This is a genomic window from Vibrio sp. D401a, assembly GCF_030248515.1.
Lineage (GTDB): Bacteria > Pseudomonadota > Gammaproteobacteria > Enterobacterales > Vibrionaceae > Vibrio > Vibrio rotiferianus.
In genome coordinates, this window is the sequence record NZ_JAHGAI010000035.1 from 1 (window position 1) to 57,671 (window position 57,671).

Annotated in this window: 55 protein-coding genes and 1 tRNA gene (1 of these 56 running past the window's edge); 39 read left to right on the top strand and 17 right to left on the bottom strand. The window is 43.9% G+C overall.

Features of this window, described 5'->3' with window-relative positions:
* Nucleotides 1–111: 111 nt before the first annotated feature.
* Both cmoA and KIV41_RS14045 read right to left on the bottom strand, forming a co-directional pair.
* Nucleotides 112–849, bottom strand: a complete 738-nt coding sequence (gene cmoA / locus KIV41_RS14040; RefSeq protein WP_005426299.1) for a carboxy-S-adenosyl-L-methionine synthase CmoA — start codon at nt 847–849, stop codon at nt 112–114.
* A gap of 104 nt (nt 850–953) precedes the next feature.
* Complete coding sequence (locus KIV41_RS14045) at nt 954–1,820, bottom strand: DUF72 domain-containing protein (RefSeq protein ID WP_045388151.1); 867 nt, start codon at nt 1,818–1,820, stop codon at nt 954–956.
* A gap of 272 nt (nt 1,821–2,092) precedes the next feature.
* On the opposite strand from KIV41_RS14045, the gene aspS reads away from it, so the two are divergent.
* The 21 genes from aspS (at nt 2,093) to KIV41_RS14150 (ending at nt 21,466) form a co-directional block, all read left to right on the top strand.
* On the top strand, nt 2,093–3,871 hold the full coding sequence (gene aspS, locus KIV41_RS14050; RefSeq protein WP_285336707.1) for an aspartate--tRNA ligase: 1,779 nt from the start codon (nt 2,093–2,095) through the stop codon (nt 3,869–3,871).
* Nucleotides 3,872–3,971: 100 nt separating this feature from the next.
* Nucleotides 3,972–4,493 (top strand): crossover junction endodeoxyribonuclease RuvC, encoded by a 522-nt coding sequence (gene ruvC, locus KIV41_RS14055; protein WP_010447272.1) that lies wholly within the window; start codon nt 3,972–3,974, stop codon nt 4,491–4,493.
* A gap of 117 nt (nt 4,494–4,610) precedes the next feature.
* On the top strand, nt 4,611–6,062 hold the full coding sequence (locus KIV41_RS14060) for a methyl-accepting chemotaxis protein (protein WP_045388145.1): 1,452 nt from the start codon (nt 4,611–4,613) through the stop codon (nt 6,060–6,062).
* Between the two features lie 78 nt (nt 6,063–6,140).
* Entirely contained in the window at nt 6,141–6,755 is a 615-nt protein-coding gene (gene ruvA, locus KIV41_RS14065) for a Holliday junction branch migration protein RuvA (protein ID WP_043882971.1), read from the top strand.
* Nucleotides 6,756–6,776: 21 nt separating this feature from the next.
* The gene (ruvB, locus tag KIV41_RS14070) at nt 6,777–7,781 is read left to right on the top strand and encodes a Holliday junction branch migration DNA helicase RuvB (RefSeq protein ID WP_045388141.1); all 1,005 of its coding nucleotides are present in this window, start codon (nt 6,777–6,779) and stop codon (nt 7,779–7,781) included.
* A gap of 461 nt (nt 7,782–8,242) precedes the next feature.
* Nucleotides 8,243–9,829, top strand: coding sequence for a cytochrome ubiquinol oxidase subunit I (gene cydA / locus KIV41_RS14075; RefSeq protein WP_010447279.1), 1,587 nt, complete (start codon nt 8,243–8,245; stop codon nt 9,827–9,829).
* Between the two features lie 17 nt (nt 9,830–9,846).
* Nucleotides 9,847–10,983 (top strand): cytochrome d ubiquinol oxidase subunit II, encoded by a 1,137-nt coding sequence (gene cydB, locus KIV41_RS14080; protein WP_010447280.1) that lies wholly within the window; start codon nt 9,847–9,849, stop codon nt 10,981–10,983.
* 12 nt (nt 10,984–10,995) lie between these two features.
* Complete coding sequence (cydX, locus tag KIV41_RS14085) at nt 10,996–11,103, top strand: cytochrome bd-I oxidase subunit CydX (RefSeq protein WP_000270285.1); 108 nt, start codon at nt 10,996–10,998, stop codon at nt 11,101–11,103.
* A complete protein-coding gene (ybgE, locus tag KIV41_RS14090) occupies nt 11,096–11,398 on the top strand; it encodes a cyd operon protein YbgE (protein WP_285336815.1) in 303 nt (100 codons plus the stop codon). The genes cydX and ybgE overlap by 8 nt, the downstream gene beginning before the upstream one ends.
* Before the next feature lie 172 nt (nt 11,399–11,570).
* A complete protein-coding gene (ybgC, locus tag KIV41_RS14095; protein ID WP_010447291.1) occupies nt 11,571–11,990 on the top strand; it encodes a tol-pal system-associated acyl-CoA thioesterase in 420 nt (139 codons plus the stop codon).
* Nucleotides 11,980–12,678 (top strand): protein TolQ, encoded by a 699-nt coding sequence (gene tolQ / locus KIV41_RS14100; protein WP_010447293.1) that lies wholly within the window; start codon nt 11,980–11,982, stop codon nt 12,676–12,678. The genes ybgC and tolQ overlap by 11 nt, the downstream gene beginning before the upstream one ends.
* Nucleotides 12,679–12,681: 3 nt before the next feature.
* Nucleotides 12,682–13,125, top strand: coding sequence for a protein TolR (gene tolR / locus KIV41_RS14105; protein ID WP_038885846.1), 444 nt, complete (start codon nt 12,682–12,684; stop codon nt 13,123–13,125).
* Between the two features lie 13 nt (nt 13,126–13,138).
* Nucleotides 13,139–14,206 carry a cell envelope integrity protein TolA gene (gene tolA / locus KIV41_RS14110; protein ID WP_285336818.1) on the top strand — a complete coding sequence of 356 codons (1,068 nt, stop codon included), beginning with the start codon at nt 13,139–13,141 and terminating at the stop codon, nt 14,204–14,206.
* Between the two features lie 12 nt (nt 14,207–14,218).
* Nucleotides 14,219–15,571 (top strand): Tol-Pal system beta propeller repeat protein TolB, encoded by a 1,353-nt coding sequence (gene tolB / locus KIV41_RS14115; protein WP_081641217.1) that lies wholly within the window; start codon nt 14,219–14,221, stop codon nt 15,569–15,571.
* A 30-nt stretch (nt 15,572–15,601) separates the two neighbouring features.
* Entirely contained in the window at nt 15,602–16,120 is a 519-nt protein-coding gene (pal, locus tag KIV41_RS14120) for a peptidoglycan-associated lipoprotein Pal (RefSeq protein ID WP_010447301.1), read from the top strand.
* 15 nt (nt 16,121–16,135) lie between these two features.
* The gene (gene ybgF, locus KIV41_RS14125; RefSeq protein ID WP_285336820.1) at nt 16,136–16,900 is read left to right on the top strand and encodes a tol-pal system protein YbgF; all 765 of its coding nucleotides are present in this window, start codon (nt 16,136–16,138) and stop codon (nt 16,898–16,900) included.
* A 164-nt stretch (nt 16,901–17,064) separates the two neighbouring features.
* Nucleotides 17,065–18,126, top strand: coding sequence for a quinolinate synthase NadA (gene nadA / locus KIV41_RS14130; protein ID WP_010447305.1), 1,062 nt, complete (start codon nt 17,065–17,067; stop codon nt 18,124–18,126).
* A 133-nt stretch (nt 18,127–18,259) separates the two neighbouring features.
* A complete protein-coding gene (locus KIV41_RS14135) occupies nt 18,260–19,303 on the top strand; it encodes a potassium channel protein (protein WP_038887177.1) in 1,044 nt (347 codons plus the stop codon).
* A complete protein-coding gene (locus KIV41_RS14140; RefSeq protein WP_071235693.1) occupies nt 19,303–19,719 on the top strand; it encodes a DUF350 domain-containing protein in 417 nt (138 codons plus the stop codon). The genes KIV41_RS14135 and KIV41_RS14140 overlap by 1 nt, the downstream gene beginning before the upstream one ends.
* Before the next feature lie 8 nt (nt 19,720–19,727).
* Nucleotides 19,728–20,297: a DUF1190 domain-containing protein gene (locus tag KIV41_RS14145; protein WP_010447311.1), complete on the top strand. Its 570-nt coding sequence runs from the start codon at nt 19,728–19,730 to the stop codon at nt 20,295–20,297.
* 5 nt (nt 20,298–20,302) lie between these two features.
* Nucleotides 20,303–21,466: a glutathionylspermidine synthase family protein gene (locus KIV41_RS14150; RefSeq protein ID WP_285336822.1), complete on the top strand. Its 1,164-nt coding sequence runs from the start codon at nt 20,303–20,305 to the stop codon at nt 21,464–21,466.
* A 96-nt stretch (nt 21,467–21,562) separates the two neighbouring features.
* Here the strand turns inward: KIV41_RS14150 and KIV41_RS14155 are convergent, their stop codons facing one another.
* The 6 genes from KIV41_RS14155 to KIV41_RS14180 all read right to left on the bottom strand — a co-directional run bounded on the left by KIV41_RS14155 (nt 21,563) and on the right by KIV41_RS14180 (nt 26,681).
* A complete protein-coding gene (locus KIV41_RS14155; protein ID WP_252041825.1) occupies nt 21,563–22,024 on the bottom strand; it encodes a copper chaperone PCu(A)C in 462 nt (153 codons plus the stop codon).
* Nucleotides 22,025–22,050: 26 nt separating this feature from the next.
* Complete coding sequence (locus tag KIV41_RS14160; protein ID WP_252041826.1) at nt 22,051–23,196, bottom strand: OprO/OprP family phosphate-selective porin; 1,146 nt, start codon at nt 23,194–23,196, stop codon at nt 22,051–22,053.
* Entirely contained in the window at nt 23,193–24,356 is a 1,164-nt protein-coding gene (locus KIV41_RS14165; protein ID WP_285336824.1) for a methanobactin export MATE transporter MbnM, read from the bottom strand. The genes KIV41_RS14160 and KIV41_RS14165 overlap by 4 nt, the downstream gene beginning before the upstream one ends.
* Before the next feature lie 5 nt (nt 24,357–24,361).
* Nucleotides 24,362–25,258: an MbnP family copper-binding protein gene (locus tag KIV41_RS14170; RefSeq protein ID WP_252041828.1), complete on the bottom strand. Its 897-nt coding sequence runs from the start codon at nt 25,256–25,258 to the stop codon at nt 24,362–24,364.
* 168 nt (nt 25,259–25,426) lie between these two features.
* Nucleotides 25,427–25,879, bottom strand: coding sequence for a hypothetical protein (locus KIV41_RS14175; RefSeq protein WP_373417611.1), 453 nt, complete (start codon nt 25,877–25,879; stop codon nt 25,427–25,429).
* A 190-nt stretch (nt 25,880–26,069) separates the two neighbouring features.
* A complete protein-coding gene (locus tag KIV41_RS14180) occupies nt 26,070–26,681 on the bottom strand; it encodes a YecA family protein (RefSeq protein WP_088881063.1) in 612 nt (203 codons plus the stop codon).
* A 53-nt stretch (nt 26,682–26,734) separates the two neighbouring features.
* Here KIV41_RS14180 and KIV41_RS14185 point away from each other — a divergent pair, with 53 nt between their 5' ends.
* The 4 genes from KIV41_RS14185 to KIV41_RS14200 all read left to right on the top strand — a co-directional run bounded on the left by KIV41_RS14185 (nt 26,735) and on the right by KIV41_RS14200 (nt 31,779).
* Complete coding sequence (locus tag KIV41_RS14185; protein ID WP_285336965.1) at nt 26,735–29,155, top strand: hybrid sensor histidine kinase/response regulator; 2,421 nt, start codon at nt 26,735–26,737, stop codon at nt 29,153–29,155.
* Between the two features lie 378 nt (nt 29,156–29,533).
* Entirely contained in the window at nt 29,534–29,983 is a 450-nt protein-coding gene (locus tag KIV41_RS14190; RefSeq protein ID WP_285336825.1) for an L-alanine exporter AlaE, read from the top strand.
* 144 nt (nt 29,984–30,127) lie between these two features.
* Nucleotides 30,128–30,215: transfer RNA gene (locus KIV41_RS14195), tRNA-Ser, on the top strand.
* A gap of 325 nt (nt 30,216–30,540) precedes the next feature.
* Nucleotides 30,541–31,779 carry a tyrosine-type recombinase/integrase gene (locus KIV41_RS14200; protein WP_047513263.1) on the top strand — a complete coding sequence of 413 codons (1,239 nt, stop codon included), beginning with the start codon at nt 30,541–30,543 and terminating at the stop codon, nt 31,777–31,779.
* 70 nt (nt 31,780–31,849) lie between these two features.
* Here the strand turns inward: KIV41_RS14200 and KIV41_RS14205 are convergent, their stop codons facing one another.
* Together KIV41_RS14205 and KIV41_RS14210 are read right to left on the bottom strand one after the other, a co-directional pair.
* On the bottom strand, nt 31,850–32,572 hold the full coding sequence (locus KIV41_RS14205) for an NYN domain-containing protein (RefSeq protein WP_285336827.1): 723 nt from the start codon (nt 32,570–32,572) through the stop codon (nt 31,850–31,852).
* 69 nt (nt 32,573–32,641) lie between these two features.
* Nucleotides 32,642–34,513, bottom strand: coding sequence for a hypothetical protein (locus KIV41_RS14210; RefSeq protein ID WP_285336828.1), 1,872 nt, complete (start codon nt 34,511–34,513; stop codon nt 32,642–32,644).
* Between the two features lie 378 nt (nt 34,514–34,891).
* Here KIV41_RS14210 and KIV41_RS14215 point away from each other — a divergent pair, with 378 nt between their 5' ends.
* The 5 genes from KIV41_RS14215 (at nt 34,892) to KIV41_RS14235 (ending at nt 38,993) form a co-directional block, all read left to right on the top strand.
* Nucleotides 34,892–35,965 carry a hypothetical protein gene (locus KIV41_RS14215; protein ID WP_285336830.1) on the top strand — a complete coding sequence of 358 codons (1,074 nt, stop codon included), beginning with the start codon at nt 34,892–34,894 and terminating at the stop codon, nt 35,963–35,965.
* Nucleotides 35,966–36,109: 144 nt separating this feature from the next.
* Nucleotides 36,110–36,346 (top strand): AlpA family transcriptional regulator, encoded by a 237-nt coding sequence (locus tag KIV41_RS14220; RefSeq protein ID WP_071235683.1) that lies wholly within the window; start codon nt 36,110–36,112, stop codon nt 36,344–36,346.
* Between the two features lie 37 nt (nt 36,347–36,383).
* Nucleotides 36,384–37,862, top strand: a complete 1,479-nt coding sequence (locus KIV41_RS14225; RefSeq protein WP_285336831.1) for a YfjI family protein — start codon at nt 36,384–36,386, stop codon at nt 37,860–37,862.
* A gap of 31 nt (nt 37,863–37,893) precedes the next feature.
* A complete protein-coding gene (locus tag KIV41_RS14230; protein ID WP_285336832.1) occupies nt 37,894–38,133 on the top strand; it encodes an AlpA family transcriptional regulator in 240 nt (79 codons plus the stop codon).
* 203 nt (nt 38,134–38,336) lie between these two features.
* The gene (locus tag KIV41_RS14235; RefSeq protein WP_285336833.1) at nt 38,337–38,993 is read left to right on the top strand and encodes an inovirus-type Gp2 protein; all 657 of its coding nucleotides are present in this window, start codon (nt 38,337–38,339) and stop codon (nt 38,991–38,993) included.
* A gap of 72 nt (nt 38,994–39,065) precedes the next feature.
* Here the strand turns inward: KIV41_RS14235 and KIV41_RS14240 are convergent, their stop codons facing one another.
* Together KIV41_RS14240 and KIV41_RS14245 are read right to left on the bottom strand one after the other, a co-directional pair.
* Nucleotides 39,066–39,230, bottom strand: coding sequence for a hypothetical protein (locus KIV41_RS14240; RefSeq protein ID WP_285336834.1), 165 nt, complete (start codon nt 39,228–39,230; stop codon nt 39,066–39,068).
* A 245-nt stretch (nt 39,231–39,475) separates the two neighbouring features.
* Nucleotides 39,476–39,760 carry a hypothetical protein gene (locus tag KIV41_RS14245; RefSeq protein WP_285336835.1) on the bottom strand — a complete coding sequence of 95 codons (285 nt, stop codon included), beginning with the start codon at nt 39,758–39,760 and terminating at the stop codon, nt 39,476–39,478.
* A gap of 104 nt (nt 39,761–39,864) precedes the next feature.
* Here KIV41_RS14245 and KIV41_RS14250 point away from each other — a divergent pair, with 104 nt between their 5' ends.
* Complete coding sequence (locus KIV41_RS14250) at nt 39,865–40,101, top strand: hypothetical protein (RefSeq protein WP_285336837.1); 237 nt, start codon at nt 39,865–39,867, stop codon at nt 40,099–40,101.
* A 31-nt stretch (nt 40,102–40,132) separates the two neighbouring features.
* Here KIV41_RS14250 and KIV41_RS14255 read toward each other — a convergent pair whose 3' ends face one another.
* The 4 genes from KIV41_RS14255 to radC form a co-directional block, all read right to left on the bottom strand.
* Nucleotides 40,133–40,903, bottom strand: coding sequence for a hypothetical protein (locus KIV41_RS14255; protein WP_285336839.1), 771 nt, complete (start codon nt 40,901–40,903; stop codon nt 40,133–40,135).
* A 485-nt stretch (nt 40,904–41,388) separates the two neighbouring features.
* Nucleotides 41,389–41,826 (bottom strand): DUF2787 family protein, encoded by a 438-nt coding sequence (locus KIV41_RS14260; RefSeq protein WP_285336841.1) that lies wholly within the window; start codon nt 41,824–41,826, stop codon nt 41,389–41,391.
* A gap of 72 nt (nt 41,827–41,898) precedes the next feature.
* Nucleotides 41,899–42,339 (bottom strand): DUF2787 family protein, encoded by a 441-nt coding sequence (locus tag KIV41_RS14265; protein ID WP_285336842.1) that lies wholly within the window; start codon nt 42,337–42,339, stop codon nt 41,899–41,901.
* Nucleotides 42,336–42,812 carry a DNA repair protein RadC gene (radC, locus tag KIV41_RS14270; protein ID WP_213868346.1) on the bottom strand — a complete coding sequence of 159 codons (477 nt, stop codon included), beginning with the start codon at nt 42,810–42,812 and terminating at the stop codon, nt 42,336–42,338. Before radC ends, KIV41_RS14265 begins: the two co-directional genes overlap by 4 nt.
* 268 nt (nt 42,813–43,080) lie before the next feature.
* Between radC and KIV41_RS14275 the strand changes: the two genes are divergently transcribed.
* Both KIV41_RS14275 and KIV41_RS14280 read left to right on the top strand, forming a co-directional pair.
* A complete protein-coding gene (locus KIV41_RS14275; protein ID WP_285336845.1) occupies nt 43,081–43,284 on the top strand; it encodes an AlpA family transcriptional regulator in 204 nt (67 codons plus the stop codon).
* A 63-nt stretch (nt 43,285–43,347) separates the two neighbouring features.
* Nucleotides 43,348–44,196 carry an HNH endonuclease gene (locus KIV41_RS14280; protein ID WP_285336846.1) on the top strand — a complete coding sequence of 283 codons (849 nt, stop codon included), beginning with the start codon at nt 43,348–43,350 and terminating at the stop codon, nt 44,194–44,196.
* Between the two features lie 12 nt (nt 44,197–44,208).
* Here KIV41_RS14280 and KIV41_RS14285 read toward each other — a convergent pair whose 3' ends face one another.
* Nucleotides 44,209–44,865, bottom strand: coding sequence for a HEPN domain-containing protein (locus KIV41_RS14285; RefSeq protein ID WP_285336847.1), 657 nt, complete (start codon nt 44,863–44,865; stop codon nt 44,209–44,211).
* 210 nt (nt 44,866–45,075) lie between these two features.
* On the opposite strand from KIV41_RS14285, the gene KIV41_RS14290 reads away from it, so the two are divergent.
* The 6 genes from KIV41_RS14290 to pglZ form a co-directional block, all read left to right on the top strand.
* Nucleotides 45,076–45,981 (top strand): WYL domain-containing protein, encoded by a 906-nt coding sequence (locus tag KIV41_RS14290; RefSeq protein WP_285336848.1) that lies wholly within the window; start codon nt 45,076–45,078, stop codon nt 45,979–45,981.
* Complete coding sequence (gene brxF, locus KIV41_RS14295; RefSeq protein WP_285336849.1) at nt 45,978–46,487, top strand: BREX-3 system P-loop-containing protein BrxF; 510 nt, start codon at nt 45,978–45,980, stop codon at nt 46,485–46,487. The genes KIV41_RS14290 and brxF overlap by 4 nt, the downstream gene beginning before the upstream one ends.
* Entirely contained in the window at nt 46,484–50,212 is a 3,729-nt protein-coding gene (locus KIV41_RS14300; RefSeq protein WP_285336850.1) for a DUF6079 family protein, read from the top strand. Before brxF ends, KIV41_RS14300 begins: the two co-directional genes overlap by 4 nt.
* A gap of 62 nt (nt 50,213–50,274) precedes the next feature.
* Entirely contained in the window at nt 50,275–53,052 is a 2,778-nt protein-coding gene (locus tag KIV41_RS14305) for a DNA methyltransferase (protein WP_285336851.1), read from the top strand.
* On the top strand, nt 53,052–55,847 hold the full coding sequence (locus tag KIV41_RS14310) for a DEAD/DEAH box helicase (RefSeq protein ID WP_285336852.1): 2,796 nt from the start codon (nt 53,052–53,054) through the stop codon (nt 55,845–55,847). The genes KIV41_RS14305 and KIV41_RS14310 overlap by 1 nt, the downstream gene beginning before the upstream one ends.
* Before the next feature lie 2 nt (nt 55,848–55,849).
* On the top strand, nt 55,850–57,671 hold the 5' portion of the coding sequence (pglZ, locus tag KIV41_RS14315; RefSeq protein ID WP_285336853.1) for a BREX-3 system phosphatase PglZ. The gene runs 158 nt beyond the window's last position; the window shows 1,822 of its 1,980 coding nt (coding positions 1–1,822); the start codon lies at nt 55,850–55,852; its stop codon lies beyond the right edge, outside the window.

Genomic DNA, 57,671 nt, shown 5'->3' on the forward strand with positions numbered 1-57,671 from the left:
TAAATGCGAAACGTTAAGACTTTCTCGCTTCTCGCTTCTCGCTTCTCGCTTCTCGCTTCTCGCTTCTCGCTTCTCGCTTCTCGCTTCTCGCTTCTCGCTTCTCGCTTCTCGCTATTTAATCGCAAACATTGAACCGAAGTTAAAGCACTGGAACCAAACGTCGTAGCTTGAGAACCCAATTTCTGCGAAACGCTCTTTATGATCTTTCTTAGAATCAGGGCGCATCACGTTTTCAATTGCGCTGCGCTTTTGGCTGATCTCAAGCTCGCTGTAGCCATTCGCACGTTTAAAGTCGTGGTGAAGATCAATCAACAACTCGTTAGATACTTCATCTTCAAACACGAACTTTTCAGACAGAATCAAAATACCGCCTGGGCGCAGGCCCGCGTAGATTTTTTCTAGTAGCGCATAGCGATCTTCTGGAGAAAGGAACTGCAGCGTGAAGTTCAGCACCACAACGGACGCATTTTCGATTTCGATATTACGAATGTCTGCCTCTACCACGTCAACTGGCGTATCACTGCGGTACGCGTTGACGTGAAGCTTACAGCGCTCAACCATCGCAGGAGAGTTGTCCACTGCAATGATTTGGCAACCTTCTTGTTTGATATGGCGACGCATCGAAAGCGTAGCAGCACCCAAAGAACAACCTAGGTCATAGATGTTTGAGTGAGGCTTAACAAAACGCTCTGCCAACATACCAATTGCAGAAATGATGTTGCTGTAACCCGGCACCGATCGTTGAATCATGTCAGGGAAAACTTCCGCTACGCGTTCATCGAACGTGAAATCCCCAATTTTATCGATTGGAGCCGAAAAAATAGTATCTGGATTGCTCTTAGGGTTCATAACCAAATCTCTGCATACAAGCCGCCTGAAACGTCAGGCATCAAAAAAGGCGCGTATTTTATGGGAAATTCGCGCCTCTGTCATTTTCTTAATTATACGGAGACCTAAAACATCTGTATTTGCGAGTTGCCATCGTTGGCAGGAAACGAAGACAAATCTGGCAGGGAGAGCTTAAGTTGTAGCTGTTTATAGAGCTTTTCAGCCAGTTCTGGCGCTAAGACGTTATCCGGAGTGTGGATCATCAAGTAAGGTTGAATCCCTTGTTCAATCCACATCGGCAATTTCTTCAACCATGGTTCGAAAAAGCGCAAGTTGTCGTCCATGTCGGGATGACCGATAAAACGAATCATTGGGTGCTTGGCCGTTGCTATTGCATGTACCGGGACGCGCGGCTTCTTCTGATGGGCGTCAATCACCGCTTCGGTCGTCGGCTGCGCGGCAAACACTGGGCGACTATCCATAATAATGCGGTCAATGCCACTTTCTAATAGCCACTGATTTAGCGCACGCTCTTCTTCACCTTTGGAGAAAAACGCCATATGGCGAACTTCCACCCCAAGTGGGAAATTCGGTGGAAAGCAGGCACAGAACTTCTTTAGGCGATCAAGGTGCTCGGGACCAAAAGCGGCGGGGAGCTGAATCGTCCATTGCCCAACACGCTCATGAAGCGGTTCCATGACTTTCATAAAGTCACGCAACTGTTCGTCACAACCTCTGAGCATTTGTTCGTGAGTAATGGCTTTTGGCAACTTAAAGGTGAATTTGAAATCGTCGTGAGTCGCGGCTTTCCAGTTTTGCACCGTGTTGAGCGTCGGTGTGGCGTAAAAGGTGGTGTTGCCTTCTACGGTGTGGAATACCTGCGCGTACTTTTCGAGTCGCTCTGCAGGCTTGGTTCCACTGCCATAAAAGCTGTGTTGCCATTGGTTGTGCGACCACATGGTTAATCCAAGTCGAAGGGGTAAATTATCCATATCTTTGCTTTACGTTTTTTCCTGAGCCCACTTTACGAGAGTTTTGCTGAAATAGGTAATTTCACGCTATAATCCCCATCAATTTTTTCGCTTTGGTGCGCTTTTGAACATTTGTTGTACTAAAAACCACCAATGAATGATAAAACACACTTAATTGTATGTTGAGTAGTCGATTTTCATAGGCTTTCAGCGTATAAATGGATCTTTACTCTGCTCGGCAATGAGGCTGACAGAGCGTAGTTAATAATATTTGAGAGATTGGGAATTTCATTATGCGTACCCATTACTGTGGTCACCTGAACAAGTCCCTTGCAGGACAAACTGTAGAACTTTGCGGCTGGGTTAACCGTCGTCGTGATTTAGGCGGTCTTATTTTTATCGATATGCGAGATCGTGAAGGTATCGTTCAGGTAGTTGTTGATCCAGATATGGCAGATGCGTATGAAGTGGCGAACACACTTCGTAATGAATTCTGTATCAAGCTAACTGGTGAAGTTCGCGTTCGTCCAGAAAGCCAAGTAAACAAAGACATGGCAACAGGTGAAGTTGAGATCCTTGCGAAAGGTCTTGAAATCATCAACCGTTCTGACGTTCTGCCTCTAGACTTCAACCAAAAGAACTCTGAAGAGCAACGTCTAAAATACCGTTACCTAGACCTACGTCGTCCAGAAATGAGCGACCGCATCAAGCTACGTGCTAAAGCGTCTAGCTTTGTTCGTCGTTTCCTAGATGACAACGGCTTCCTAGACATCGAAACTCCTGTACTAACAAAAGCGACACCAGAAGGTGCTCGTGACTACCTAGTACCTAGCCGTGTTCACAAAGGCAGCTTCTACGCGCTTCCTCAGTCTCCACAGCTATTTAAACAGCTTCTAATGATGTCTGGTTTTGACCGTTACTACCAAATCGTTAAGTGTTTCCGTGATGAAGACTTGCGTGCTGATCGTCAACCAGAATTCACTCAGATCGATATCGAAACGTCATTCATGACGGCTGACCAAGTTCGTGCAACGACTGAGAAAATGGTTCGTGAAATGTGGCAAGAGCTACTGAACGTTGACCTAGGTGAATTCCCAGTAATGCCATTCAGCGAAGCGATTCGTCGTTTCGGTTCTGACAAGCCTGATCTACGTAACCCACTAGAGCTAGTAGACGTTGCTGACCTAGTGAAAGACGTTGAGTTCAAAGTATTCTCTGGCCCAGCAAACGACGAGAAAGGTCGCGTTGCAGTTATCCGTATTCCAGGTGGTGCTGAGCTTACTCGTAAGCAAATCGATGGCTACGCAGAATTCGTAGGTATCTACGGTGCGAAAGGTCTTGCATGGATGAAGGTTAACGACCGTGCAGCAGGCATGGAAGGTATCCAATCTCCAGTAGCTAAATTCCTAAGCGAAGACGTGATCAACGGTATTCTAGATCGCACTCAAGCAGAATCGGGCGACATCATCCTATTCGGCGCAGATAAAGCAAACATCGTTGCTGAAGCACTAGGCGCACTTCGTCTTAAACTTGGTAAAGACCTAGAGCTAACGAAAGAAGGCACTTGGGCTCCTCTATGGGTTGTTGACTTCCCAATGTTCGAAGAAGACGACGAAGGCAACCTGCACGCTATGCACCACCCATTCACATCGCCTCTAGGTGTGACAGCGGAAGAGCTAAAAGCGAACCCAGCAGCTGCGAACTCAAACGCATACGACATGGTTCTAAACGGCTACGAAGTAGGCGGTGGTTCTGTACGTATTCACAACGCAGAAATGCAAGCTGCGGTATTCGATATCCTAGGTATCAATGCAGAAGAGCAACAACTGAAATTCGGCTTCCTACTGGACGCTCTAAAATTCGGTACGCCTCCACACGCTGGTCTTGCATTCGGTCTAGACCGTCTAGTGATGCTGCTATGTGGTACAGAGAACATCCGTGATGTTATCGCGTTCCCTAAAACAACTGCGGCGGCGTGTCTACTAACAGACGCACCAAGCCTTGCAAACCCAACGGCTCTAGAAGAGCTAGCGATTGCAGTAACAGTTGCGAAAGAAAAAGACGCAGAATAAGCGCACAACAATTAAAGAAAAAACTCCCGCACCTGCGGGAGTTTTTGTTTTAATGACATATATTCTAATACTTACAGTGAGTTATTGATTAGGACTCTTCATGTCAATTATTTTGGGCATTGACCCAGGCTCTCGCATTACTGGTTATGGCGTGATTCGCCAACAAGGTCGTCATCTGCAATATCTAGGCAGCGGCTGTATTCGTACTTCTGAAAAAGAGCTGCCAGGTCGACTCAAGCAAATCTACGCAGGTGTAACGGAAATCATCACCCAGTTTCAACCAGATGTGTTTGCGATTGAGCAAGTCTTTATGTCAAAGAACGCCGATTCTGCACTAAAGCTTGGTCAGGCTCGTGGCAGTGCGATTGTAGCGGCGGTAAATGCCGATCTTCCGGTGTACGAGTATGCTGCGCGTCTGATCAAGCAGGCGGTAGTAGGTACGGGTGGTGCGGACAAAGTGCAGGTACAGCATATGGTTCAACATATGCTTAAGTTGCCAGCCAAGCCTCAAGCCGATGCTGCCGATGCGTTAGGCGTCGCCATTTGTCATGCCAATACCAATAAGACGCTGGTGGCGCTCGCTGGTAAAGCGACCAGTGCAAGAAAAGGTCGTTACCGTTAATTGTATTATTAAAAATGAGACATCTCAGACAGATTTAAGGATTAAATTTGTTGATAAAATGTTACAAAACTATAGTGGTCAGAGGTCTAATAAGAAATCAATCAAGGAAGATTGAACATGAATCCAGCCACGCTGTGGCGCAGTGCATCTATGCCGCGCCAAACTCAATGGACAAGAACACAACAACGTCAAGCTGACATCCTTTCTCTATTCACTTTCATCGCTTTTCTCGTCGGGATCTACAGCCTGATCAAATGGTCCAAACATGGACATGAAAGCTTAATCTTCACCTCAGTACTCTTAATTGCACTCGAACTGGTATCCGCTTTCAGCCTGAAGTGGTTCAAGCAACCGGCATTGTCGCTCAATCTTGGCTTTGTCGGCATGTCGGTACACGCGCTCAATATCATTTACCAAAGTGGTGGTGTGGTTGATTCTACGCAAACCTATTGGGTTCCTCTGTTAGTTGTCGCTTTCTTCTTATCTGGCACTCGCATCATAGCAATCTCTTGGAGCGCGTTAGTGATAGCGGTTTCTGCGTTTATGACATTCCAGCATGTGTCTGGTGTTAGTTTCCCTCAACTCGTGTTGTCTGAATCTGCGCAGCGTGTAGAGATATGGTCGGGTACTGTGCTACCACTGGTGGTGATTTGTATTGCACAAGCCTTTACTGCCAAGCAGCGAGATATTGCGATTGAAAGTGCTGAGAAAGCCAAAGCAGAGAGTGAGTTGGTGGCGCAAAAGGCAACAGAAGGGGAGTTGCGTTTGGCTGAGGTACTAGAGCAAGCAAATCAGAATTCGACTGAGCTCAAGCAAGTTTCCCAAGTACTCGATAAACAATCTTCTCAGTTAGATGTTCAAGTGAATGCACTTAATGTAAACAGTGAATCCCAAGCCAGCGCGGCAGAGCAGATGAGCCAGCAAGTGCATCATATGGCGACGGGGATTGAAGAGTCGGGCAAGTTCGTTGAAGAGCTGCGTGAGAAAAGTGAAGAGGTTCACCAACAAGCAGAGAAAAGCTCTGAGTTGCTTGAAGACTCCACCCAAGCTATCAGCCAAATAATCAGCAGCCATGAAGACATCATGAAAGTGGCAGACTTAATTACGTCGGTCGCGGAACAAACCAATCTATTGGCACTCAATGCGGCGATTGAAGCGGCGAGAGCCGGTGAGCAAGGTAGGGGCTTTGCGGTCGTTGCCGACCAAGTACGCGATCTTTCTGCTAAGAGCAGTGAGTCCGCGGTTGAGATTCGCAACTTACTTGATCGCAGTGAGCAAGAAGTAAAGCATGGTCAAAGTGTTGTGACGTCAAGTACCGAGCGTATGAACACCATTATTCAGCAAGTGACCACTATTTCTCATGATGTACAGAGCCTGTCCAGTCTCATGGCAACACAAATGACGGCACTCAAAGAGTTAGATGAAGCGAGCAGTGAGGTCGCCAATGGTGTAGTTAACACCAAAACCATCGCTGAGACGGTAGCGCAATACGGCGCTGAACTGAACGGCCAAGTAGTCGCAGTGCGTAACCTTACTCAACAGCTTGATCAAGTTGTCTCAAAAATCTAAACCCACTGCATAAAGGACTGGATGTCTATCCAGTTCTTTATTATCCTGTCGCAAATTCATTTCCAAAGAGTATTTATAGTGATTGGACGTCTTCGCGGCACTCTGCTTGAAAAGCAACCACCTGAAGTTTTAATTGAAGTTAATGGCATTGGTTATGAAGTTCAGATGCCAATGAGCTGCTTCTACGAACTGCCAAATGTCGGCGAAGAAGCCATTATTTATACTCACTTTGTTGTGCGTGAAGACGCGCAATTGCTTTACGGTTTCAACACAGTAAAAGAGCGTGCACTTTTCCGTGAAGTGATTAAAGCGAACGGTGTTGGTCCTAAGCTAGGTCTAGGTATCCTTTCTGGCATGACGGCAAGCCAATTCGTTTCTTGCGTAGAGCGTGAAGACATTTCAACGCTTGTAAAACTTCCGGGTGTTGGTAAGAAGACGGCTGAACGCCTCGTAGTTGAAATGAAAGACCGCCTGAAAGGTTGGGGGGCTGGCGATCTATTTACGCCGTTTACCGATGCTGCACCTGCGGACTCTGGTTCTGCGGCTTCTAACAACGCAGAAGAAGAAGCAATCAGTGCGCTTCTTGCTCTAGGCTACAAGCCGACTCAAGCGTCGAAAGTGGTTTCTCAGATCGCTAAACCGGATATGACCAGTGAGCAATTGATCCGTGAAGCACTAAAATCGATGGTGTAACGGAAAGTCCAAGGGAACAATATGATTGAAGCCGATCGTTTAATCGCGCCAGAAAGTCCTTCGTTTCGTGAAGAAGACGTCATCGACCGCGCGATTCGTCCTAAGAAGCTGGCGGATTACCAAGGTCAGGATCACGTGCGTGATCAGATGGAGATTTTCATCAAAGCCGCTCAACTGCGAAATGAAGCGCTTGACCACCTTTTGATTTTTGGTCCTCCAGGTTTGGGTAAAACCACGCTTGCGAACATCGTTGCCAATGAGATGGAAGTGAACATTCGCACCACATCTGGCCCTGTGCTTGAAAAAGCAGGGGACTTAGCAGCGCTGTTGACCAACTTAGAAGAAAACGACGTGCTGTTCATTGACGAGATCCACCGCTTAAGCCCAATGGTTGAAGAAGTGTTGTATCCAGCAATGGAAGACTACCAGTTAGACATCATGATTGGTGAAGGTCCTGCAGCGCGTTCTATCAAAATAGATTTGCCACCTTTCACTTTGATCGGTGCAACGACGCGTGCTGGTTCTTTGACTTCGCCACTTCGTGATCGCTTCGGTATTACGCAACGCCTTGAGTATTATAAAGTAAAAGACTTGCAAGATATCGTTCAGCGCAGTGCGGATTGCTTAGGGCTGTCGATGGAATCGGAAGGGGCGTTGGAAGTTGCTCGCCGTGCTCGTGGTACACCTCGTATCGCTAACCGCCTGTTACGCCGCGTTCGTGACTATGCCGAAGTTAAAGGCAATGGGCATATTTGTGCAGAAACGGCAGACAAAGCCTTGAACATGCTCGATGTGGATGCTGAAGGTTTCGATTATATGGACCGTAAGCTGCTATTAGCGATCATGGAGAAATTTGGCGGTGGTCCTGTCGGTTTGGACAACATGGCGGCGGCGATCGGTGAAGAGAAAGACACTATCGAAGACGTTCTTGAACCATATCTAATCCAACAAGGCTATTTACAACGCACCCCGCGTGGGAGAATTGCCACCGATCGTGCTTATCTGCATTTTGGAATTGAAAAGTAAGATTCCATATTTGACAAATGCGTGCTTGATATTTCACCAAGAGTGATGAGAGTCTCATTTATCAAATCCCAACTAATACTTTTTAGGTAAGAGCATTTTATAGATTGTTAATACTATGTTCTTACCTAACTCTGACAAAACTCTCCTGATTACCTCCCATTAACATACTCATCGAATATCGGTTGATCTGGATCAATGTGATGGATTTTTGTGCAAATTCACAGATGAAACATTGATATACATCAAAGCGGAATCCCGCCATAAACCTTTTGAAACAATCTGTTTTTAGAAGTAATATTAGCCCTAGCTATATTAGCTGATGCTTAACAATTAACTAACCAATGAAGCACATTTTTGCAACAAGATGCTGTGATAATTCAACATCTTTCAAGTGTAAATAACACTTGTGTATGGAATGCAATATGTAGAGAGTGTCATTCAGCCGACACATAGGAGTTACCATGATTGACGTAGTTGATCTGTCGCGGTTGCAGTTTGCACTGACAGCGATGTATCACTTCCTATTCGTACCATTGACTCTTGGTATGGCCTTCCTTTTGGCCATTATGGAATCAATGTACGTAATGACGAACAAGCAAATCTATAAGGACATGACCAAGTTCTGGGGTAAGCTATTCGGTATTAACTTTGCACTTGGTGTGGCTACCGGCCTAACCATGGAGTTCCAGTTTGGTACGAACTGGTCTTACTACTCGCACTACGTGGGTGACATTTTCGGTGCGCCACTGGCGATCGAAGCACTGGTTGCGTTCTTCCTGGAGTCAACTTTTGTTGGTCTATTCTTCTTCGGGTGGGATCGTCTATCAAAACGTCAACACTTAGCGGTAACCTGGCTGGTTGCGCTTGGTTCTAACTTCTCTGCACTTTGGATTCTTATCGCAAACGGCTGGATGCAAAACCCAGTTGGTGCAGAATTCAACTTCGAAACCATGCGTATGGAAATGGTGAGCTTTGCAGAAGTTGTACTAAACCCTGTAGCGCAAGTTAAGTTTGTACACACAGTAGCATCTGGCTACACGTGTGGTGCAATGTTCGTGTTGGGTATCAGCTCATACTACCTAATCAAAGGTCGTGACATCGCATTTGCTCGTCGTTCATTCGCGATTGCAGCTTCATTCGGTATGGCAGCAATCCTGTCTACTATCGTGCTAGGTGATGAATCTGGTTACGAGCTTGGTGAAGTACAAAAAGTGAAACTTGCAGCAGTTGAAGCAGAATGGCACACAGAGCCAGCGCCTGCGGCATTTACACTGTTTGGTCTTCCAAACCAAGAAACGATGAACACTGATTACGCAATCAAGATCCCTTACGTAATGGGTATTATCGCGACTCGTTCATTTGACGAGCAAGTAACAGGCCTACATGATCTGCGTGAGGAGCACGTTGACCGCATCCGCACGGGTATGTATGCGTACGAATTGCTTGAAAAACTGCGTGCAGGTGACAAATCTGAAGCAAACATGACTGCGTTTGACGAAGTGAAAGGTGATCTAGGTTACGGTCTACTTCTGAAGCGCTACACAGACAACGTCGTTGATGCGACAGAAGACCAAATCCAAGCTGCTGCGGATGACTCTATCCCGACAGTGTGGCCGCTATTCTGGTCGTTCCGTATCATGGTTGCGTGTGGCTTCATCATGCTATTCGTCTTTGGTGCTGCATTCGTTCAGACATGTCGTCAGAAAATTGAGCAGAAACAATGGATTCTTAAAGCTGCGCTATTCAGCATCCCTCTACCTTGGATTGCGATTGAAGCTGGTTGGTTTGTTGCAGAATACGGTCGTCAACCGTGGGCTGTTGGTGAAATCCTACCAGTACACGTAGCAGCGTCAGCATTAACCGCTGGTGAAATCTGGACTTCACTATTTGCAATCCTAGCGCTATACACTGCGTTCTTAATTGCAGAAGTATACCTAATGGTGAAATTCGCTCGTAAAGGTCCAAGCAGCCTGAAAACTGGTCGCTACCACTTCGAGCAGAATGCTGACTCTGTTGAAGACAAAGTTAGCCGCCAAGTAGAAGCGTAAGGCAAGGAGACAACAAGATGTTTGATTACGAAATCTTGCGATTCATCTGGTGGGTACTGATCGGTGTTCTACTAGTTGGTTTTGCAATTACTGATGGTTTCGATATGGGTGTAGGCGCGCTTGTACCTATTATCGGTAAAAACGACACTCAACGTCGTGTAATGATTAACTCAATCGCTCCGCACTGGGATGGTAACCAAGTTTGGCTTATCACCGCTGGTGGTGCATTGTTCGCAGCTTGGCCTTTGGTTTACGCAACATCGTTCTCTGGTTTCTACCTAGCGATGATCGTTACCCTAGCGGCACTTTGGCTACGTCCAATCGGTCTCGATTACCGTTCAAAGATTGAAGATAAAAAGTGGCGCAACACTTGGGATATCTGTATCTCAATCAGTGGCTTCGTTCCACCAATCATCTTCGGTGTTGCGTTTGGTAACCTTCTACAAGGCGTACCATTCCAATTGAACGATTTCCTAATGCCAACGTACCATGGTTCATTCTTTGGTCTACTAAACCCATTTGCTCTGCTATGTGGTCTAGTGAGCTTGTTTATGATCCTAATGCAAGGTGCAACTTGGCTTCAAATGAAGACAACTGGCGAAGTACATACTCGTGCTCGTAACGTAGCTCAGCTAACTGGTCTACTAACAGTGGTTGCATTTGTAGTAGCGGGTTTCTGGATCCAAAGCATCGAAGGTTACGTAATCGTAGGTGGTATCGACACAGCAGCAGCTTCTAACCCTCTAAACAAAGAGGTTATCCGTGAAGCTGGTGCTTGGATGAACAACTTCGAAGCTTACCCACTGCTATGGGCTGCACCTGTACTGGGTGTTGCAATGCCACTTCTAGCGGTATTAGCATCTCGCCTAGAGAAGTGTGGTATTGCATTCCTAACGTCAAGCCTTGGTAATGCTGGTGTTATCTTCACTGCTGGTTTTGCAATGTTCCCATTCGTAATGCCTTCAGACCTAATGCCAAACCAAAGTCTGACAATGTGGGATGCAACTTCATCTGAGCTGACGTTGAACCTAATGACAGGCGTTGCGTTTGTTATGGTTCCAATCATCCTGGCTTACACGTCTTGGACTTACTACAAGATGTTCGGTCGCTTGGATGACAAGTTTATTGAAGAAAACAAAAACTCACTTTACTAAGGAGCGATCACTATGTGGTATTTCGCATGGATTCTAGGTGTACTACTTGCTTGTGCATTCGGTATCATCAATGCTCTTTGGTTAGAGCATACTGAAATGATGGATAAAGACAGTGAGTAATCTCGCTGACAAGGTAGCAAAACTTCACGAACCAATGGACAAGACTCTGTTGAGAGTCTTGGCCTTAATCCTCGGCTTTATGCATGTTGGATTGGTGATGTGGGACCCAAATGCGTATCATCGAGAGATTGGTGGCTTTAACGCATTTATTGCACCAGCGCTGATTTGGGCATTATGCTCCAGCATGGTATATGGGGTAGGTTTCAAACCAAGAAACTGGTACTGGCAAGTGTTTTTCAGTCCTTATTTCTCACTTGCTATCTTAAGTTATCTAACTGCACTGTATTTCATGTAAGCGTTACGTTCTGAAATAAAGTCGGTTATTAAATCATCGAAATAAAAGCCAGACTTATTGTCTGGCTTTTATTTTTTCTACAAAATTCAAAAATATTCCCTTCGCTCAGTACCAATTACTGCCGCTTCAGTTATAGTAATTGCTTTAAAGAATTGAAATTACTGGTACTCCCTTGCAAGGCACATCAAATCCCTTCCGCTGGCCGATCACCGTGTATTATGAAGATACCGATGCGGGTGGCGTTGTATATCACTCTAATTATTTAAAATTCTTTGAACGTGCACGCACTGAGATGTTGCGTGCAAAAGGCATTTCTCAGCATGTGTTATTGGAACAAAACATTGGCTTTGTTGTCCGACACATGGATATCGATTTCAACCAAGGGGCGAGACTGGACGAGCATTTGACCGTTCTTACCCGAGTGTCAGAAATAAAACGTGCATCTCTGCAATTCTGTCAAGAATTAGTCAATGATGAAGGCAAAACATTGTGCAAGACAATTGTTAAGGTAGCATGTATCGATAATAAGAAAATGAAACCAATAGCTATCCCATCTTTTATCAATTCGGAGCTAACAAATAGTGACTGCTGATATTTCCATTTTAGATCTCTTTCTTCAGGCCAGTCTGTTGGTAAAGCTTGTGATGTTGACCCTGTTAGGCATGTCAATTGCGTCATGGGCGATGATCATTAAGCGCAGCAAAGTATTATCTCAAGCATCAAAAGACGCTGAGTCATTTGAAGACAAATTTTGGTCTGGTACCGATCTTTCACAGCTATACCAGAAAGTAAAAGCTCGTAAAGACGAGATTGGCGGTACAGAAGAAATCTTCTACGCAGGTTTTACTGAGTTTGCTCGACTACGTAAGAGCAACGCTAACTCTCCTGCTTACATCATGGAAGGCACTGGCCGAGCGATGCGTGTTTCTGTAGCTCGTGAAGTCGATGAGCTAGAAACAAGCCTGCCTTTCCTTGCGACAGTCGGTTCTATTAGCCCATACATCGGCCTATTTGGTACGGTTTGGGGCATCATGCATGCCTTTATTGCTTTGGGCGAAGTAAAACAAGCGACGCTTTCTATGGTAGCACCTGGTATTGCTGAAGCTTTGATTGCAACCGCAATGGGGCTGTTTGCGGCGATTCCAGCGGTAATGGCGTACAACCGTCTAAGCAATAAAGTGAGTAAGCTTGAGCATACATACGCGACTTTCTCTGAAGAATTCCACAGTATCCTGCATCGTCAAGCAATGGCAGGCAGAGATGGCTCGGATAAGGAATAGTCGATGGCTGGCTATCAACCTAAAAAGCGTAAAATGACAGCAGAGATCAACGTCGTTCCTTATATAGACGTCATGCTCGTGTTGTTGATTATTTTCATGGCAACGGCTCCATTTGTTACTCAAGGGGTTGACGTTGATCTTCCAAAAACGTCGACTGCAGAATCGATGCAAGAGCTGGCGGGTGATACTGATAGCAGTTTCATCATCATCGAAATCGATCGTGACGGTAATTTAGGACTAAGCGTGAATGATGAAGAAGTCCAGCGCGGTCTATCTCTGCAAGATGTCATTGTTCGAGTAAAAGCGGAGCGCGAAATCAAACCGGATTCGCCAGTTGCAGTTGGTGGTGACGCGGCAACGCCTTACGCAGACGTAGTAATTCTGCTTGATGAGTTAAGTCGTGCTGGTATTCCAAAAGTTGGTCTGATGACTGATATCAGGGAATAGACATCGAAGATCTATGAAAGACAACAAGAAAAAAGCCAAAGAATATACCAAACCGATAGCGATATCGGTGGGTTTGCATGCGCTGTTAGTCGTGGCGTTGCTTTGGGGGACGGATTTCACCATGTCTAAACCCGAGCCAACAGGGCAAATGGTTCAGGCGGTGGTGATTGATCCAAAACTTGTTCAGCAGCAGGCGAAAGAGATTCGTCAGCAGCGCGAAAAAGCCGCGAAGAAAGAGCAAGATCGTCTTGATAAGTTGCGACGAGAAGCTGAGCAGCTTGAAAAAAACCGCAAAGCTGAAGAAGAACAGATTCGCAAGCTGAAAGAGCAGCAGGCAAAAGACGCCAAAGCAGCTCGTGAAGCCGAAGCGGCTCGTAAGAAGAAAGAACAAGAACGCAAGGCAGAAGAAGAACGCACTCGCAAAGAGAAAGAGCGAGCTGCAAAAGCGGAGAAAGAGCGTAAAGCCAAAGAAGACGCCGTTCGAAAAGCTGAGCAGGAGCGTATCGCCAAAGAAGCAGCAATCGCTAAGGCAGAGCAAGAGCGTGTAGCGCGTGAGAAGGCAGCGAAAGAAGCTGAGGAAAAGGCTCGACGCGAACGTGAAGCGGCAGCGAAAGCGGAACAAGAGCGCATTGCTAAGGAAAAGGCAGCCAAAGAGGCAGCTGAAAAAGCGCGTAAAGAAAAAGAGCGTCTTGAGCGATTAGAGCGTGAACGTAAAGAGCAAGAAGCTGCGCTTGACGATATCTTCTCGGGGTTAGAAAGTGAAGCGAGTCAGAATACCGCAGCTCGAAACCAGTTCGTTGATGATGAATTGGCGCGTATGTCTTCAATCTATACTCAAAACATTCAGCAAAGGCTGATTAAGGATGATTACCTGTTGGGAAAGGAGTGTAGGGTAAACATCAAACTCATTCCGACAGGGACAGATATGATGGTTTCAGGAGTTACGGTCCTTGGTGGAGATTCAAGGGTGTGCGCCGCTGCAAAAAGTGCGATCGCTCAAGTGGGTACTTTCCCAAAATCTACCGAAGCTTCTGTGAACGAAAGACTTAAAGATATCAACTTAACCGTTGCTTTAGACTAGAAGGAATAAGACGTGATTAAACGCCTTTTACTAGGAATGTTTGTACTGCTTGGCAGTATAACGAACGTGGCTCACGCTGCATTAGAGCTGGTCATTACTGATGGTATTGATTCAGCACGACCAATTGCTGTTGTTCCCTTTAAATGGGAAGGAAGCCAACCACTGCCGACAGATGTTTCTGCTGTTATCGCATCAGACCTTCAGCGTAGTGGTAAATTTAGCCCGATCCCTACCAACAAGATGCCTCAAACGCCTTTTAATGAATCTGAGGTTAACTTTGATGCTTGGACCAGTCTTGGCGTTGATGCTCTGTTAACAGGTAGCATTACTCAAAATGCGCAAGGCAATTTTGTTATCAACTATCAGCTAGTTGACGTAGTTCGTGGTCAGTTGACCGGTGGGCAAAGTCGAGCGCTTGGTGAAGATGGTGAACTTGTTCTGTCTAAGGATCATGTACTGTTCAACAAGGTTGCAACGGTTGAAGCCCCACGAATGCGTGAATACGCTCACCGTATTTCCGATTTGGTATACGAGCAACTGACGGGTGAACGCGGTGCATTTATGACTCGCATTGCGTATGTGGTGGTGAATGATAAAGATCGCTTCCCTTACCAGCTTCGAGTCGCTGATTATGATGGTTTTAACGAGCGATTAGTCCTTCGTTCAAAGCAGCCGTTGATGTCACCAGCTTGGTCGCCTGATGGTCAAAAACTAGCATACGTAAGCTTCCAGAACGGCCAAGCCGAAATCTTCATTATGAATATTTATACGGGTGAGCGTGAGAAGGTTACGTCATACCCTCGTCATAATGGTGCGCCAAGATTCTCACCGGATGGCAGTAAGCTGGCGTTAGTGTTGTCTAAGACGGGATCGTTACAGGTCTACACTTTAGACCTAAAAACTCGCAAGCTGACACAAATTACGCGTGGCAGATCAAATAATACAGAACCATTCTGGCATCCGGATGGAAAATCGTTGATTTTTACATCGGATAGGGGTGGTAAACCACAGATTTATCAAGTAAATTTGGGCGATAGTTCAATTAATCGTCTGACGTGGCAAGGTAGTCAAAACTTGGGTGGTCAAATTACTCCTGATGGCCGATTCCTTATTATGGTGAATCGAAGCAATTCAGGCTTTAATCTTGCTAAGCAAGATTTGGAAACTGGTTCATTGCAAGTACTTACTAAAACCCTACTTGATGAGTCACCGAGCATTGCCCCAAATGGTGGCATGGTGATTTACAGCTCGATTTACAACAAGAAAAATGTACTGTCGATGGTGTCTATTGATGGTCGATTTAAAGCTAGATTACCGGCAACAAATGGGCGTGTCAGAGCTCCCGCATGGTCTCCGTTTTTGTAGCAATAAGTTTGATTAATGAAGGAAAATAAGATGCAACTTAACAAGGTTCTAAAAGGACTACTAATCGCACTTCCTGTAATGGCTGTTACAGCGTGTAGTTCTAGTGACGACGCTGCTTCTAACACTGGCGCAGAAACTAACAACTCTGCGGAGACTACAGTAGTAACTCCAATTGACCCAAATGGTCAGCTAACAGAGCAAGAGCTAAAAGAGCAAGCACTACGTGAAACTCAAACAATCTACTTCGCGTTTGATAACTCAACAATCGCTGGTGATTACGAAGAGATGCTAGCTGCTCATGCTGCTTACCTAAGCAAGAACCCTGCGCTTAAAGTAACGGTTGAAGGCCACGCAGACGAGCGCGGTACTCCTGAGTACAACATCGCTCTAGGCGAGCGTCGTGCTCAAGCAGTTGCTAACTACCTACAAGCACTAGGTGTACAAGCAGATCAAATCTCTATCGTTTCTTACGGTGAAGAAAAACCACTTCTTCTAGGTCAATCTGAAGAAGTTTACGCTAAGAACCGTCGTGCGGTTCTAGTGTACTAATCTGAGGTAAACCTCATGTTCAGTAACACTAAGCGCGCTGTTACGCTTACGTTACTGGCAAGTGCAGCGAACTTCGCGTTCGCTGCACCAGCTCCAGTATCAGACCTCAACAGCACCTCATCGACCGCATCACAGACTCGCTCGGGTCCAGAAACTGATATCGAACGTCTAGAGCGTTTGCTACAAAATCGCAATCGCGTTCAAGTACAAATGCAGGGACAGATTGATCAGATGTCTCAGGAAATCAGTGATCTTCGTGGTGAGTTAGAGCGCAACAGCTATGAAATGCAGCAAATGCTTAAGAGACAGCGAGAGTTGTTTGTAGAGCTTGATCGTATTCGTGGTGAAATGAAAGCGGCTCCAGCTGCGGCAGAGAAAAAGCCAGCTGAAACAGGTGGTAAGTACAGTTCTAATGTAGATGAGCAAACCGCGTATCAAAATGCGGTTGACCTTATCCTTAAAAAACGTGACTACACCGGCGCGATTGCAGCTTTCCAGCAGTTCCAGAAAGATTACCCTGATTCTACCTATTCAGCGAACTCACACTACTGGCTAGGTCAGCTGTACTTTGCTAAGAAGCAGGACAAAGAAGCGGTGAAGAGTTTTGCGGTGGTTGTTTCTTACAAAGAATCTAACAAGCGTGCAGACGCATTGGTTAAGCTAGGTGATATCGCTGAGCGTAACAACAATGCTGCGCAGGCGAAAAAATACTATCAGCAAGTTGTGGATGAGTATCCAGGTAGTGCTTCGGCGAAAGTCGCAAGCTCTAAGCTGAAGTAAACAAAGTCAAAAGGGAGCCTAGCTCCCTTTTTCTTTGCCCGTTCTTTTCAAGGTATAACAAAGATATACGGCTAGACTGCTACAAATTCTGGTTACGGGTTGGTTTTTGAAAATCAACAAGGTTACAATACTCGGATTAAAGGAAGTTGCGTAGAGCAAGAGCAATGAGCCACATATTAGATAAAATCGATACAGTTTACCCATTCCCACCAAAACCAATCCCATTAAGCCAAGAAGAAAAAGCCGATTACATCGCGCGAATCAAAAAGCTGCTTAAGGAGAAGGACGCGGTATTAATCGCGCACTACTACACCGACCCTGAAATTCAAGCTTTAGCTGAAGAAACCGGCGGTTTTGTTGGTGATTCGCTAGAAATGGCAAAATTTGGTAACCGCCACCCTGCAAGCACACTGATCATCGGTGGTGTTCGATTTATGGGTGAATCAGCAAAGATCCTAACGCCTGAAAAACGCATTCTAATGCCAACGCTAGAAGCGGAATGTTCGCTTGACCTTGGTTGCCCGGCGGACAAGTTCAGCGAGTTCTGTGACGCTCACCCTGACCACACGGTAGTGGTATACGCAAACACTTCAGCTGCAGTAAAAGCACGCGCAGATTGGGTTGTGACTTCTAGTATTGCTCTTGAAATCGTTGAGCACCTAGACGCGGAAGACAAACCAATCATCTGGGGCCCTGACCGTCACTTAGGTTCTTACATTGCGAACAAAACTGGCGCCGACATGTTGCTATGGCAAGGTGAGTGTGTGGTTCACGACGAGTTCTCTGCAGATGCACTACGCAAGATGAAGAGCGTATACCCAGATGCGGCAATCCTAGTTCACCCAGAGTCACCAGCAAGTGTGGTTGAGCTAGCCGATGCGGTTGGTTCTACGAGTCAGCTAATCAAGGCAGCGAAAGAGCTACCTCATCAGCAAATGATCGTCGCTACTGACAAAGGTATCTTCTTTAAGATGCAGCAGCTAGTGCCGGAAAAAGAATTGATAGAAGCGCCAACAGCAGGTGCGGGCGCGACGTGTCGCAGCTGTGCACATTGCCCATGGATGGCGATGAACGGTCTTAAAGCGATTGAAAAGGCACTGAGTGAAGGTGGTGCAGAGCACGAAATCTTCGTTGATGAAGCACTGCGTGTGAAATCACTCATCCCGTTGAACCGCATGTTGGACTTCGCAGAGCAACTAAACATGCAAGTAAAAGGCAACGCTTAGTTTTTCAGTCCTGTTTAGGCAAAAGCTTGCTAAGACAAATCGCAAAAACCAGCCGAATGTGGCTGGTTTTTTTATTTCTTACAATCAATAGGTTAGTATTTAGTTATAGCAATCAGAAAGGAATCGGAAACTTATGGCTGTATGGCTAGTACTGAAAAAGTGGCTAAGTACCCATCTTTTTAAGTTGAGCAACCGAAATCTTCTCGTCATTAGTGGCGCCTACATTGCCATCTCGTGGTTGTTGCTGGCTCTTGCAGGAGAGCATGCACTGACCGATAACTTCTCAAACTTCATTTACTACCTCATGGTGACCGCTTCAACGGTTGGCTATGGCGACTTATCACCCTCAAGTGATATGGGTAAGTGGGTAGTGGTGTTATTTATTATCCCTGGCGGTTTGAGCTTATTTGCTGCCATTTTGGGACGAGTTGCAGGCGGGGCGATTGACTATTGGCGAGCAGGCATACTGGGTAAACGGAGAGTAAGAGTGGAAAACCATATCGTATTACTGGGTTGGAATGGCGCACGCACTATGCACCTTATCCGCATGTTACAGCATGAAGAAGAGGGCAAACGCCCAATCGTGTTATGCAGTCGTTCAGATATTGAAAACCCATTACCGGGTGAAATTGGTTTTATTAAGGTGAACAGTTACACCGATGCGCAAGAGATGAAGAATGCCAACATTACCGGAGCTAACTGTATTATTGTTGATAATCTTAGCGATGATATTACTCTCTCGGCCGCCTTGTATTGTGCTTCGGTCAACCCTGATGCACACTTGCTCGCCTACTTTAAAGATGAAGCGTTGGGACGATTGCTCAGTCAGCATTGCCCTAAGGCAGAGTGCATTCCAGCGGTAGGCGCAGAGATGCTTGCCAAAGCTGCAGTGGATCCAGGTTCAAGCGCGTTACACCAAGAATTACTTGCCTCTACACGAGGTATGACGCAGTACTCAGTGATTTACCCACAAGATCAACCGACGACCAGCGTGGAAAAGATCTTCGGATTTATCAAGAAGCATCACCAAGCAACGTTGATCGCATTCGATCTCGGCGACGGGATTGAACTCAACCCAGACTTAAATGCCCAAGTGCCGCCGAGCACTAAGCTGTTTTATATTGCCGACGAGCGAATTGATGACTTCGCTTGGACTGACATGAACAAGGATAAATAATGCATATGATTGCCGACCTGTTGGCGGGTTTCCCTAACTTTCTTCTCTACTTCTCCGTTTCGATCGTTTTTGTACTGGCGTTCAAATTCGTTTATGTAAAACTGACACCGTACGATGAATGGCATCTGATCAAAGAAGAGAAAAATACCGCGGCGGCAGTCGCATTAAGTGGAGCGTTCCTTGGCTACTGCCTCGCTATTGCGGGTGCTGCAACCAACTCAGTCAATATTATAGATTTTATGGTGTGGGGCATCGTTGCGATGCTGGCACAGATAATTGCGTTCGGTATTGTGCGTTTTATTCTGCTGCCGAAAGTATCGGAGCGTATTGAGAATGATGAAGTACCAGCAGGCATTGTTTTAGCTGCCGTCTCTGTGTCTGTCGGTGTGCTTAACGCAGCCTGCATGACCTACTAGGAGGTTCGATGAAACGCAGTTCCAATGTGAAACGCTCCTCAATGGACAAGAGTTTTAAAGTCGGGCGAATCATTCCATTTGTTGCTTTCGGTGGGATTTTTTTTCTCGCAACGCAAGAATCAAAAACGGAAGGCTACATCTACGTCGATGCTGACGAGTGTAAATCGGATGCACCTGAATTCAGCGAGCAGTGTGAAATCGCCTACCAAGAGGCAATGGCGCGTGCAGAAGAAAACGCACCGCGCTATAACAATGAGTACGAGTGTGAAGACGATTTCTACGAAGACGATTGTTATTACAGCTCGCGCCATCGTTCTTATGTGCCGTTTGTTGGAGGATACTTCTTCAGCCGTGCAGTAAGTGGTTTAAGCGGTTACAACAAAAGCTACTACTCAGAGCCGATGTATCGTTATAAATCGAAGTATTACAACGGTGCAGGGCAGTTTTACGGTTCTTACCGCAATCAATCCACTAAGGTCGCTACCAGTAACCTAAATAAGCGCGGTGGTGGTACGATTGGTCGTGCGATGTCTCGCGGGGGCTTTGGTAAAGCGGTGTCAGTAAGCCGCGGCGGTTAACTAAAATGTTTCGACGAGAAATACAAGAAAGAGAAAACTGGCGTGAGTTAGCACGCCAGTTTGGTTTTGGCTTCCATTCTATGTACGACCAACCGTATTGGGATGAGACTGCTTACTATCAATTTACCCTTGAGCAGATTGAGAAAGACATTGAAGACCCAACGGAAGAGCTTCATCAAATGTGTCTTGAAATCGTCGATAAGGTTGTGCGAAGTGAGCGGTTACTGACGCAGTGTGCGATTCCCGAAGCCATGTGGTCGCAAGTCGCTTCTTCTTGGCTGCGAAGAGAGCCATCCCTTTATTCAAGAATGGACTTTGCTTACAACGGCTCATCGCCAGCAAAGTTGCTAGAGAACAACGCAGATACACCAACGTCATTGTTTGAAACTGGCTTTTGGCAGTGGGTGTGGTTAGAAGACGTTGTCAATAAAGGGCGTATTCACCAAAGTGCGGATCAGTTTAATATTCTGCAGGACTTTCTGATTGAACGCTTTGCTGACATTGCCAAATTGCAGCCGGGTCAAACGCTGCATTTTAGTTGTTGCAAATACACCGAAGAAGACAAAGGTACGGTGCAATACCTAGAAGACTGCGCAAGGGAGGCTGGGTTAGCAACCGCTTTTGTTTTTGTTGAAGATATTGGTGTGACACAAGATGGGCAATTTGTGGATGCTGATGGCAGAGCGATTCGCTGGATGTTCAAACTCTACCCGTGGGAGTTTATGTTCGAAGAGGAATACAGCCAGTATCTCGCAACATCGAGTGTGAACTGGTTAGAGCCAATGTGGAAATCGATTCTGTCTAACAAAGCGTTGTTGCCCTTGCTTTGGGAGAGATTTCCAAATCATCCGAATCTTTTACCTGCGTATTTTGCCAATGATCCAAAAGCGGCTAGCTTAAAAGACTACGTTATTAAGCCTTTGTTTTCTCGCGAAGGTGCCAACATTGAGATTGTCAAAAATGGTCAGCGATTAGTGAAAACGCCAGGTCCATACGAATCGAACCAAAACATCATTCAACAATATCATCCGCTACCGAAATTTGGCTCAAGCCATACTTTGATTGGAAGTTGGCTCGTGAATGACAAAGCAGCAGGGATCTCGATTCGAGAAGACAGCAGTTTAGTGACTCAAGATATGGCGCGCTATGTTCCTCATATTATTCTTTGAGTGGTAGCGTTGGCTTGGTTTGCTCAAAATATTTGTTTCGCAAAAACTAAGCCTCTCGAGTATGAGAGGCTTAGGACAGTGATTAACTACGATTCATCAGTGGCTATGTACGTGGCTATTTGCTTCTACTGCTAACTCAACCTCGATCGTTCCGGCATGTTTAAATTGCAGCGTCATCGGAAATCGTTCCCCCTTTTGGTAGGACTGCTTAGGATCGAAAATCATCAGGTGATAGCCACCTGGTTGGAACATCACGGTCTTCATTGTGCCAACTCGAACGCTGTCAATTTTTTTCATCATCATCATTCCGTCGCTCATTTCGTGGGTGTGTATTTCCACACGTTCGGCAATCGGGGTAGAAGCACCGATCAAGAAGTCATCTTTGCTTGAACCATTTTTTAGTTGGAAGAAACCAGCAATCACGGTCGCATTCGGTGGGGCTTCTCGACTCCAAGGATGATCTATTTGAATACTATCCTTTGCATATTCATGAGCACTCACGGGTGCGATGAGACAAACAGATAAAAATAGGGAGATGATTTTTAGCGCTTTTTTCATAATTATTTCCGTTAATTGTTGTTGGTTTACCAAGTGAGGTTGCCTTGGTAGACGAGCCAAAATGCAGTTTGCTTGGTTTGAAGAATGGATTCGTAGTTGGTTTGAAATCTCAAAAGTTGATGCATAGCAAAGTGCCAGTTAGCAATAGCGCTGATACGCTGTGGAGCATGACCTTTAGCATCTAAAACCTGTTCGAATTCAGCGTTGGTTTTGGTTACCTCATTGTCTGTTATTAACCAGTCATAACGTGCGCCCATCTCAATATTTTGGTACTGCCAACTTAACTGTGTAGACACACCGTGTTGAAATGCATCTAGCTCAGTTCGAATTTGCTGTGAATCCGTTAGAGTGGCATTTAGCCTTTGGCCCATCCATTCCACTTGCCAGTTTAAGTTGTTCCACTTTAGATCGGCGCCGAAGGTCAACAGGGTAGTATCACCGTCATAGGTTAAGTTGCTAGAGGCGGTGTGAGCATGACTGTGACCATCATTTTCCGCTTGCTTTCGCGAAGTCGCGTTAAAATAAGCCGCACTTGCCATCACTTGCAGTTGGTAATCCGCTCTCAGTTGATACCAATTGGCAGTCAAACCAAAGGCGGCAGGCGAAGCGGAGCTACTATCGTATCGGGCAGGGTACTCGCTGCCACGACCAAGCCAAATAGTGGTGTCGTAACGGTTTTGAGCAAAGGTCAACTGAACACTATCATCGCTGTATTGACTACCAAGAAACGCTTGCTGGGTTAGTGAAGCATCAAGAAAACGCCAGTCGTGTTCGTGAACACCGTTATATAACCCTATTGGGCTGAGTTGACGACCTATGCGTAGTGTCCAATCTTGATGCAGGTGGGGTTGCAGCCATAGTTCTTCAAGTTCTATAGACTCGCCATGGTGACTACCAATGATAAGTTTTGCCGCTAGAACGTTATCTAGGCTTGCCAAGAACCCAAGCTCGCCATGCATCAGCTGCAATCCTTCTTCGTAGTGAAAGGCTTTTGCATCCGTCACCACACCGGGAATTGAGTATGCCGTTTCTCTGTCGGTCTGATAGTAGCCAACTTGAGCAAAAAGGTTTGACTGTATATCGACCTCATCGAGCCAATCAGTTTGAGCTTGCTTGGCCTGTAAAGGGAGCGTCACCAGCAAGCTACCCATAGTAATTAGCACTTGCTTCATGACTTATCCTCTTGAGTAAACGGATTCGCATAGCGAGGGTTAGAGATAAATGTCTCATCACTCAGAGCATGTAAAAACATCAGCATGTCTTGTTTCTCTTGTGCACTGAGGGTGAAGCCTTTGACAAATTCACTCTTATTTGGGTTCTTTCTGCCATCCCCTTGATGCTCACCAGAAGTGATGTTGCGACCACCATTGGCGTAGAAATCCAACACTTCGCCGAGTGTGGCGATACTACCGTCATGCATATAAGGCGCGGTGTAGGCGATATTTCTCAGCGTGGGTGGACGAAATTTCCCTTTGTCTTTTGGATCTTGAGTGACGGTGAACAAGCTATTGTCTGCAATGGGATAGCTGCCTTTGCCATCAATGTTGTAAAGCCCTGTGTTAAAGAAAGGGCGTGAGACAAATACAGAGTCATCATGTAAGGTTGAGTCGCTAAAATTGAAGCCATTATGGCAATGGAAACATTCCATTTTCTCGCTGTTAAACAGATCCTGACCACGCATCGCTGAGCTGCTCATGGTGCCGCGATCAAAATCTGAGTCTTTAGAGATCAAGGCTCGGTTGAAGACGGCAAGCGCTTTGATCACATTAGGAAACGTGACAGCGTCTTGCTCGTTGGGAAAAGCCGCATTGAACATATTTTGATAAGCCGTTTCACGACGGAATCGGTTCAATATCTCTTCTCGGTTCGCATCATTAATGCCCATCTCGACAGGGAACTCACCAAATAAAGGGATCACCAATTGCTGTTCGATCTCTTTCAAGATGGGGTTTGCCCAAGTGTAAGAAGCGTTATAAGCGATGTTAGTGAGCGTTTGTGAGTTGCGGTGCAACACTTCTCCTGTCGAGCCCGTTGGCACTTTTACACCGTCTGAGAATGCTAACGCTTGTTGGTGACAAGATTCGCACGACATGGTTTGGTTGCCAGAAAGTTTCTTGTCATAAAAAAGATGGCGTCCAAGTTGAAACTTTTCCTCTGTCGCAGGGTTATCTGCTGGCTCTTTAGGTGGTGGAAGTGAGCCCGTTTGAAAGTCAAAGCCAAATTCATTTTCGGCGTTGGGTGGTATCACGGTGTAATCCGATTCGCTGTCACAGCCTACGATGGCAAAAATCGTGAGCGATGCCAGCAAACCGCACTTCTGGTTTACTGACATAACAATTACTCCACTGAAACCCAAGCTTGAGAGCTACTACAGTTACCAGCAGTGCATTCGCCGGTCTCCAAATCTAGACCTAAGTTGTCATAGATGCCTTGGCAATCAGGGTCTGTGCTAGACGACATACAACCAGGAGGCGTATTTGGGGTATTAAAGGTAATGTCGTTGTTAGCGACTAGGCGCTGATAATCGAACACAATCACATTGGTTGCGGCGTCGAAGTCATCAAATTGGTAGATTGGTCGATTTGGACGAGACGAGGCACAATCGATGGTTTCCTGTGTCGCATCCACGACTTCACAGCCTGTGGTTCCCAAATGAATATTCCAACCATTCACATCCATACGCAGATGCTTATGCCCGTTTTGCCAGCTCCAGTTCATGCCCATTACATCCAATGGTGAGATAGCGTCGTCGCCGTCAATCCCGTAGTGGTTGAGCGCGGCAGGAACGCCTAAGGTAAAGCGAACCCCAGTATAGTTACCTTGGGGTATTTGACCTTTGATTTGATGGTTAAGTGCTGCATTACCATTTGCACAGCTGTCCGAGCCAGTTTCAAAGTCTAACAGTGCAACGTTTTTGTATTGCCATTTGCCATCTTGAATCAGCTCAAGAGGGGTTGCTACGCCATTGTTGTCAAGCAACTCGACTTCAGAAAGGTACATACGGACATCTTTAAACTCTGGGTTTGTATTGGCAGTGCCTGCAATTGCATTTTCCATCAGTTGACACTGAATGTCTTGTTGACCAACACGAGCTTTAAATTCAAGCGTGACATTTTGTAGTGAGGTTTCTGGGGTTGTCGTTGAGTTAGAGTCAGAACCGCCACCACATGCGGCGAGTAACCCGCAACTGATTGTGGTAAATAGAGGCTTTGCAGTTGAAATACGGTTGAACATAGACTTTCCTTTCTAATTATTTTCGCAAGTCAGATTTGAATTCCAAAAAAAGTACGTGCGAATTTGTGCCGCTGTTTTGGTTAAACGCGGTCATTGATACCCAAGCATTTCGAGGCTACTTAGGTGTGTTGTTATTTGAATTATTTTTATCGACGTAGGATCGTCGAATTAAGCAAGGAAAGTCTGAGGTGGGGATTGTTTTGGCGCGAGAGCAAGGTAAAGCTTTTGCTGGCACTGAATAGGTAAATCGGTATTAAAGCGCGGAGTAACGCGACTAAGCCAAAGAATGATAGCCGCTAGAATCATCGCCATGATAGCGATAACGAACTGGCACACATCCAGTAAAGGGCAACTGAACTTTAATGGATCGTGAATCTCACTATCCGGTGAAATAGACATGGCGTTGTCGGCGATAAGCTCTTTAATGTCGACCCACTTAAAGCCTTTTGCAGTACAGAGTAGGACTTTTTCATCCTGAGCTTCAGATAACCAGTTGTTGTTATGAACTTGTGATGGGTTAAGTGCTACGGTTGCCAACAGGTAAATCTGAAACAGCAAAGCAGCAATGACATAAACTGCCATTACTTTTTGTTTTATATGCTGATTTCTTACTGTGTGCATTGCAACATTCAATTAACTAAATTCGGCGCGGATACTAACAAAGAAATTAAGGAATTGTAATGTTGTTTTTATAAAATGGTGACACCAATGGATTGTTCGAATGTTTTTGCTGCGGGTTTGAGAAAGGAAATGAGGAGAGGTGAATTGATAGAATAAGCCACTGAGAGTCAGTGGCTTTAATAAATTATGATTACTCTTGTTCTGCCAATGTGACGCCACGTTGCGTTAGGCCAGAAAGCATTACTGGCATCGCATTGAAGATCTCTTCAAATTGCTCTAAGCCTTCCATGCCTTGTTCTGCAAGAGTTGTGATAGTTGTTTCTGGATCGTAAAGCATGGTCAGAGATAGCAGCACACCGCCAAGTAATGCGCTGTCTTCACTATCTTCTGGCATTAAGGTTTCCCAATCATCACGAGCCAATTGCCATCCCTGAAGAACACCTTCACAGAAATCACGAGTTGCTTCCGTCACGATTTCACCTTCGTCCAGAGCGCAGCCTTCAGGCCATTGCCAACTGCCTTCCAATAATGCAGGACGAGTTTGGTTCCACATTTGAACAATCTCATCGATGTACTGTTCTAGCTGCTCTCCATCAGAGAAAGGTGCGGTCTCTTCACCACCCCAAAGGAATGGTAGCCATTCTTGAGGGTTCAGAACATTCGGCGCAGATGCCATTGCTGTTACGAAGCCTTGAGTTTTCGCTAGGTTTAGTAGTTTTCCATCAAGTTCTGGAAGAGAAAGGATGTCTTGTAGTTTCAAAATAGAATACCATTTGTTAATGGACTGGTTGATTGCGAATATCTTACCAATCAATTTTAGATAAATCGATATTAGGGATGGATTCGTTAACTGCTATGGAAATACGCTCCTCGTTAAGAAAGAAAAGTATCCTCGCATTAACAGTGTATTTGGGGTTCTTCATCGCAACTATTGGTAGTGTGGCCTATTTAGTGGTGGAGCCTCCTGTCCGTTCCAAACTCGAACAAAATCTAGATTTAAGAACTCAATTACTCGCTTCACAAATTGAGCAGCCTCTCACTAGCTCTATTGGGTTGGTGCAAAGCTTAGTCGGCCTCGGTCAGACAGGCTCACACCAAGTCAGCCTGGTAGATACCATTCCTCAACTACTTGCCGTTAGCGATGACATCATTGTCAGCGGAGGGCTGTGGCCTAAACCATTCTTAGACAATGAAGAATGGCGTTACACCAGTCTATTTTTCAATAAAAATGATGCTGGTGGTCTCGACCAGATCCAATCTTACAATAACCCTCAGACAGGAGGGTATGACAATGAGCCGTGGTATCAATCTGTGGCAGGAGCACCAGCAGGGGCTGTGAGCTGGTCAAGCGTATATATCGATACGTTTACACAAGTACAGATGATTACGGCTTCTTCGCCTTATTATCGCAATGGTGAGTTTGCAGGCGTAGCGACTGTCGACCTCTCTTTGGAAGCGTTATTCCAATTTATCCGTGAACACACCAATCAGTACTCTTTGGGAGTCGTGATCCGTGATGCGGATGAGCAGGTGATCGTTGAGCACAACTTCAATCTATCCAAAAATATCTATATCAGTGAGCTCGATTTTGGTGAGTTCAACTGGCAGCTTGATGTTGTTAACGCCAAAGTGAAAGTGGCGGATCAGGTGTTTGAACAAGTAATGAGTGTGGAACGCGGGATTATTCCATTTCTACTTCTTTGCGTATTAGTTGGCTATTACTTGCTTAATCGGTATATCGTGGAACCAATTGTGCGAATTGCCCAAAAGGTCGATGATTCTAAAACAGGCGGCATTATCGATATCAATTATGAAAGTGATGACGAGATTGGTCACCTGATCAGTAAGTTTAATGAAAAAACGGTTTACCTAGAGCGAGAGCGTGTGAAAGCACAAGCGTCAACCAACGCTAAAACCGCTTTTTTGGCCACCTTATCCCACGAGATTCGTACACCAATGAACGGTGTTTTGGGTACCGCTCAAATCCTGCTTAAAACGCCGTTAAATGATGAGCAGCGTAAGCACCTCAATACGCTTTACGATTCTGGTGATCATATGATGACACTGCTCAACGAGATTTTGGATTACTCGAAAATAGAGCAAGGTCATATTGAGCTTGAGCACACACCATTCCCGATAGAATCCATTCTGGGCAGTATCAATAGTGTTTACCATACACTTTGTGCCGAAAAAGGCTTACAGTTCAAAATTACCTCAAACCTGCCTCATGGTCGTTGGTACAACAATGACAAAGCGCGATTAAGGCAAGTTTTGTTTAACTTGTTGAATAATGCAGTGAAATTTACTGACTCCGGATATGTGGAAGTTGAACTTGACGAAAAGCAGGATGATGGCGCTAACAAGCTGATCATCAGCGTAAAAGATACAGGCATTGGTATTTCATCCGATGCACAAGCGAGGATCTTCCGTCCATTCGAGCAAGCAGAATCTTCCACAACTCGTCGCTATGGTGGTACTGGCCTCGGTTTAGCGATAGTGAAACAGATTGCTGAACATATGGGAGGTGGGGTTTATGTACAGAGCAGGGAAGGTGTCGGTACCAAATTCACCGTTGAGTTGAAGCTTGAGTCCTGTGAGCCCGGTAAACTTGAAACGACAAATCGACACAAAATCAACTGTGAGGGGCTTAGAGCCCTTATTGTTGAAGATAATCGAACGAACACCATTATCATGGAAAGCTTCTTAAAAGATAAAGGCTTCGAATGTACCGCTGTAGAAAATGGTCAGCAGGCAGTCGATATTACGCTGAAGCAACAGTTCGACTTAATTTTAATGGACAACCATATGCCAGTTCTTGATGGTATTGGCGCAATATCTGTCATTAGGAACTCTCAATCCGTTTCTAAGTCGGTGCTGATTTTTGGATGTACCGCAGATGTGTTCAAAGAAACTCAAGAAAGAATGATGGGGGTAGGCGCTGATCATATTATCGCGAAACCTATTGTTGAATCAGAACTGGACGACGCGCTATATCGTCACTCTCAACGGCTTTATCAATATCACCCTGAAGGCATTCAATCTTCAGATAAACCACTAAACACGGAGTCATTGTTGCTTGAGTTCTACGTTGCGCTAGAAGACAGTGATTTAGAGGGAGCTAGCCAAACACTGGCAAGGATTCATGCTTCTGTTCCTCAGAGCTTGCAGCTACAGCTCGCAGAATTAGCGGAAAGTATCGAGTCCTACTTGTCGCAAGCGCAGCCACCCAAGCAAGAAGATATAGACAGCTTAACCGTATTGTTAGCAGACCTGTAAGACACAAGGATGCCCGCTTTATAGTGATTATCCTGATTTCCTCATGCTAAGCAGCATGAGGCGATCTTTTTTCCGCTCACCTGCCATATTTACAACTACTTTTCTTGTGTTTTTCCTCATCTAAGTTCTTATTAAGTAATTAAATTACGTTATTTAACTCCATTTTGGTGCGGTTTTTTGGCTAGAGTTCCTGTTTTTAGTGATTTTGACTACTTTGGGTTTTGAAAGTAGTCATTAATTTACCTCTGCATTTTAAAAACGAGATCATAAACTGCAATTGTTGTGCTCTAATGGCGATATGAACTGCTATGTCGCTTTTGATGTAGTGAAAGATTTTATAGATGTCACTTAAATTGGTGTTTGATTTTAGAGGTTGTAATGAGGGCTCGTGGACCATTCTGTATTCGTAATGCAGCAGCAGATACTTTCGCTATGGTGGTTTTTTGTTTTATCACCGGGATGATCATCGAGATTTTGATCTCGGGTATGACGTTCGAGCAGTCTCTGGCATCACGTACATTGTCTATTCCAGTCAATATCGCGATTGCTTGGCCTTATGGCATGTTCCGTGATTGGGTATTGCGCCAAGGCAACAAGCTTTCACCTTCATCATTTATGAAGAATGTCTCTGACTTGGTAGCCTACGTATTATTCCAATCACCAGTCTATGCTGGCATCTTATTCGCGGTAGGCGCTTCTACTGATCAAATCATTACAGCAGTAGCGAGTAATGCGGTTGTGTCTTGTGGTATGGGCGTACTTTACGGTTACTTCCTTGACCAATGCCGCCGTTGGTTCCGCGTTCCTGGTTACTATCAAGAGGCGTAATTGTCCCTGTTTTGCACAATTTAGCTAGATAGTGAGCAAACAAACGCAAAAGGGCGCTTTTTTTCATGTTTAGCCTTGACCATCAGGCACATAATCATTAAATTAGCGCCTCGTTAGCCAATGATGCTAACCACAATTTGATTCGGTGAGTTGTCCGAGTGGCTGAAGGAGCACGCCTGGAAAGTGTGTATACGGCAACGTATCGAGAGTTCGAATCTCTCACTCACCGCCACATTCTTGAAGAAAGACGTCCTAGGACGTCTTTTTTTATGCCTATTATACTTCTAAATCAATAAGTTATCGTCCGATAACGTCCAAAGATGTCCTAGTTCGTTCGCCATTTTGGGGTATGACAAAGTGTATGTTTTAATCTTTCCCGACTTCGGGAATATACCATTTGAACCTGATTTGCTTAGCTCCTATTCAAGTGATTAGGAACTTAGGAATTACATGAGTTACAGCTTTTATTCTCCATAAATCAATAGCTTAGGGTCAAGTGGTATGACGCGAAAAACTTAACTTTTTTTGAGTGTAGCTTAGTCATACCAGGGGGCAATATGTCGCACTTAATACATCGTCTGAAAGACAAGGAAATCGAACAAGCACAGGGCCGAGATCGAATCTATCGTTTACCTGATGGCGGTGGTCTCTATCTACTGGTGAAACCCAACAACCTCAAATACTGGGAGTTTCGTTACACAAAGCCAGGTACAAAAAACAGAACCTTCTTGGGATTGGGTAGCCTAGACATGCTCAATGTTGATGGTGCTCGTGACAAAGCGTTTGAGATGCGCAAACTTCTGAAGGAAGGTATTGACCCTAAATTAGACAGGATCGAGAAGAGGACCCAGATTCAACAAGAGCAAGCTTGTACATTCAAGTCAGTCGCTGATGAATGGGTTAAGACCAAGACGAAACTAAAACCTAAGACCGTCCAAGGTAACTGGAGAAAGCTCGAGCTTTATGCTTTTCCTAAGTTCGGTGAGATCCCGGTTAAGTCACTGACGCCAATAATAGTTCAGGAAGCGTTTAGGCCCATTGCTCGTAGAGGCAAGCTGGAGACAGTAAAACGCACCATCCAGTTGGTAAATGAAATCATGCGCTTTGCCATCAATAGCGGTTTGATCCAACACAACGTTTTATCTGGAGTTGGAGAAACTTTTGCTTCTCCTGATGTGAAACACATGGCGGCACTTAAACCTGATGAACTAACAGAGTTACTACAGACAGTTGCAACTGCAAATATGCAGCTGGCTACCAAATGTTTAATTGAGTGGCAGCTGCACACCATGACTAGACCAAGTGAAGCAGCTGGTGCTCGCTGGGATGAGATTGACATAGAAAATCGACTCTGGATTATTCCAGACACACGGATGAAAATGAAACGTGAACATCGCATTCCATTGACCGATCAGACTATCGCCATACTGGAGCGCATACATCCAATTAGTGGGCATAGGGTACATGTCTTCCCCTCTATGCGCTTCCCCAAGCGGTCTATTGACTCTGAGACTATAAACAAGGCGTTGGGGCGTATTGGATTCAAAGATCGCACTACCGCGCATGGCATGCGCTCTCTCGCCAGTACGACGTTGAATGAAAGAGGTTTTGACCCGGATATCATTGAGGCTGCTTTGGCTCACCAGGATCGAAATGCTATTCGTGCCGCTTACAATCGGACAGATTATCTGGAACGTCGACGAAAAATGATGGAGTGGTGGAGTAGTTATATTGATGATGCAGCAGTAGGTTCATTGTCAGTAACAGGTGCTGTACATTTAAGAGCGATCGGTTGAATTCATGGTAAATAGCAATTTAGGGCTTAGCTGTAAAGCCCTAAACTGTTTCCATTTTTACTTCTGCTAACTACACGCCGATTTCAGTAATACGATTTTCACCAGTGGGAAGGCTTTCTAGTTTGACATAGCCTTTTTGCTCCATGTGATTGATGAAATTCATGAAGGTTTTGAATTCCGTATTATTCACTTGAAAACTTGGGTCTAGAGCTTTCATCCTGTCATTAGCAATGGAAACGTTGCTTGGAAGTTTGCTCTGGTTCATATTCCTGACGGCGCTGATAAAAAGCTTATCAAGGTTGCCCACTACAGAAATATCTTTCTTTGGAAGGAAATCTTCGACGAACAATAAGTTGTCGAATGACTTAGCGATAATCGCTCTATCTTTGTCGGATTTTTTGCAGACTAACCATACTTCTCTACCGAACTTTCTCAGTTTATCTGCGATTACAGTAAAGTCAGAATCTGTGGTCATAAAGCAATATCTATCAACTCTCGGGTTATCAAGGTGCAGACTTTCAAAGGCATCCAAGCTGAGTAACAAATCCGCTCTGTTCTTCTCTTTACCAATTTTTGGCGTGTCAATAATATTGAAATTATGCTCTAAGATTTGAGTTTTCAGTGATTTCTTTGCTGTCGCTTGGTTCCCATAAGCCGACTTAATTGTGAATATACAGTTGTACTCGTCGTCAGCGCTGAGGAAAGAATTCATTACTTCTTCAAGCTGAAAGTCGCTAGCTGCTATGTTTTCCATATCAATGTAAACAGCGATATTAAAGTTTTTCTTTTTCATCAAGTTGTGTCCCGGAAATAAATTCATGAAGGGGTTAACTAGGCAGCGACTTACCCACTGCCTTAACTGTTAGTGTTTTTTCAGCTCGTAACAGAGCCTGAAGCCTGTCTTCATGCCTTTGTATTTTCCGGTTGAATCTTGAGGTCCACTTGCCCTCAACACGTAATCGTCCATATAGAACGAAGTGAGGCTAGCTGAGCGGATCTGAACCCCTTCTAGTAGCCACTCACAAAAGAAATTTGAATCAATAAATCGCAATCCGTTCTCTTCGATATTGTGAAGAGGTTTTGGAAAGCGAAGGTGCAAGTTGTCAAAGTCATTTTGAGCCATGTAGGGTGGGTGAGAATCATACTTCTCACCTGATGTGCTGATGAATGTCATGTCACTGTCTTGACCACGTTTTGGTTCTGACCAGTTTTCTCCTCTCAATGACTTGTATTCTGAGTAGCTAAGAATACGAAGAGGAACCCCCGTTTGTTTCTCCAACCAGTTAATGTAGGCTAGGACGTCAAAAAATGTACATGATGCTGGCAGAGTGATATCACTCTCGCTATTGATTGGGGCAAGTGAATCACCTTGACGGTTTTTGCTGTATTCTGCGTTTTCTTTTAGGAAGTTGATCAGGTCACCAATCGTTATGAGTTCGGAGACCATCATTTCTTTTTCATCGATGGATACTTGTTTGAAGCCATCTAGACGAACGTTAGAACTTCTATGCTCTGGGTGATAAACCCCTTTATATTGATAGTACTCACGTAATATGGTCTGAATGCCGGGGTAGTTGGACACCGTGCCACCATTAAGATAGTAGTGCTTTTCTGAGTTATGTCCGTCTAGTTCTCTATTACCTTCATATTCGAAGTAGTACCAACGCTCAAAGCGGTAATCTTCGATGAAGCTTGGAATATCAGCTCGTTTCAAATTGTTCCCAAATAGCTGATGGTTGAACACTTTGCCACGTTGATTTTTGATGACAAAATCATAGTTACCGCGAGCATCTGACAAGAAAATCAAATTCTCATTGTAAGGCAGAACATTGACCCAGCCGGCGTTGCCTTCGCCTATGCGTTTAGTTAGTAACAGTTGCAGGTATTTGTCCGAATTTAAATCTCTTTCAACATTTTCAGTTGGAACTGTATTTGGGGCATAAAGCTTTATGTATTCTGACGGTGAAGGAATATCTGTTAAAGAGTTTCCGAGAAGATGGTAAATACTACTAGACCCGTTTCGGTTTTTTAGAAGGATGAGATCTAAAATCTTCACAGAGACCTGTTGGTATCGTTTTTCCCTTTTCTTTGGTTCTGTCTCTTTGTTGTTTAGAAAATCCAAGAAGTTAGGGAGGCCCGTTTGATCCAATAAACGCACTGTAATTTCTGTTGTTACATCGAGTTTAAGCAAATACTGTTGACGGTCAGATAGGTGAGAAATATCAAAATTATCGTCTATTGCTCGCTTGATATGATAATTGCCTAATATAATATCAGACCAGTCACTATCTTCATTGAGAGCGTCGTATAAGTCTTGACTGTGCCAACTAATTGGACCAGAAAAGTCAAAATCATGCCCGGTGAACAGCTTCTTAGGAGTGGGTCCTTCAAAGAAGAATAGTCGTTCAGAAACCTGCTGGTGGCTGAAAGGGAAATACAAATTGTAATCACCGTCTTTCGTGTGCTTGAGAAGATTTTTGCGTTTTCTAAGGTTATGTTTGGCCATAAACGGAAGTAAGCTTCCGTTGTACTCTTTCTCGTAAGCGGCAAATCCACCAGTTATTCCAAGACGTTTAGCAATGGCGTTTAGTTTTGTTGTATGAGTGATTTTTTCACGGTCACGCGATGTTCTTTTCGCAGAGATTTTGAGTTCTGCTGGAGACAGTCCTGTTAAGGGAACAATATGGAATTTCTCTAACGGGATGTATGTAGTTGGGATTGAGTTATTAGTCATTCTAAAACCTTTAAAAATAAGCAAGCCCCATCACAGTTTAGTGACGGCGTACTTCCGGCTATAAGGTCCGAGAATGATGGTTTGATCGTGAGTGGTAGTGTCTTTTTCTTCAACGATGTGAGTGCTTTGTTTTGTAAGAAGTACATTACAAACCGCAGGTAAGCCTCAGCCCTTTGCATATAACCTAAATTGAAACATTGGCTAAGTCAATAGATTGTTCGTGTTAATCTCCATCACTTATTTGTTTTCCAAACTACTCTCTGGAATTGTCACTGTTAGTCGAGTTAGTGCTTTTTATGACTTATAAAACATTAAGTTGCTGCTATTTCTGCTACTAATAGCAACAAATAGCTATAGTTTTTAAGGGCAGAGAGCTACATGATGAAAAGACTCCATCGACTTGATGAAGTAGATTCGGATACTTCAATTGGTGACAAGTTGAGGAAGTGTCTTGAGCTTGACATTCCGGTGCTAATCCAAGTTCCGGCATCAATGGATGTATGGGCGATAGACCCAAAGTTAAATCAGTTAACGAAAAAGGATGTTGTTTTAAGTGAGTCAAACGTTGTTACGCAGCTTCCGCTAAGAATTCATCTCTTAGATGGGCAATCTCTTTCTCCTTCAGAGAAACCTCATATTCACACTTCGGATTTGGCAGCATCAACAAAGTTAGCTCATGTCGAATACTTGCAGTTGAAGCATGGCGATATCTCCAGGTTACTGGCGCTTCATCAGCTGGAGCTTAGTAAGTTTGATGCTGTTTTCGTTTACGATAACGATACTCGTGAATACAGTTTGTGCAAGTCTGTACCTGTATCAAGATACAGTTTTAGTATCGACGAAACTGATAGCCGAGCGAATCTTGAAAGCGCTCTAATAGGAAAGATCAAGTTTTCGGATCGAGAGTTGGATTATGTGCTTTGTAACCAATACAGCGGAGAGGAACAGTATAATCACCCGGTTGATATCATCGAAAATTGTTCTGTAACTCAGTCGGAATGTTGGATCTTGGAGGAGCATCTATCACTTTTAACCTTTGATAACTCTAGCTATGAAACTAGTCGATTTTTTCTGGAACCTAGGTTCCATATATCAACGGCATTCGTGGAGCTTTCAAAAGCTGCTTTTGAACTTCTGGAAATGGGTAAAAAGCCTATATCTGGTGGAACATCTGGCTACTTGGCCAGCAAGTATAAGTGTTTCAAGCCAAAGTATGTCAGAGAAGGGGGGACGTGGATCATCAATCGTAGTAAAAAAGAACCTGGAAACAATTACTTTGAGAAGCTGAAGGGGATTTTTGAAACATATTGGGCCGGAAAACACAACCAAGATAATGCTGAAGTGCGCAGAGTAACTCAAAACGTCATTTACATACTAGAGACAGAACTGGGGCTCAAGTCGAGCAGTGCCAACGGGGTTGAAATGATATTGAGACCGGATAAATACAAATAAATTAAAAAATTTTTTAGGAGTCTAGAGCCTTGTCTTTAAAGGCTTAGGGATTCCGTTTATAGGGATTTCCTATCGGTGGCTCCTTTTTCCTATTCCCTGACTTAGTGTTTACTTCTCCCATCAAATCAATTTGGGAGAAGCAATATGCAAAACCACCACACACCACTTTCAAACAAAATCCTTCGCTTGAAAGACATAGCGTTGCTGACCGGCCTGTCGCGGTCAACGATTTATGACAAGCAAAACCCTAAGTCCCCGCGGTTTGACTCTACATTTCCTCTGAAGATCCAGCTTGGGGCAAGAGCTGTTGGCTGGCGAGAAAAGGACATCATCGAGTGGATCAACTCTATGAGATGTGGGCCTACTCTGGGCACCAAATAGCAAGCAATTGTTCATCAAACCGAATGAGGAGGACATCGTGAATCACTATAGGTATCAATTTCCTATTGATGGAGGGTATACACCTAAGGTCGAATATTCAACGTTGATCACTAATGCGTTCAATGAGGCGAAGACAATAACTCAAGCACCAGATCCAATGGTGTACTTAGCAACCATGAGTGCTGTGTCCGTTGCTATGCAGGGCTTGATTGATGTTGAAATGCCAACGAGAAAGGTGGCACCGGTTTCTCTGATGTCATTAATAATTGCGGAATCTGGAGAGCGGAAGTCATCGTTAGAAAATTTACTTACGAAGGGGATTAAATCATTTCATAAGGAAAATGCTGAGGAATACCAAAACAAGTTAAAGGAGTACAAGATTAGAGAAGCGCTTTTCGAGAAGAGAAAAACTCAAATCGAAAAGTCATTTGATTTGGAAGATGAAGCATCTTTGGAGCTAATGGTTAGAGCTCTATTAGAGCATGAAAACAATGCTCCGCAGAAGCCTACGCTTGATGGTCTCAGCTTTGAGGACAGCACAATTGAGGCGTTGCTTAATGGATTAAGTGAACATATTCCTAATGCTTATCTTGGTTCTAGTGAAGGAGGAGTACTTTTAAATAGCCGAGTAATGTCCCACACAGCGAGCCTCAATGCCATATGGAGTGGCGATGAAGTAACGGTAAATAGGAAAACATCGGGTACTTTTACGCTGGAACAAGCTCGACTCACTATCAACATTATGACGCAATGGAGTGCGTTAGAACGATTTTTAACGAAGAACAAAGACGATGTTCGTGGCAATGGCTTCCTGTCTCGATTCCTAGTCTGCGCACCTCAATCAAATTGTGGTTTTAGGCAATCCAATGGTATTGAATACTCGTCGGCAAACCTTGCGGCCTTCAACAAAAGACTTAGCGAATTAATGTTTCAAGCGTCAGAGCTAACGGACTACAAAGCGAGGAGGGTTGTTCGGTTCTCTAATGAGGCAAAAAAAATCTGGCTTGATATCGCAAATGATATCGAATTCAAGATGGCGCCGGAAGGTGTTTTTGAGCATGTAAAAGATCACGCTTCCAAGCTACCTGAGAATATAGCTCGCTTAGCTGCACTCATTCATAGTTTTGATGACTTATCAGACAGCGAAATTTCTAAGGAAGCATTATTTGAGGCTATTGATCTCATCGCTTATTTCTCTAACGAGTTTATAAAAGTGTTTTCAGCTAAGCCTAAATATGAGATAGATGCTGAGAATTTGTATTATTGGTTCAGAGAACAAGCTGATATGGGAGTTAGATATATAAAGAGAAATAAGGTTCTTCAGTTTGGGCCAAATGAAACAAGGAAGAAAAAATCACTCGATATTGCTTTGGACTACCTTAAAACAATAGAGCCATTTGGGGAGATTCTAGTAAAGAAAACTAAGGTTATAGATTTGTTTCCCCATTGTTCACACGATGAAATTAAGCTCAAAGATGATTTGCTATTAGATATTGCACATCAATGGGATTATTAACGTTTTTACTCTTTAACGATGAGGATGTTGAATGAATTTGATTACGCTACATCAGGTTAAGAACTTAACAGGGCTTAGTAAAACGAGTATTTATAAGCTAATGAAAAACGGATGTTTTCCATTGAAAATTAAAATTGGGAGAAGGTCTAGTCGCTGGGTAGAGAGTGAGGTAATTGAATGGTCAAGGACAGAGCGGTTATTATCAAATTTCCCTGAAATAACGAATACCCAGAAAAGAATAAACTATGTCTTTAATGATGGGGATAAATAGAGAGTTGCTTGTCCTTAATTATTGCGTCATCTCTTTGTTCTTATTTTTAAATGATAACTGTTTTACCTGAATGGTGACTTCGGAAAAGGTTATTTACTATTAGGTTTTATCTTCTGTTAGTTTTTTGTTTCATGGTTATCTTTAAAAACTAAATTACTTTTATTCTAGGAATTATTATCCATTTTTAAACTGTTGGAGTTGGTATGTATTTCGAGCCATATCAAGGGACGCTATATTCTGGGCTAAGCCTTAATCGTAATTGTCAATTTAATGGAAGTTATTTAGAGTCTGTTCATCAGACATTGATAAACGCATTAAACGACCACAAGAGGACATTTCTGTTTCATGCGATATTGCGGTATCCAATCAACTGGTGTGTTGGTAGAGATGGTGCTATCAGTCGGTTTATCAGGGCATTCAAAGCCAAGGTTGAAGCCGATTTACAGAGTAAGCGTAGAGAAGGAAGGGTACCGCATCCGACTAGAGTTCGTTATGTCTGGGTTCGAGAGGTGAATGATTCTCAGAAAGAACACTATCATGTATTCATTTTGGTTAACAACGATACATATTACAGGCTGGGTCATCCCAACGCTTCTATGCCTGGCCAATTAAGCTGGATGGTCAGTACAGCATGGGCTAGCTCAATTGGATTAACGGAAGAGAGCGTTTCTGGGTTAGTCGAATTCTCAGGTTCCAAAAAGGTGGATGTTAAACGAATACCAGAGAGCCACCGGAAAGAACGTGATGGTGTTGTGCGCGACTCTTTTGAGTCTGCCTTTCACTGGATGACGTACATTTGCAAAATTCAGACGAAGCGATATGGAGATAATGAGAGAAACTTTGGGTGTAGTAGAAATTAAGAAGTTTTGCATGTGGGGAGTCATGCTCCCCTGTTAGATTTGGTGGACGCGAGGGTTACAGTTAAGGGTCGACTACTCGAGAAATGGTCCTTTAGCTGGATCGTGATTTGCTTCGTCTTCAATCGCTTGCCTTGCTTCAATCTCGTCCATGCCATTTTTAACGGCCTCTTTAACTCTTTGCTCCTTGTCTTCTTCGTACATTTCTTCTTGCTCAGCTATATCGATATCTTTTGTCACTAGGTTGATTCCTTTACAAAAAATTTAAGGAATAACATGTTAGCAGTGGTGATGTCCTACATTTGATGAGACCGGTCTAACTTTCGCAAAAAAGCCTTTTTCTTTAATAATATATGTCTCAAAAGAGACTAGTTTGGGATTGTCGTGGCAACGTTTAGATCTTGCCGCGCTACGCCCAGGTTTGTAGTGTGCACTCGTGACTAGGGACGTCCAAAAAACAGGGAGCATCACGCTCCCCGACATACTTACAAGCCAAACGCAATTAGCGCTTGCTTGTACTCTTGATTGATTTGTTGTTTGACCATTTCGCGACGCGCTTCTATCGGTGCAAGGTCTGAGATGGCCTGCGCTTTTTGTTCAAGGTTTGTTAGCTCCTCTGTTTTCCATTGTTTTAAAGTCAGTTCAATTTGAGCTGGTGTGAGCTCCTGCTTGATGGTTTCAACACTTAAACGCTCTATCGCGCTTTCAGCAAAAACGTTCGTAGATAGCACTACAGAAGCGATAACGATAGTTTTGATGATGGATTTCATAGTGTGTTCCTTATTAGCTAATGGATGAATAAATCATTGAATCAGTCAGTGACAACACGACAGGTTGTGCGCGGGATTTATTGTGGAAGGTGGGTGTGCGGGATATGCCTGAAAGCCATACTGAGGGGGCGGCCGCTCCCCTCGACTTGAGTTCCTTAGGTAAAGCGAAGACAAGGCACAATATCGAAGAGCTGGTACTTTCTGCCTTTGTAAGTCAGCCAGTGGAGTTTCGCTGGTTAACTTACGCGCCGACTCATCAAGTCTTGTGCTATGGCTCTGCGAGAATTAGGGAAGTAAGCAGCCCTGTGTACCCGCAGAAAGTTGAAACAGGTATAGAGTAAAACCTGCAGCGGCATTATTTGTCGGATCGGTTTAGTTTTCCGTTAGGTAACTATCTGAATCCAAGTCGATATGCTTACCGTAGAGCTCTGGTTGTAGAGAATACTGGTGAAGATCAAAGTTGGCGGGGTAGTCAAAGTGGAAGGTTAAAACCTTGACTTCTGCTACGTGGTGTAAAGCAATGTCGAATGTGTTGTCGTCTGACTGGTAGATAAGATGGAAAGATTGAATCGAGAGCAATAGGCCAAGTGGCATCATGTTTTCGATAGTCTCTCCAGTTTTTAAGGTAATGGTTATGAGCCGCTGATACGTTAAGGCTAACGAGAGCGGTTCAAAAATGGTGACCAACTCTTCAACTGTCTCAACTGGACAGAAAGTAGAATGGGTACCAGCCCTTGTACTTTCTCCTTGTTTTCGTTGTAAACCCGGATAACTGCGCTGGTGGTTGAGTATCGGTTGAAAAGCCGATTCAACGGTGTAGTGTAATTGGTCCGGAAGCACATCTGAGATCATGGCTTTGGCGAGCTCTAAAACGATGGACTCTCTTGGACCTAATACAAACTGACTCGTCAATCGGCGACTGTATCCGTATGGCTTGTTTCTCGTATCTTTGTCCACATCGAGATATTGCGCCACCACATCCAGATTGCGCTGTATGGTGCGGATGTCTCGTGTGATACCAACGTGGGACAATTCGGTTTGTAGTTCCTGAGCAGTGACTTTACGGCCTTTGGGGATGCGATGATACAGCTCAAAAGCGAAAGACAACTGCTCGGTGGTTGTGGGTTTACGTTTTGTTGTCATGGCGTTTGTGAATGGGCTTTATGCACTAGCTGGCAGAAAGCAGCACATGCTAATGATCAAAGCGGCAATACTTGCCTGATCGATCTTCAACGTTGCTCCTGATTTATCAGGGGCGTTTATGCCGATATGAATGGTGAACGGTGTTGTTCCTCCTTGGTTGTGCTGGGAATTCGAATTGTTTGAATTTTTTTACTCAAACTTAACTATATCTATGAGAGCAGTGAGTCATCACAGCTCTTGGCCTCAGTAGACAGACGTTTGCTGGGGTCAGGTGGGGGTATCAAAACGCTGGGGTCTCTATAAAGAGAGTGGAGCACGTTAGTGCGACATCCTTTTTCTTGGTTCTTCTTTTTGTTTAGAACCCGTTAGTAGGACAGTGTTAACTCTACTCAGAGTGAGATAGTGATTCTGTTTAAAGTCTGCTAACAGAGATGAGTAACAGGTGCCTTGTAACACCTGCTACTACTCAATAGACCTATTCAATGTCAGGATAGCTTTATCTCATCAAATGCATCCATCTCCAGATAAGACAAAAAGTTACTCTCCCAAAGCTGATAGAAATCATTCACGCCATAAGCATCGATGGCTTGCCAACCTACACCAGTTAAAAATGCCATGCTGTTGCCGATATCGAAATCGACATTACGTTCAAGCTCTGGATAGTAGGCATTCCCCATATAGGCGAAGTCAGTGATGTAGAGAATCGACCAACGCTGTGCACTGTCTTTCTGCATGGCAATTTCGACAGGATGAAAGCCACCAGCCTCAGCGTTGTAACTGGTATCACGAAAGTTCAGCGTAATGGCGGTAACGGAATCGTTAGCCTTGGTGTTGATGTGGTCTATCAGTACGGCTTGCATCCGAGGTGAGATAGACAAAGGGCATTTATTAAATAACGCTTTCGCGTGTGTAGTGGTAGACATCGCTACCTCCTTGTTAATGGGTGTGTAGTCAGGTTGTTGTGGTCGATGTGAAAATCGTTAGAATCGTATTGCTCAGAAGCGACTGACGACTGTCAGAGTCCGCGTGTCGAACTGGTTGTCTTGAAGGTGACCGATAAAGGCCTTAAGCCAAGCGATGAATAGCGCAATGACTTCCGGGCGGAATAATTCGCACCGTTCGATATCTGGTTGATAGAACCATCGGTACTTAAAGTTGAAGTACAGCGCGACATCGACGTTTTCTGCATTCTCATCCGGGTAATCAAAGGTAGCAATGAAGCGAAGCTCCCAAGGAGAGTCCTGAGTGGCTCGTTCAAGCTGTATCTCCACTGGCTGGATACCGCACCGTTCGGTGTAGAAGCTCGAGACCTTAAAGTTAAGGACCACACGTTTGCTGTCTTCTGGAATGTTGTAACAGCTCAGGATGAGCTCAGTGAGCTGGTGGAGACTTGCAAGCTGAAAGGCTGATGCCATCTCTTTTAAAGCATTGCTCATAGCATGCCTCCTTCCGTCATCGAGTAGCAGTCTTCGCCTACTACGATATGGTCCAGTATGCGAACATCTATCAGCGCCAATGCGTCCTTGAGTCTTTGCGTGATGCGCCTATCGGACTGTGATGGTGTGGCGTCTCCGGAAGGGTGATTGTGAGCCAGTATGACAGCGGCTGCATTCTTCTCTAGGCAGACTTTGACCACTTCTCTCGGGTAAACACTGGCGCTGTCTATCGTGCCGTAGAAGAGCTCATTGAACTCAATCAGGCGGTGCTGATTATCGAGAAGCATGAGAGCGAACACTTCCCGTTCATAGCTTCCCAGTCTGTACTTGATGTAATCCTTCGTTGCATTGGGATTGCAAAATACATCTCCTCTCATATATTTCTCCGCGATTATTTCAGCGGCTTTTTCCAATACTTGATGGGCAGAGACTGGCTCACGGAATGAATAGTGTCGGTTACTTGAATCGTGCATATAGAAACTCCTGTTAGTGGGTATACGCACTTGGATGATATGTACCTGAAATTTCTTTGAATCGACTAAATGCCTAGTCGTATTTAGCTGTGGAGAATAAACCTACTGGGACTTACTTAATCTATGTAGGGATGGGGGTAAGAAACAGGTTTTATGGTCTGGTGTTTATTTCAGCTGGGCCATTTTATTGAATGTGGACTTCCTCGGACGTCCCTATACCCCTAGCCGGGGCTTAACGTCTGTTGAAAACTAATATGAGGAAAATGAGATGAGGTTCTTGAGGTTAGACGAGGTGAGAGAGAAAACAGGTTTAAGTAAATCAGCTATTTACAACCAAATTAGAAAAGGAGAGTTTCCGGTAAGCGTGCCAATTGGGTCACGAACAGTCGCCTGGTTTGAAAGCGACATAAACGAATGGTTGGAATGGCGGGTACAGGTTCGAGATCGCGCTGTGAAAGGATTTTTTAGCTAATAAAGTCATATTTGGCTATAAACTTTACGTGGGCGGTCGTGGCAATTAACGTTGAGGTTATACATGAAAATTGGAAAGTTAGTACAGGCACTTCTGCCCAAGATACTGGAGTATTGTGAGCAAAAAAATCACAATGAGTTCGAGCGTCTTTGCGATGCTGATTACTCCAAGCGCAATTTTAACCTTAACTTTCCTTTTTTGATTCCAATCAGTAGCCTTCCTTCGGATTTATCCAAACGATACTGGACCAAAGTTTACTTGGTCCGTGGGCAAACTGTTCGTGCATGTAGCCAGTGGTTTGAAAAAGATGCGGTTTACTTTGTTAAATACTTAAAACGAATCGGCATCGACTATGACCAATCTCCGTTGGAGAGTGAGTCACTTGAATCAAGAACAACACTCTCGCACAAGCTATCAGCACCAACTGCCAGAGCCAATAGCCGCTACCGTGGTAATGCGATAGGCAATGCTCAAAACCTATTAGTGCGAAATATCCTTAGTAACCTTGGAACAGAGCAGTTTTCTAAAGAGGATTGGCAGGCAACCAAAGCCTACTTCAACCATCAATGTGCTTATTGTGGAGAGTCAAAGGAGCTGGTGATTGAGCACGCAATCCCTATTAATAAGGTTTACCTAGGAGAGCATCGACTTGGAAATCTGGTACCGAGCTGTAGAGAATGTAATAGCGCAAAAGCAAGCAAAGATTTTCGTGAGTTCCTAGAAGGGCGGGATGACAAGGTTAAGGCGATTGAATCTTATATGGACGAGAAAAACTACGTACCTCTTGAAAACAATGAGCAGGTATCAATGATTCTCGAGATGGCTTATCGAGAGGTTAGCACAGTGGCTGAGCGATATATCACAATAATCAACGAGCTGTTTGTTAGTAACGATGATTCTCAAGGGCTTTAACTACTCAATGAGCTAGTTATGGTTGATAAGTGGATAAACAGCTTCTCCCCAAATCTTGTCTGCTGAGTCCATCATGATTTCAATAATACTCGGAACTAGTTTTTCTAGAATACTGCAGCAGTCTTTGAGCTGCTGCCTATTTGCCGAGCTCAAGTAAGTAGCTCCGCCATGGATTAGCTGGTTACGTAGGGTGTATAGGCGAGAAAACAGTATAGATAGGACTTTCGCCGTATCATTTTGACTCAGTGCTTTGTTAGCGGCGACTTTGGCTTTGCTGCGTTCGTTCTTCCAGCTATCTTCAGTAATTCTTCCTGCATGATAATCCCAATATGCCTGGAGGATAAACTCGTTACCCAAGATCACTCGAATAGTGTTGGAGTACTCGTCCCAAACTAAATTGTGTAATTGCTCTCGCTGATCACAAGTGATGAGCTTCTCCAAGAATTTCCCATACAGCCCTTGCTCTCCATAGTGTTGCCGCTGGTCAAACTCTTGCGCATAAGCTGAATTGAATGCTATCCACAGGAAAATAAACTTAGAGTCATCATCATCACAAAGTTCTGACTTATTCAGCCAGCTCAAGGCACGATGGACACGTAGGCTAAGGTTCTGAGGATACATATCACGTTCAGCTCGTTGGCGACGTTTTAACTCTTTGTAATTAGACACATGGTTTCTCTGATAGCGATAACTGACTTGTATTATATAAGCATGCTGTTGGGTATTGTTTGAACTGAGGAGCACATTTACTGGTTAGCTAGCAAGGAAGCTTATGGAAACAAATCTAATCAATATCTGGTCAATGATGTAATCATTTTGATTGCATGCTTCTGTGTGGTGTTGTATATTGCAGGCAGTGATAAACAACATAAGTTTCAAATGAAAAAACTTGAAGAGCTGTCTCATGCTCAGCGCGAAAGGTTGGCTTTTATAGACTTCAGTTTGAATTATTTTGGTGAAGTTAGTAGAGCGGATCTGATAGATAAGTTTCAGACTGGTTTAGCAGCAGCAACTAGGGATTTCGCGGCGTATAAGGATTTGGCTCCGGCGAATATGGAGCTAATCCACCAGACAAAGTCTTACCATCGGTTAGATAGTTTTCAAGCGCTGTTTGAACATGAACCAGAATCCATCCTGTACGGTTTAGCTAAAGGGTTTGGTGACGGGATGTCATCTCCTGTAGTGCACAGTCCATCTTGTATTGACAATCTGAGTCTTGTCCACCCAAATGCGGATGTGATTTCGACACTGATGCGCGCGATCACTCAAAAGTCAGCGGTTGAATGTGAATATGTGTCTTTATCGTCAGGATGTAAGAAGAGAATTATAGTTCCTCATGCATTAGTCAACAATGGTAAGCGATGGCATGTTCGAGCGTATGACCGTGATTCATCAAGCTTTAGAGATTTTGTTGCAACTCGTTTCAAGCATCTATCCATCGTAAGTACTTCAATAGGCGAAACTCAATTTCGAGCTTCAGATAAGCAGTGGAATAGGGTTGTCGATTTGACACTAATACCACACCCAAATGCTTCATTTAAAGAAGCGATAGAGCTTGATTATGCAATGACTGGTGGTGAGCTTAAAGTTGAAATACGAGCAGCTCTCGCTGGTTATTTTCTCCGTTATTGGTCGGTGGATTGCTCAAGAACGCATGTTCTTGATTCGAACCAATATCATTTAGCGCTCAAGGAAGTAGAATCGATTTTTGGTGTCGAAAACATTCAGTTGGCACCCGGTTATCAGGTTGATAAACGTGGTCTAGATGATAAGGACTGCTCATGAGCACATCTATTACTAGTTTTCGCCTGACAGAGCAATTGTTACAACATGTTCAAAATGCATGTTTAGAAGCAGAGTATCGCTCCTTCAAGTTAGTATTTGTGGTAATCCCGGAGGATTTTCGTCGCGAAATTGAGGCTGAAATTCTCAACAACTCTATTGGTTTCGTTAACCTCTCAAAAGGGCTTGCTCGTAAGCTAGTTAGTTTGTCGATTAGAGAGAGAGTTAGGCGACTTGAAGCTGAAGTTGACAAAATTGCCAATGATTGCGGAAGTTCTGTTTGGCTTACAAAGCTCGATGTGTTGTTTGAGCCAGCTTTAGATAATGACCCTATGAGGCTATTAAAAGGGATAGCTAAGTCTAAGACTGTAGTAGCCATATGGCCCGGAGAGATAACAGAAACGTCAGTGGTATACTCCAAACCAGGTAAACCAGATTATAAAACCTATCCATTAAAAGAATTAAACGATATTCAGGTGATCGACGCCTGCAACGGAGTAATGAAATGAAGAAGTACGGCGACTTGATTCAGTTCGAATCTGTAACAGCTAACATTCAGCTTAAGACATCAAGTGACCATGACAAAGCGGTAGGCTTGGTTTCGTCATATGTGATCTCAGACAAGATGTCTCAGAAGCTGAGTAATGTCATTATCGAACAACTTCAGTATGAAGAGTCAGTCGATAACAAAGCGCTTTGGATCGTGGGTAACTATGGTTCAGGTAAGTCTCACTTGATGTCCGTTATCTCCGCAGTTGCAGAATTTCCAGACTTAGCAAGCCATGTTTCAAATGATATTGTTCGCAGTGCAGCAGACAAGATTGCGGGTAAGTTTAAAGTTATTCGATTCGAAATCGGTGCATCAAAAATGGCGCTGACTGATATCGTTACACAAAACTTGACTGATGGCTTAGCCGATATGGGAGTGGACTATGAATTCCCTCCGATGACTGAAATCTCTTCAAACCACAAACCTTATTTTGAAGAGATGATGGCCACATTCCATGAAAAATATCCAGATCATGGTTTGCTTCTGGTTTGTGATGAGATGCTAGATTATTTCCGCTCTCGAAATGAACAGGAGCTACCGTTAGACATCGCGATTCTTCGAGTTATCGGTGAGGTGATTGATGGTACACGCTTCCGCTTTATGGCTGGTGTTCAGGAAGCGATTTTTGATAGCACGCAGCTAGAGTTTCTATCTAAGGAAGTAAAACGAATTCGTGACCGTGCAGAGCAAGTACTGATTGCTCGTGAAGATATCAAATATGTTGTTGCTGAACGTCTGCTAAAGAAAGATGCCCAGCAACAGGAATGGATTCGCGAATATCTGCAAAAGTTTACGCCTTATTACGACAAAATGAACGAGCGTTTAGACGAGTTTGTTCGTATGTTCCCTGTGCACCCAGATTACATCAACACGTTCGAACGAGTGCGAATGGCCGGTCTTGAAAATCGTCAAGTACTGAAAAGTCTTTCCCGTCAGATGAAAGAATTGATGGAAGACGAAGTGCCTCAAGATGTACCGGGGATCTTTTCTTACGATACCTACTGGAACGAGCTAAGCAGTGAGCCAAGCATGAAGACTAACCCTGAGGTTGGTCAAGTCATTGAAACAGGTGAGCTTCTAGTAGATCGCATTGATCAAGCGTACCCAACTCCAGGTGAGAAAGAGTTTGCCAAACGATTGGTAGCAGGTCTCGCGATCCACCGTATGGCGGTAGGCGATATTTATGCAGAGATGGGGGCAACAGCAGCTGAACTACGTGACTCTTTATGTTTGTATTTAAAGAACATCGAGATCATGCCTGGCGATAAGAGCAAGAACTTGGAGAATCACATTGTCACTGTGCTAACTAAGGTTCGCCGTACTGTTAATGGTCAGTTTTTCTCTAAGAACAAAACCAACGATCAGTTTTATCTGGACCTGAAAAAGACCGAAGACTTTGATGCACATATTGAAGCAAAAGCTGCAGGATTGTCCCCAGATAGCATCAACTCTGCTTACAGAGCGGCAATGTTAGAGATCTTAGAGCAAACAGACTCTCAACAATCAAAAACAGCGATGTGGCAGCATGAACTGAAGTGGTTGGACAGAAACGTTAGTCGTCCTGGATGGCTGTTCCTTGGCTCTCCTAACGAGCGTGAAACCGCGAAACCTCAGTTAGATTACTACATGTACTTCATTCAGCCTGAGAACCCACCGAAGCAAAAGAAAGAGTTTATCCGTGAAGATGAAGTGCAGTTTGTTCTAAAGAACCGTAGTGAAGAGTTTAATCAATCTCTAAAGAACTATGCGGCATCTGTAGCGTTACGTGCACTAGCGACAGGCAGTGCACAGCAGACATACAAGATCAAAGCGGACGGTTATCTTGGTGAGATGATTAAATGGATTCGCGCCAACATCAAAGACGCATTTGAAGTCCAATACAATGGTAAGTCTAAGCCAATTATGGACTGGTTGAAGGGAGCAACTATTCGCGATATCACAGGTATTGCAGACAGTGACCATGGTAGTGTTAAAGACATCTTCGAAGCGGTAGCAAGCTTTATTCTGGAAGGTTACTTCCAGTCTCTTGCTCCAGAATACCCTAAGTTCTCACAGCGTATTACTGAAGATACCATCAGTGTCGCAAGCAAAGATGTACTGAGCTATTTAGCTGGTGGCGCTGCAACTAAACGTGCTACCGCTGTACTTGATGCACTTGAACTACTTGATGGTGATAAGCTAAAACCAAAAAGCTCTCGGTATGCTCAAGCAGTACTAGAAGTACTCGCAGCAAAAGGCCACGGTCAAGTCGTTAATCAAAGTGAGCTACTAGAGGCAGTTCACGCTCGCCTATATTTCAAACCAGGTACTTACCGATTGGAGCCTGAATGGCTACTTGTGATCCTAGCAACGTTAGTTCATGCAGGAGAGATAGAGCTATCAGTGGTGGGCAAAGTCATTACTGCAAGTGACGTTGATGCGTTGAAAGGAATCGATTTTGCTACATTGATCGACTTCAAACACATCCAAGCACCAAAGGACTTTAATGTTAGTGCGATTAAAGCTGTCCTTGAATTACTTGGGATGAATGAGGGCTTAGCGACTTCAATCCAACAAGGTGATGAAAGTGTTGTTCGTACTATGGGACAAGAGATTGAAAAGTTAGTTAAGTCTCTCGTTCACGATCAGCAGCTTGTAAAACAGCGACTTATGTTGTGGGGCAACCATGTCCTTGCTGAAAATGAAGCGACACTGTTAGCAGATCGTTTGGGTAAAACGAAAACATTCCTTGAGTCTCTACAGCGTTTCAATACGCCAGGTAAACTCAAGAACTTCAAAGAATCAGCGGAGTCAATTGTAGAGCACGCAGAAACTTTGAAAGAGTGGAAGAGCTTTAAACAACTTTTGGAAGTGGTGGATAGCTTCGCTGAATACGCTCAATATCTTAAAGAAGCTCAGCTCATTCTTGATGAGAATGATGAGTGGCAATCTGATGTGCGAGATGCAGCGCTAGCACTTAGAAATGGTATTGAAGATAAAACTACACGATTAGCGTCAAGCTTTAAGCAAGCGCAGCTAGCAAATCTGCAACAGCTTAAAAAAGCGTATATACAGCGCTATGTTGCTTTGTACCAATCGGCTCGTTTAACAATGGAGCAGGATAAAAAGAAAGCGGCACTGATTGCAGATGAACGTCTACAAACGCTAGAGGCGCTGTCTAGTATCTCATTACTTCCTGCAGAACAAGTTAAGCAGTGGAGAACTGAGTGTGCTGCTTTACAAGTTGCGGAGTCAATAGACTCTAAAACACTTGAGTTGACTCCAAATCCAGTTAACTTTTCACCGCGTAATGAGAGCAGTAAAGTTTCAGCAAGTGAACGTTTAACTCAGTTAGATACAAAGCTAAGCGACATGTTGTCTGAGTGGACTCATAGTTTAAAATCGTCGCTAGCTGATGACCCGTTCTTACAACTGAGTTTATTGCCAGAGTTGCAACGAAATGAAATCCATTCATTTATTACTTCAGGAGCTCTGTCACTTCCAGTGAGCAAAGAGTTTATCGCTGGTGTAAATGAGGTTCTGTCTGGTCTTGAAGAAGTGAGAATATCTACAATGGATTTGGTTGCAACTTTTGGTAAAGGAACGCCGCAAAGATTGGAGGATGTTAAAGCTCGCTTTGAAGAACTACTTCACACACATTGCAAAGGCAAAGATAGCAGCAAAGTGCGAATCATTATTGATTAATCCGATACCAACTAAGTAAACCGAGGTCAGTATATGTTACTGACTTCAAAAGAGAATGAACAATGAATCAAGAAAGCCTGTTTGGTACTGAAGGCGAGAAAAAAAACTCTGGACCGGTAGAATGTCTGGGGATTACTTTTGAGAGTGATGAGGCTCGTAGAGCCCATTTTATCGAACAATTGCGCGAAAAATTAAAAGATCCAGAATTTAGAGCGATTGAAGGTTTTCCTATCGGGACTGACGAAGCAATCTTGGAGCTTTCTGACCCGCCATATTATACTGCTTGCCCTAATCCATGGGTAAATGAGTTTATAGACCTTTGGGCTGCGCAGAAGCAATGCTATGAAATAAATTATCACCGAGAGCCCTTTGCTGCGGACGTTAGTGAAGGAAAGCAGGACCCTATATACAAGGCGCATTCATATCATACAAAGGTGCCTCACCAAGCAATTATGCGTTACATACTACACTATACAAAGCCTGGTGATATTATACTGGATAGTTTTTGTGGTTCGGGAATGACTGCAGTTGCTGCGCAGATGTGTGGCGATAGGGAGGCTATTGAAAAGCTAGGTTATAAAGTTGCTAATGACCTGTCAATTTTAGATGAAAATGGAATTGGTTTTTCGAAAGTTGGCACTAGGAATGTAGTGTTAAATGACTTATCTCCGACTGCATCATTTATTTCTCATAATTATTCAGCACCTAAAGATGTACAAAAAATAAAGAGTGATGCACTTGCAATTTTACGCGAGGTTGAAGATGAATGTGGTTGGATGTATGAAACAAAGCATTCAAATGGTGATTCGGCGAGAATAAATTATGTCGTCTGGTCAGAGGTGTTTAGTTGTCCGGAGTGTTCTCATGAACTCATTTTTTGGGATGAGGCTGTAGACAATAAAAAAGGGGCAGTAAGAGAAGATATTCCATGTCCTAGCTGCGGTTCGATAAACAGCAAGAAAAAATTAGATAGAGTATTTGAATCGTATTTTGATGATTCGCTCTCTGAAACTGTCTCTGTGGTGAAATCGGTTCCAGTACATATTTATTATACGTTTGAAGGTAAAAGGTATGAGAAAAAACCGGATACATTTGACTATGAACTGGTAGAAAAAATACGCTCAATGAAAATACCTCATTGGTTTCCGACTGATCGTATGATGGAGGGCAAAGAAACAAGAAGAAATGATCCAGCAGGTATTACTCACGTTCACCATTTTTACACTAAGAGGAACGTTTGGGCTTTAGCTTCAATCTTGAAAAGAATTGATACACATGCATCGAAATTTGTGTTCACGGGGATCCTGAATCGTGCAACACAAATGAATCGAATCCATCTTAAAAAGTTCTTTTTTGGTGGAGGTGGTTGGAATGCCGGGTATCTTAAAGGCACTCTTTATGTTTCATCTCTGCCTATTGAAACATCCATCTTTGAGCAGTGGGGAGATCGACTTTCTTCAATATTAAGGGCTTTTGTTACAATGAAGTCTAAGCATTGCCAAGTTATATCCACACAATCAAGTACAAAAGTTTCGATTCCTGATAATAGTTTAGATTATGTGTTTATAGATCCACCATTTGGCGCGAACATAAACTATTCCGAACTTAGTTCTATTTGGGAGTATTGGTTAAAAGTTCGAACTAATAATGTCCTTGAGGCGATAGAAAATACGGCTCAGAGTAAGACTGTAAATGACTACAGACAGTTGATGGCTCGCTGCTTTAGGGAAGCCAATCGCGTATTGAAGCCTGGGCGCTGGATTACTGTGGAGTTTTCTAACACTAAAGCGAGTGTTTGGAACTCTATTCAAAGTGCTTTGTCTGAGGCTGGATTTGTTGTGGCTAACGTGTCTGCTTTGGATAAAAAGCAAGGTAGCTTTAAAGCAGTTATGACCCCAACTGCTGTTAAACAAGACTTAGTTATATCTGCTTATAAACCTAGTGATGAGTTTTCAGAACGTTTTAAAATGGAAACTGATGAAGACGGCGTCTGGGATTTTGTAAAAAACCACTTGAAATACTTACCAGTAATAAAGTACGAAGGGAACGAGCTAGTGACTATTTCTGAGCGAGATCCTAGGATATTATTTGATCAGGTTGTCGCTTATTTTATACGTAATACTCGTGAGGTTCCTCTATCATCATTAGATTTTCAAATAGGGCTAAGAGCAAAGTTTTCTGAGCGAGATGGTATGTTCTTCTTGCCTGAGCAAGTAACCGAATATGATAAAAAGAGAGCTGAGTCACATAAAATTAAGCAATTTTCTATTTTCGTTGATGATGAAGCGTCTGCTATTGAATGGATACGACAAGAATTAAAGAACAAACCAAAAACATATTCTGAGATTCATCCATTATTTTTGAACGAGCTCTCTGGTTGGAAGAAAAATGAGTTAGAGCTTGAGCTATCAACCCTTCTTGAGCAGAACTTTATTAAATATGATGGTAAAGAAGATGTTCCATCTCAGATTCATACTTATCTATCTACCAACTTCAAGGATATGCGTGGTTTAGATAAGAGTGAAGTGAAACTTATTGCAAAGGCTAAAGACCGTTGGTACGTGCCAGATCCAAACAAGGCTGCCGATTTAGAGAAAGTTCGTCTTCGAGCACTGCTTAAAGAGTTCGAGACCTATAAAGAAGCGAAGAAAAAAATCAAACAACCGCGTGCTGAAGCACTGCGAGCTGGTTTTAATACTGCTTGGGAAGCTCAAGACTTCCAAACCATTTTGGATATCTCGGCGAAAATTCCACCTGCGGTTCTCCAGGAGGATGAGAAGCTGTTGATGTTCTACGATAACGCGTTAACACTAACCTCTACCGAGGATGATGAGTGGTAATGGCAACACTTTTAAATGTCGGTGATTGGGCTTGGAGTCAGGTCCATCAACAATATGTGAAAGTGATAGAAAGCTCTGGCCTTTGGGGCCAGAGCTTTTATCGTGTTTGGCTCCAACAACAAGATAGCGTAGTAAAAGTTCCTTCAGGTGATTTGACTAACACTTCTATGGATAAATCGCCTAGCCCACATTTTTTCTCTTACATTGGTATCGCAGCCAAAATTGCGAATGTTCAAAAAGAAGACATTCTACTTGCTCCTGTAGAATCAAATGTCATTCCATTGCCTCACCAATTGAAAGCACTCGACAAAGCGATGTCGCGCAAGCAAGTCCGTTATCTATTTGCAGATGAAGTAGGGCTTGGTAAAACCATCGAGGCTGGCTTGGTTATGCGAGAACTCAAGCTAAGAGGGATGGCTAAACGAATCTTGGTGTGCGCACCTAAAGGCTTGGTAAGCCAATGGGTGAGTGAGATGAGCACTCACTTTGGGGAATCATTTCATCTGCTCATCCCAGGGGAGAATAAACCTGTAGATGAAAACGACAATGTTTGGCTTCGGCATGATTTGGTCGTTTGTCCGGTTGATAGCATAAAGCCAATTGAGAGCAGAAAAGGCTGGTCGGTTAAACAAGTTCATGAGTACAACAAGCATAGGTTCGATGATCTGTTGTCTGCAGGTTGGGATCTCATTGTCATCGATGAAGCGCATCGATTAGGTGGCAGTACCGAGCTCGTTGCACGTTATAAGTTAGGGCAAGGTCTGGCGGAAGCATCACCCTACTTATTGCTGCTGTCGGCAACACCTCACCAGGGCAAGAGTGACGCTTTTCACAGACTTATGGCCTTACTTGATAAAGAGGCTTTTCCTGATGTTTCGAGTGTTACGAAAGAACGTGTTCAGCCCTATGTCGTAAGAACTGAAAAGCGAATATCAATAGACGGTACAGGTAAGCCATTATTTAAGCCTAGAAAGACAGAGCTAATTCCTGTGGCCTGGAAGAGTAGACACGCTTTACAGAGGCACTTGTACGAAGAAGTCTCTGAGTATGTAAAAGAAGGCTATAACCAGGCAAAAGCTCAAAAACAAAATGCTATTGGCTTTTTAATGATCTTGATGCAGCGCCTTGTTAGCTCGAGTAGTGCAGCAATTGCAATGACATTGTCTAGGCGATTACAGTCACTCGAGAATACTGTTATTGAAGATGAGCTTCCGCTAGCTTTTGCCGATGACTGGGCGGACCTTGATGGCCAAGCACAATTAGATGAGTTGATTGCAACGAGTAAGCAAGCGTTGGCAAATGAGAAAGCTGATGTACAGCGTTTGTTGAATATTGCTAATGAATGCGTCGCCAAAGAAAGTGATACTAAAGCAGAAGCACTGATTGACTGGCTCTATCAGCTTCAACAAGAAGAGCAAGATCCTGAACTAAAAATGTTGGTCTTTACTGAGTTTGTGCCAACGCAGCAGATGCTCACGAAGTTCTTTACCGATAGGGGGATCAGTGTTGTTACGCTTAATGGCTCTATGGATATGCATGAGCGGAAAAGAGCACAGGCTTCGTTTGCTGGTGATACGCGAATTTTGATCTCTACTGACGCGGGTGGTGAAGGTTTAAATCTTCAATTTTGTCACGTCATTGTAAACTACGATATGCCTTGGAACCCAATGAGAATGGAGCAGCGCATTGGACGTGTTGATCGTATTGGCCAGCCCCATGTCGTGCGAGCTCTAAACTTTGTATTGGAAGACTCTGTGGAGCATAGAGTGCGAGATGTACTGGAATCGAAGCTTCAAGTCATCTTAGATGAATTCGGAGTAGATAAAACCAGTGACGTACTTGACTCAGCCGAGGCAAATCATCTCTTTGATGAGCTCTTTATGGAATCCATATCGAACCCGGAAACGATGGATCAGGAATTAGCGAAAGCCTTGAAAGTGATTCAGGGTGGAGCTCGAGATAAACGTTCTCAAGACGGTTTGTTTTCAGATGGAAAGTCGCTAAATCCAAGTGATTATCTGAAAGTTATTGATCACCCTTTGCCGTATTGGGTTGAGCAGATGGTGAGTCAGTTTCTAAGTTTCAAGAGCTCTCAAGGTGCGGATGCGTCATTTACTCGTGCTGAGAATGGATCGATATGTATTAAATGGCCAGATGGCGCTAACTGGGAAGACATTACCTTTATTAGTAAGGAAGCGCAAAAAACACCAGGGTTAAAGCACATTACTCTTGAAAACCCAAAGGTGAGAGGCTTGAGCACACACTTACCAATTTGGAGCGAAGTCCAAAACATACCTCTTGTGCGAGTTCCTTCCCTGCCTTCCGGTGTGACCGGGTATTGGTCCCTCTGGAGTGTTCGATTTTCTGGTCAGGATGAACGTCAATTGCAGTATTTGCCAATCTATATAAATACAGCAGGCCAGTATTTCTCTACCGCATCTAATCGAGTGTGGGATGCAATATGTTCAGATATTCTCGAGTCCGACTTAAGCTCAAATCCAGAGCCTGAAAAAGCATATCAATTGCTTAGAGAGTCTGCTGAGGTCCAAGGCAAAATTTTGTTTGATTCCATGCTAGCTGAGCATTTGAACGAACTCGAACTTAGCGTTGAGAAAGGAGAGTATTCCTTCAAAGCCAGAAGAAATGCGATTGAACGAATAGGTCTGCCAGAAGTTAAGAGCTATAGAATGCGTCAGTTGGATATTGAATACAGTCAATGGAAGGTTGATATTGATGCAAAGCGTGAGATATACCCTGAGTTAAACCTTCATCTAGTGTTTGAAATTAAAGGATAGATATGAACTGGCAAGAGAAGCTTACTAGTCAGATGGCTTTGACAGAGCCTGTTCACTATATTGTTAACGACCCTGATAATTTATGTTTTGAACCCGCAATAGCTGACCTAATCGAACAGGCGGGAGCTGTACTTTTCTCGGATACTGATCCTCTCGCACTAAGGTTATGTTTTGAAGAATGGCTTGATAGTGATGAGTGCAGTGCTCTATTAATTAGGGTTGTCGATGAACAGCCTAGTATTCCTTATGATATTGAATTTTCAGCTAAGCGTGTTGATTTTGATATTAGTGAAGTGATGCCAGAGTTGGATGCATCAGTACTGAGATCTTTATCGCCTAAAGATTATGGACAACTGCAGTCTGCAGTAAAGAGCTATGGTGCGGATAAGCTAAACCGAAATGCTAGTTTGGATTTTGTCTTACGACATATCTACAAAATTGCTCCGGAAATTATTCAATCTGAGACAGATTTAGTTAGATTGCTCATTCGAAAGCATTACCTTGGTATCGAGATGCCGTTGGTTTTTGAAGAGAGGTTAATTGAAACTCTCCAAGTTCGTGAGCAGTTTAGTCGTTGGGATTTTTCAAGGGTTGTGTCTGATAGAACAGAGTTCTTTGCGTTTCTTCAACAGCAGTGGTTGCTTCACTTGCAGCGAAAAGTCCAGCGGTATGAAATTAAGGAATCATCATGGCCTGTCGATGAGCTTGTTGTTCCATTTGACGACCAAGATATTAAAGTATTTGTTGATAATATATTTGCTGACGGGATTCTCCAAGCTGTAGATTTTGACGGCTTAGGAAAAGATGATTGGGAATGGGTTGGAGTTATCGCGGATGACGAGTCTAGGGATCTATTACGAGTAAGGCAGCTACTTAATAAGCTTTCGAATCAATTCATCGTGCAGGATTTGCCGCTACCTGAAGGTTCAGAACAGTGGGAAGAGATCGCACTAGAACTTGGTGTGCTGAATTCGTTATCTCACACTTTGAAAGGCACAGATAGTTATGCTCTGAACGCAGAGATCGCTAACTTAAACACTAAAGTAGATGATTACTTTGAAACGTGGTTGCAAACGAACTTTGGCAAGCTGATAAACACGCCGATAGCACGCTTCCCTAAGATGCTGCATAAAATTCCGGAATGGTTGAGCCGTAAAGTCAGTGATGGACAAAAGGTGTGTCTACTGGTGATGGATGGCATGGGGTTTCAACAGTGGAATTACGTTAAAGAGCACATTATTGATATACCTGACGTTCGAGTTGAGGAGAGAGGTGTTTTTTCATGGGTTCCAACTATTACCTCCATAGCTAGGCAAGCTTTATTCTCAGGCAAACAGCCACGTTCATTTCCTGATTCATGGCATACAACTGCGAAAGAGAAAGCGCTCTGGCATGCGTTTTGGGAAGATAAAGGTTTAAGCAAGACTGAAGTAGCATATGCAGTTGCTCTTGAGAAGAGTAAAGATATAGAGTCATTCAAAGACAGTTTCCATTCGCCCAAGCTAAAGGTTGCAGGGTTCGTTATCAATTATATTGATAAGCAGATGCACGGAATTGAAGGTGGGATGCCATTACTAAATGTTGCAGTGAGTAAATGGCTAGAACTGTGGCAGTTTTCTTCAAAGATAGAGGTTTTACTGGATTCTGGTTTTGAAGTGGTGATAACGGCTGATCACGGTAACCAAGAAGCAATAGGTCAAAGTTGGCCCAATGAAGGTGTTAAAGCAGAGACGAAAGGTGAAAGAGTGAGACTGTATAAAAATACAGTTGAATATTCGAATGATAAGGCAGACGTGCTAGAATGGCCAGCTAAGAAATTTGGAC

Coding starts and splice junctions, on each gene's coding strand:
- KIV41_RS14150 (WP_285336822.1), top strand. CDS start 20,303: ATGTTTCGACGAGAAATACAAGAAAGAGAAAACTGGCGTGAGTTAGCA.
- KIV41_RS14135 (WP_038887177.1), top strand. CDS start 18,260: ATGGCTGTATGGCTAGTACTGAAAAAGTGGCTAAGTACCCATCTTTTT.
- KIV41_RS14185 (WP_285336965.1), top strand. CDS start 26,735: ATGGAAATACGCTCCTCGTTAAGAAAGAAAAGTATCCTCGCATTAACA.
- KIV41_RS14245 (WP_285336835.1), bottom strand. CDS start 39,760: ATGAAATCCATCATCAAAACTATCGTTATCGCTTCTGTAGTGCTATCT.
- cydB (WP_010447280.1), top strand. CDS start 9,847: ATGTTTGATTACGAAATCTTGCGATTCATCTGGTGGGTACTGATCGGT.
- brxF (WP_285336849.1), top strand. CDS start 45,978: ATGAGCACATCTATTACTAGTTTTCGCCTGACAGAGCAATTGTTACAA.
- cmoA (WP_005426299.1), bottom strand. CDS start 849: ATGAACCCTAAGAGCAATCCAGATACTATTTTTTCGGCTCCAATCGAT.
- KIV41_RS14280 (WP_285336846.1), top strand. CDS start 43,348: ATGAAAATTGGAAAGTTAGTACAGGCACTTCTGCCCAAGATACTGGAG.
- KIV41_RS14255 (WP_285336839.1), bottom strand. CDS start 40,903: ATGACAACAAAACGTAAACCCACAACCACCGAGCAGTTGTCTTTCGCT.
- KIV41_RS14235 (WP_285336833.1), top strand. CDS start 38,337: ATGTATTTCGAGCCATATCAAGGGACGCTATATTCTGGGCTAAGCCTT.
- ruvC (WP_010447272.1), top strand. CDS start 3,972: ATGTCAATTATTTTGGGCATTGACCCAGGCTCTCGCATTACTGGTTAT.
- nadA (WP_010447305.1), top strand. CDS start 17,065: ATGAGCCACATATTAGATAAAATCGATACAGTTTACCCATTCCCACCA.
- KIV41_RS14275 (WP_285336845.1), top strand. CDS start 43,081: ATGAGGTTCTTGAGGTTAGACGAGGTGAGAGAGAAAACAGGTTTAAGT.
- KIV41_RS14305 (WP_285336851.1), top strand. CDS start 50,275: ATGAATCAAGAAAGCCTGTTTGGTACTGAAGGCGAGAAAAAAAACTCT.
- KIV41_RS14250 (WP_285336837.1), top strand. CDS start 39,865: ATGCCTGAAAGCCATACTGAGGGGGCGGCCGCTCCCCTCGACTTGAGT.
- KIV41_RS14045 (WP_045388151.1), bottom strand. CDS start 1,820: ATGGATAATTTACCCCTTCGACTTGGATTAACCATGTGGTCGCACAAC.
- KIV41_RS14300 (WP_285336850.1), top strand. CDS start 46,484: ATGAAGAAGTACGGCGACTTGATTCAGTTCGAATCTGTAACAGCTAAC.
- KIV41_RS14175 (WP_373417611.1), bottom strand. CDS start 25,879: ATGCACACAGTAAGAAATCAGCATATAAAACAAAAAGTAATGGCAGTT.
- KIV41_RS14190 (WP_285336825.1), top strand. CDS start 29,534: ATGAGGGCTCGTGGACCATTCTGTATTCGTAATGCAGCAGCAGATACT.
- ruvB (WP_045388141.1), top strand. CDS start 6,777: ATGATTGAAGCCGATCGTTTAATCGCGCCAGAAAGTCCTTCGTTTCGT.
- KIV41_RS14160 (WP_252041826.1), bottom strand. CDS start 23,196: ATGAAGCAAGTGCTAATTACTATGGGTAGCTTGCTGGTGACGCTCCCT.
- KIV41_RS14060 (WP_045388145.1), top strand. CDS start 4,611: ATGAATCCAGCCACGCTGTGGCGCAGTGCATCTATGCCGCGCCAAACT.
- KIV41_RS14290 (WP_285336848.1), top strand. CDS start 45,076: ATGAAAAAACTTGAAGAGCTGTCTCATGCTCAGCGCGAAAGGTTGGCT.
- cydA (WP_010447279.1), top strand. CDS start 8,243: ATGATTGACGTAGTTGATCTGTCGCGGTTGCAGTTTGCACTGACAGCG.
- KIV41_RS14165 (WP_285336824.1), bottom strand. CDS start 24,356: ATGTCAGTAAACCAGAAGTGCGGTTTGCTGGCATCGCTCACGATTTTT.
- KIV41_RS14260 (WP_285336841.1), bottom strand. CDS start 41,826: ATGTCTACCACTACACACGCGAAAGCGTTATTTAATAAATGCCCTTTG.
- radC (WP_213868346.1), bottom strand. CDS start 42,812: ATGCACGATTCAAGTAACCGACACTATTCATTCCGTGAGCCAGTCTCT.
- KIV41_RS14230 (WP_285336832.1), top strand. CDS start 37,894: ATGAATTTGATTACGCTACATCAGGTTAAGAACTTAACAGGGCTTAGT.
- KIV41_RS14145 (WP_010447311.1), top strand. CDS start 19,728: ATGAAACGCAGTTCCAATGTGAAACGCTCCTCAATGGACAAGAGTTTT.
- KIV41_RS14205 (WP_285336827.1), bottom strand. CDS start 32,572: ATGAAAAAGAAAAACTTTAATATCGCTGTTTACATTGATATGGAAAAC.
- KIV41_RS14140 (WP_071235693.1), top strand. CDS start 19,303: ATGCATATGATTGCCGACCTGTTGGCGGGTTTCCCTAACTTTCTTCTC.
- KIV41_RS14265 (WP_285336842.1), bottom strand. CDS start 42,339: ATGAGCAATGCTTTAAAAGAGATGGCATCAGCCTTTCAGCTTGCAAGT.
- KIV41_RS14215 (WP_285336830.1), top strand. CDS start 34,892: ATGATGAAAAGACTCCATCGACTTGATGAAGTAGATTCGGATACTTCA.
- aspS (WP_285336707.1), top strand. CDS start 2,093: ATGCGTACCCATTACTGTGGTCACCTGAACAAGTCCCTTGCAGGACAA.
- KIV41_RS14155 (WP_252041825.1), bottom strand. CDS start 22,024: ATGAAAAAAGCGCTAAAAATCATCTCCCTATTTTTATCTGTTTGTCTC.
- KIV41_RS14200 (WP_047513263.1), top strand. CDS start 30,541: ATGTCGCACTTAATACATCGTCTGAAAGACAAGGAAATCGAACAAGCA.
- KIV41_RS14170 (WP_252041828.1), bottom strand. CDS start 25,258: ATGTTCAACCGTATTTCAACTGCAAAGCCTCTATTTACCACAATCAGT.
- ybgF (WP_285336820.1), top strand. CDS start 16,136: ATGTTCAGTAACACTAAGCGCGCTGTTACGCTTACGTTACTGGCAAGT.
- KIV41_RS14210 (WP_285336828.1), bottom strand. CDS start 34,513: ATGACTAATAACTCAATCCCAACTACATACATCCCGTTAGAGAAATTC.
- KIV41_RS14220 (WP_071235683.1), top strand. CDS start 36,110: ATGCAAAACCACCACACACCACTTTCAAACAAAATCCTTCGCTTGAAA.
- tolA (WP_285336818.1), top strand. CDS start 13,139: ATGAAAGACAACAAGAAAAAAGCCAAAGAATATACCAAACCGATAGCG.
- cydX (WP_000270285.1), top strand. CDS start 10,996: ATGTGGTATTTCGCATGGATTCTAGGTGTACTACTTGCTTGTGCATTC.
- tolR (WP_038885846.1), top strand. CDS start 12,682: ATGGCTGGCTATCAACCTAAAAAGCGTAAAATGACAGCAGAGATCAAC.
- pal (WP_010447301.1), top strand. CDS start 15,602: ATGCAACTTAACAAGGTTCTAAAAGGACTACTAATCGCACTTCCTGTA.
- KIV41_RS14310 (WP_285336852.1), top strand. CDS start 53,052: ATGGCAACACTTTTAAATGTCGGTGATTGGGCTTGGAGTCAGGTCCAT.